This window comes from Rothia sp. HMSC065C03 (assembly GCF_001837295.1).
Classification (GTDB): domain Bacteria; phylum Actinomycetota; class Actinomycetes; order Actinomycetales; family Micrococcaceae; genus Rothia.
On the sequence record NZ_KV831978.1, the window covers coordinates 315,812 to 373,482 of the forward strand.

General features: G+C 60.3%; 43 protein-coding genes and 1 tRNA gene (1 of these 44 cut by a window edge). 26 read left to right on the top strand and 18 right to left on the bottom strand.

What is annotated here, in order from left to right; genetic code table 11:
• From HMPREF2605_RS01545 to HMPREF2605_RS01580, 8 genes are all read left to right on the top strand, one after another.
• Window positions 1-526 (top strand): excalibur calcium-binding domain-containing protein (locus tag HMPREF2605_RS01545; RefSeq protein ID WP_141762266.1); only part of this gene is annotated, 526 nt, incomplete at its 5' end.
• Between the two features lie 315 nt (window positions 527-841).
• A complete protein-coding gene (locus tag HMPREF2605_RS01550) occupies window positions 842-1,900 on the top strand; it encodes an excalibur calcium-binding domain-containing protein (protein ID WP_070846736.1) in 1,059 nt (352 codons plus the stop codon).
• A gap of 315 nt (window positions 1,901-2,215) precedes the next feature.
• Window positions 2,216-2,923: a DUF4956 domain-containing protein gene (locus tag HMPREF2605_RS01555; RefSeq protein WP_070846737.1), complete on the top strand. Its 708-nt coding sequence runs from the start codon at window positions 2,216-2,218 to the stop codon at window positions 2,921-2,923.
• Between the two features lie 132 nt (window positions 2,924-3,055).
• Window positions 3,056-3,976 carry a polyphosphate polymerase domain-containing protein gene (locus HMPREF2605_RS01560; RefSeq protein ID WP_070846738.1) on the top strand — a complete coding sequence of 307 codons (921 nt, stop codon included), beginning with the start codon at window positions 3,056-3,058 and terminating at the stop codon, window positions 3,974-3,976.
• 226 nt (window positions 3,977-4,202) lie between these two features.
• Entirely contained in the window at window positions 4,203-5,909 is a 1,707-nt protein-coding gene (locus tag HMPREF2605_RS01565; RefSeq protein ID WP_070846739.1) for a carbohydrate-binding domain-containing protein, read from the top strand.
• A 408-nt stretch (window positions 5,910-6,317) separates the two neighbouring features.
• The gene (locus HMPREF2605_RS01570) at window positions 6,318-6,527 is read left to right on the top strand and encodes a DUF3073 domain-containing protein (RefSeq protein ID WP_005504588.1); all 210 of its coding nucleotides are present in this window, start codon (window positions 6,318-6,320) and stop codon (window positions 6,525-6,527) included.
• 335 nt (window positions 6,528-6,862) lie between these two features.
• Window positions 6,863-7,933, top strand: coding sequence for a phosphodiester glycosidase family protein (locus HMPREF2605_RS01575; RefSeq protein WP_070846740.1), 1,071 nt, complete (start codon window positions 6,863-6,865; stop codon window positions 7,931-7,933).
• Complete coding sequence (locus HMPREF2605_RS01580; RefSeq protein ID WP_070846741.1) at window positions 7,930-9,123, top strand: bifunctional glycosyltransferase family 2/GtrA family protein; 1,194 nt, start codon at window positions 7,930-7,932, stop codon at window positions 9,121-9,123. The genes HMPREF2605_RS01575 and HMPREF2605_RS01580 overlap by 4 nt, the downstream gene beginning before the upstream one ends.
• A 220-nt stretch (window positions 9,124-9,343) precedes the next feature.
• On the opposite strand, the gene HMPREF2605_RS01585 is transcribed toward HMPREF2605_RS01580, so the two are convergent.
• Window positions 9,344-11,062: a S8 family peptidase gene (locus HMPREF2605_RS01585; protein WP_070846742.1), complete on the bottom strand. Its 1,719-nt coding sequence runs from the start codon at window positions 11,060-11,062 to the stop codon at window positions 9,344-9,346.
• A gap of 612 nt (window positions 11,063-11,674) precedes the next feature.
• On the opposite strand from HMPREF2605_RS01585, the gene HMPREF2605_RS01590 reads away from it, so the two are divergent.
• The gene (locus tag HMPREF2605_RS01590; protein ID WP_070846743.1) at window positions 11,675-13,594 is read left to right on the top strand and encodes a S8 family peptidase; all 1,920 of its coding nucleotides are present in this window, start codon (window positions 11,675-11,677) and stop codon (window positions 13,592-13,594) included.
• Between the two features lie 96 nt (window positions 13,595-13,690).
• Here the strand turns inward: HMPREF2605_RS01590 and HMPREF2605_RS01595 are convergent, their stop codons facing one another.
• From HMPREF2605_RS01595 to HMPREF2605_RS01615, 5 genes are all read right to left on the bottom strand, one after another.
• Window positions 13,691-15,631 carry a S8 family peptidase gene (locus tag HMPREF2605_RS01595; protein ID WP_070846744.1) on the bottom strand — a complete coding sequence of 647 codons (1,941 nt, stop codon included), beginning with the start codon at window positions 15,629-15,631 and terminating at the stop codon, window positions 13,691-13,693.
• A 644-nt stretch (window positions 15,632-16,275) separates the two neighbouring features.
• Window positions 16,276-17,421 (bottom strand): phosphoribosylformylglycinamidine cyclo-ligase, encoded by a 1,146-nt coding sequence (purM, locus tag HMPREF2605_RS01600; protein WP_005504604.1) that lies wholly within the window; start codon window positions 17,419-17,421, stop codon window positions 16,276-16,278.
• A complete protein-coding gene (gene purF, locus HMPREF2605_RS01605) occupies window positions 17,421-19,172 on the bottom strand; it encodes an amidophosphoribosyltransferase (RefSeq protein ID WP_049340957.1) in 1,752 nt (583 codons plus the stop codon). The genes purM and purF overlap by 1 nt, the downstream gene beginning before the upstream one ends.
• Before the next feature lie 241 nt (window positions 19,173-19,413).
• On the bottom strand, window positions 19,414-19,881 hold the full coding sequence (locus HMPREF2605_RS01610; protein ID WP_141762260.1) for a sterol carrier family protein: 468 nt from the start codon (window positions 19,879-19,881) through the stop codon (window positions 19,414-19,416).
• A gap of 2 nt (window positions 19,882-19,883) precedes the next feature.
• Entirely contained in the window at window positions 19,884-21,011 is a 1,128-nt protein-coding gene (locus tag HMPREF2605_RS01615; protein WP_070846745.1) for an asparaginase, read from the bottom strand.
• 572 nt (window positions 21,012-21,583) lie between these two features.
• On the opposite strand from HMPREF2605_RS01615, the gene HMPREF2605_RS09620 reads away from it, so the two are divergent.
• The 7 genes from HMPREF2605_RS09620 to HMPREF2605_RS01650 all read left to right on the top strand — a co-directional run bounded on the left by HMPREF2605_RS09620 (window position 21,584) and on the right by HMPREF2605_RS01650 (window position 29,039).
• Window positions 21,584-21,925: a hypothetical protein gene (locus HMPREF2605_RS09620; protein ID WP_070846746.1), complete on the top strand. Its 342-nt coding sequence runs from the start codon at window positions 21,584-21,586 to the stop codon at window positions 21,923-21,925.
• A 150-nt stretch (window positions 21,926-22,075) separates the two neighbouring features.
• A complete protein-coding gene (gene purD / locus HMPREF2605_RS01625; RefSeq protein ID WP_070846892.1) occupies window positions 22,076-23,359 on the top strand; it encodes a phosphoribosylamine--glycine ligase in 1,284 nt (427 codons plus the stop codon).
• A 268-nt stretch (window positions 23,360-23,627) separates the two neighbouring features.
• Window positions 23,628-24,554 (top strand): phosphoribosylaminoimidazolesuccinocarboxamide synthase, encoded by a 927-nt coding sequence (locus HMPREF2605_RS01630; protein WP_049343179.1) that lies wholly within the window; start codon window positions 23,628-23,630, stop codon window positions 24,552-24,554.
• 259 nt (window positions 24,555-24,813) lie between these two features.
• A complete protein-coding gene (locus tag HMPREF2605_RS01635; RefSeq protein WP_070846747.1) occupies window positions 24,814-25,716 on the top strand; it encodes an adenylate cyclase in 903 nt (300 codons plus the stop codon).
• Window positions 25,717-25,888: 172 nt separating this feature from the next.
• Window positions 25,889-27,103 carry a peptidoglycan-binding domain-containing protein gene (locus HMPREF2605_RS01640; RefSeq protein WP_070846748.1) on the top strand — a complete coding sequence of 405 codons (1,215 nt, stop codon included), beginning with the start codon at window positions 25,889-25,891 and terminating at the stop codon, window positions 27,101-27,103.
• Window position 27,104: 1 nt separating this feature from the next.
• Window positions 27,105-27,881 carry an ABC transporter ATP-binding protein gene (locus HMPREF2605_RS01645; protein ID WP_070846749.1) on the top strand — a complete coding sequence of 259 codons (777 nt, stop codon included), beginning with the start codon at window positions 27,105-27,107 and terminating at the stop codon, window positions 27,879-27,881.
• The gene (locus tag HMPREF2605_RS01650) at window positions 27,882-29,039 is read left to right on the top strand and encodes an ABC transporter permease (protein WP_070846750.1); all 1,158 of its coding nucleotides are present in this window, start codon (window positions 27,882-27,884) and stop codon (window positions 29,037-29,039) included.
• A gap of 109 nt (window positions 29,040-29,148) precedes the next feature.
• Here HMPREF2605_RS01650 and HMPREF2605_RS01655 read toward each other — a convergent pair whose 3' ends face one another.
• Both HMPREF2605_RS01655 and HMPREF2605_RS01660 read right to left on the bottom strand, forming a co-directional pair.
• Complete coding sequence (locus HMPREF2605_RS01655; protein ID WP_070846751.1) at window positions 29,149-30,012, bottom strand: FadR/GntR family transcriptional regulator; 864 nt, start codon at window positions 30,010-30,012, stop codon at window positions 29,149-29,151.
• 234 nt (window positions 30,013-30,246) lie between these two features.
• Window positions 30,247-31,920 carry an L-lactate permease gene (locus HMPREF2605_RS01660; RefSeq protein WP_070846752.1) on the bottom strand — a complete coding sequence of 558 codons (1,674 nt, stop codon included), beginning with the start codon at window positions 31,918-31,920 and terminating at the stop codon, window positions 30,247-30,249.
• A gap of 844 nt (window positions 31,921-32,764) precedes the next feature.
• On the opposite strand from HMPREF2605_RS01660, the gene HMPREF2605_RS01665 reads away from it, so the two are divergent.
• Genes HMPREF2605_RS01665 through HMPREF2605_RS01675 form a run of 3 tightly spaced genes read left to right on the top strand, consistent with a single transcriptional unit; the run spans window position 32,765 to window position 35,857 of the window.
• Complete coding sequence (locus tag HMPREF2605_RS01665) at window positions 32,765-33,559, top strand: (Fe-S)-binding protein (RefSeq protein ID WP_005504630.1); 795 nt, start codon at window positions 32,765-32,767, stop codon at window positions 33,557-33,559.
• A gap of 16 nt (window positions 33,560-33,575) precedes the next feature.
• The gene (locus HMPREF2605_RS01670; protein WP_070846753.1) at window positions 33,576-35,213 is read left to right on the top strand and encodes a LutB/LldF family L-lactate oxidation iron-sulfur protein; all 1,638 of its coding nucleotides are present in this window, start codon (window positions 33,576-33,578) and stop codon (window positions 35,211-35,213) included.
• On the top strand, window positions 35,213-35,857 hold the full coding sequence (locus tag HMPREF2605_RS01675; RefSeq protein ID WP_049347182.1) for a LutC/YkgG family protein: 645 nt from the start codon (window positions 35,213-35,215) through the stop codon (window positions 35,855-35,857). Before HMPREF2605_RS01670 ends, HMPREF2605_RS01675 begins: the two co-directional genes overlap by 1 nt.
• A 212-nt stretch (window positions 35,858-36,069) precedes the next feature.
• Here the strand turns inward: HMPREF2605_RS01675 and HMPREF2605_RS01680 are convergent, their stop codons facing one another.
• Both HMPREF2605_RS01680 and HMPREF2605_RS01685 read right to left on the bottom strand, forming a co-directional pair.
• Window positions 36,070-37,629, bottom strand: a complete 1,560-nt coding sequence (locus HMPREF2605_RS01680; protein WP_005504634.1) for a molybdopterin-dependent oxidoreductase — start codon at window positions 37,627-37,629, stop codon at window positions 36,070-36,072.
• Window positions 37,630-38,239: 610 nt separating this feature from the next.
• On the bottom strand, window positions 38,240-39,739 hold the full coding sequence (locus tag HMPREF2605_RS01685; protein WP_070846754.1) for a cation:proton antiporter: 1,500 nt from the start codon (window positions 39,737-39,739) through the stop codon (window positions 38,240-38,242).
• 373 nt (window positions 39,740-40,112) lie between these two features.
• Here HMPREF2605_RS01685 and HMPREF2605_RS01690 point away from each other — a divergent pair, with 373 nt between their 5' ends.
• On the top strand, window positions 40,113-41,246 hold the full coding sequence (locus HMPREF2605_RS01690) for a hypothetical protein (RefSeq protein WP_070846755.1): 1,134 nt from the start codon (window positions 40,113-40,115) through the stop codon (window positions 41,244-41,246).
• A gap of 174 nt (window positions 41,247-41,420) precedes the next feature.
• Here HMPREF2605_RS01690 and HMPREF2605_RS01695 read toward each other — a convergent pair.
• From HMPREF2605_RS01695 to HMPREF2605_RS01715, 5 genes are all read right to left on the bottom strand, one after another.
• Window positions 41,421-41,494, bottom strand: a tRNA-Pro gene (locus HMPREF2605_RS01695).
• Window positions 41,495-41,603: 109 nt separating this feature from the next.
• Entirely contained in the window at window positions 41,604-43,472 is a 1,869-nt protein-coding gene (locus tag HMPREF2605_RS01700) for an ABC transporter ATP-binding protein (RefSeq protein WP_070846756.1), read from the bottom strand.
• Entirely contained in the window at window positions 43,472-45,511 is a 2,040-nt protein-coding gene (locus HMPREF2605_RS01705) for an ABC transporter ATP-binding protein (RefSeq protein WP_070846757.1), read from the bottom strand. The genes HMPREF2605_RS01700 and HMPREF2605_RS01705 overlap by 1 nt, the downstream gene beginning before the upstream one ends.
• Window positions 45,511-46,530 carry a metallophosphoesterase gene (locus HMPREF2605_RS01710; RefSeq protein ID WP_070846758.1) on the bottom strand — a complete coding sequence of 340 codons (1,020 nt, stop codon included), beginning with the start codon at window positions 46,528-46,530 and terminating at the stop codon, window positions 45,511-45,513. The genes HMPREF2605_RS01705 and HMPREF2605_RS01710 overlap by 1 nt, the downstream gene beginning before the upstream one ends.
• Window positions 46,531-46,570: 40 nt before the next feature.
• Window positions 46,571-48,715, bottom strand: a complete 2,145-nt coding sequence (locus HMPREF2605_RS01715; protein ID WP_070846759.1) for a transglycosylase domain-containing protein — start codon at window positions 48,713-48,715, stop codon at window positions 46,571-46,573.
• A 166-nt stretch (window positions 48,716-48,881) separates the two neighbouring features.
• Here HMPREF2605_RS01715 and HMPREF2605_RS01720 point away from each other — a divergent pair, with 166 nt between their 5' ends.
• From HMPREF2605_RS01720 to HMPREF2605_RS01730, 3 genes are all read left to right on the top strand, one after another.
• A complete protein-coding gene (locus HMPREF2605_RS01720; RefSeq protein WP_005504647.1) occupies window positions 48,882-49,085 on the top strand; it encodes a DUF4177 domain-containing protein in 204 nt (67 codons plus the stop codon).
• A 182-nt stretch (window positions 49,086-49,267) separates the two neighbouring features.
• A complete protein-coding gene (locus tag HMPREF2605_RS01725; RefSeq protein ID WP_070846760.1) occupies window positions 49,268-49,750 on the top strand; it encodes a RidA family protein in 483 nt (160 codons plus the stop codon).
• Complete coding sequence (locus tag HMPREF2605_RS01730; RefSeq protein ID WP_070846761.1) at window positions 49,743-50,918, top strand: NUDIX hydrolase; 1,176 nt, start codon at window positions 49,743-49,745, stop codon at window positions 50,916-50,918. Before HMPREF2605_RS01725 ends, HMPREF2605_RS01730 begins: the two co-directional genes overlap by 8 nt.
• Window positions 50,919-51,064: 146 nt before the next feature.
• Here the strand turns inward: HMPREF2605_RS01730 and HMPREF2605_RS01735 are convergent, their stop codons facing one another.
• Window positions 51,065-51,742, bottom strand: a complete 678-nt coding sequence (locus tag HMPREF2605_RS01735; protein WP_005504653.1) for a Crp/Fnr family transcriptional regulator — start codon at window positions 51,740-51,742, stop codon at window positions 51,065-51,067.
• Between the two features lie 486 nt (window positions 51,743-52,228).
• Here HMPREF2605_RS01735 and HMPREF2605_RS01740 point away from each other — a divergent pair, with 486 nt between their 5' ends.
• On the top strand, window positions 52,229-53,407 hold the full coding sequence (locus HMPREF2605_RS01740) for a MarP family serine protease (protein WP_070846762.1): 1,179 nt from the start codon (window positions 52,229-52,231) through the stop codon (window positions 53,405-53,407).
• A gap of 80 nt (window positions 53,408-53,487) precedes the next feature.
• Here the strand turns inward: HMPREF2605_RS01740 and aroQ are convergent, their stop codons facing one another.
• A complete protein-coding gene (aroQ, locus tag HMPREF2605_RS01745; RefSeq protein WP_005504658.1) occupies window positions 53,488-53,928 on the bottom strand; it encodes a type II 3-dehydroquinate dehydratase in 441 nt (146 codons plus the stop codon).
• A gap of 186 nt (window positions 53,929-54,114) precedes the next feature.
• Between aroQ and nth the strand changes: the two genes are divergently transcribed.
• Window positions 54,115-55,026, top strand: coding sequence for an endonuclease III (gene nth, locus HMPREF2605_RS01750; protein ID WP_070593806.1), 912 nt, complete (start codon window positions 54,115-54,117; stop codon window positions 55,024-55,026).
• Window positions 55,027-55,076: 50 nt separating this feature from the next.
• Window positions 55,077-55,862 carry an NUDIX hydrolase gene (locus HMPREF2605_RS01755; RefSeq protein ID WP_070846763.1) on the top strand — a complete coding sequence of 262 codons (786 nt, stop codon included), beginning with the start codon at window positions 55,077-55,079 and terminating at the stop codon, window positions 55,860-55,862.
• Between the two features lie 138 nt (window positions 55,863-56,000).
• Here HMPREF2605_RS01755 and HMPREF2605_RS01760 read toward each other — a convergent pair whose 3' ends face one another.
• A protein-coding gene (locus HMPREF2605_RS01760) for a bifunctional 3'-5' exonuclease/DNA polymerase (protein ID WP_070846764.1) crosses the window boundary here: on the bottom strand, window positions 56,001-57,671 show its 3' portion. Its footprint extends 336 nt past the window's final position; 1,671 of the gene's 2,007 nt are visible here — the last part of the coding sequence; the start codon falls outside the window, past its right edge; it ends in the stop codon at window positions 56,001-56,003.

Genomic DNA, 57,671 nt, shown 5'->3' on the forward strand with positions numbered 1-57,671 from the left:
TTCTGTGGTGGCGACCCCCTCCGCTTCTGTAACTGCTTCTGCGAGCGCTTCTGCTTCGGCAACTGCTGATCAGAACGCAGCCATTGCGAACGAGGCGAAGGACCAGCTGGGTGATTCCACCTCCGCTACCGAGCAGGTGACCGCTTCGGCTGAGAGCACTCGCTTCGCGAACTGTGCAGAGGTCGCGGCTGCCGGCCTGGCACCCATTCACAAGAGTCACCCGGACTTCCGTAAGAAGTTCGACAATGATGGTAACGGCCTGGGTTGCGAGGTTATCAACAGCGAGGTGACGGACGGTTCCTCCTCCAATATTTCCTCGGGCTCTTCTTCCCACAACTCCGGCGGCCTGGACAACCTGGGTAGCGGTTCCTCCTCTTCGAGCAGCTACACTTCGAGCCGTGCTCAGCGCTCTTCCCTGGCTAACACCGGTGCTTCTAACGCCTTCACCGTTGCTGGTATGGGCCTGGTGGCTCTGGGCCTGGGTGTTGCTGGCGTGACCGCTGTGCGCAACCGCAAGAACTCCTAAAACTATTGCCGCCGCCCGGTGCGGTGCGTGAGGGTCCCTTCCCCTGAATGCTTTCGAGCGTTCGGGCGGAGGGGATTTTCGCGTTTAACGGGGTGGTTTTTGCTATTGGGTTGTGCTGATGGGATGGGGTATGTACCTGTTAGTTTCTTCAACGTCGGGTTGAGAGTTTAGGTGTGCACGGCGGTGCAAAAGGCTCGTATAGTTCAACTGCGCCTTCAATAAACCTTCAAGAAAAATATGTTTTGTGAGTCAGGTCATGGCAAATTAGCGTCTTGGGAGCCGGTATCCCAAGCTTCGCTCGTTAGAATGGGTGGCATGAATATTCGAAACAACATCGCACGCATTGGTGCCACCGCCCTCATCGGCTGTGGCCTCGTTGCTACTTCCGTCCCCGCGACCTTCGCTGTTGAAGGTGCGCCTCAGGTTGTCCACACCTACGCAGACTCTGCACAGTTCATCGCCCCCGACGTATGGGTTGAGGGTCAGGGTCTGAACATTGGCGGCGAGGGCTTCAAGACCGCTGACGGCACCTCCGGTTCCGTTCTGGCACTGAAGCTGAACAAGGGTGCCGTTAAGATTGACGGCCAGGATTACCTGGAAATCCACGCTGACGCGGCTGGCAACTTCTCCGTTACCATCCCCTGGCAGGCAGAACTGCACGGCAGTGTTTCCGTTGACATTTACCTGCTCTCCGGCTCTCTGAAGGACGGTGACGTTCCCCGCGGCGGTAAGGCAGCTACCGTGACCATTAAGGTTGCAGAGCAGCCCGCACCGGCTCCTTCGGAGGACCCGACCCCCGCTCCTTCTCAGGATCCGACTCCGGCTCCTTCCGAGGACTCGACCCCGGCTCCCACTCAGGACCCGACCACCGAGGCTCCCAAGCCTGCTGAAGAGACCTCCGCACCCGCAGTTGAGGACGCTAAGGAAACCAAGCCCGCTGAGGACCAGAAGCCTGCCGAAGAGCAGAAGTCTGAGGACCAGAAGTCCGATGAGCAGAAGTCTGGTAGCGAGCAGCACTTCCGTTTCCAGAACTGCGCTGACGTTGAGGCGGCAGGTCTGGCACCGATTCACAAGAGCCACCCGGATTACCGCGAGAAGTTCAACGCTGACGGCGACGACTATGGTTGCGAGCAGGCCGTTGACTACGAGAACTCCAAGAAGTCTGACAGCGTTTCGCTGAGCTCCGGCTCGAATGACAACCTGGGTTCCGGCGACAACCTGGGCTCCGGTTCCTCCAACGCATCCTCCAAGAGCTCTTCTTCCCTGGCTAAGACCGGTGCATCCGGTGCAATGACTGCTGCTGGCCTGGGTCTGATTGCTCTGGGTGCAGGTGGCGCAACCATCGTTGCAACCCGCATGCGCAAGAAGGCTTAATAACGCCTAGTCGCTAAGCTTTTAGCTACTTTGATGGGCTCCCTCCATATCGGAGGGGGCCCATTTTTTGTGCCTTTTGAGGCTGTGGGGGATGCTGGGAAAGACGCGAAAAAAGCAAAAAATTACGAACGAATAGCGCTACTGACAAGGCTATTTATCAGAGATACATAACACTTATCTCTAAGTTAAGGTGAGCACAGGGCAAACACAGACTCGCACGGGAATCTAGATACTACCAAGAACGCACAGCCCGGAGCTGAAGAACAGACAGCGACGAGCACAGCGAACATCACGACACGATACCTGGAGCACCCAATGAACATTTTGACCATGGCACTCGCCGACGCCATAGCCATCGCAGCGCTCTGCACCCTCTACATGGTGCGGCACCGCAACCGCGAACTGATGATTTCCTACGCGGTCATCAACGCCGGTATTTTCACCGTCTCGGTGGCGCTGGTATCCGCCGGATCGAACGCATCCGCTATGGGTATGGGCCTCTTCGGTGTCCTGTCGATTATCCGACTGCGTTCCACCGCCCTGAGCCAGCGCGAGGTCGGCTACTACTTCGTAGCCCTCTCGGTCGGCATGATCGCAGGTGTGAACATCAGCCCGGCGTACATCGCCTTCGCCCTGATGGCTACCCTGGTCGCCCTGATCGCGATTCTTGACTCGCGCAGCGCCCCGATTTCTACGGAATTGACTCAGACCGTCACCGCCGATCGTGCGATCAGCGACGAGGAGGAGCTCAAGAACTACCTGACCGCTCGCCTGGGCTACACCGTCACCTCGGTCAAGGTCACCGAGCTGGACATGGTGAACAACCTGACCCGCGCAACCGTCACCTACCAGCCCAAGGAGACCACCGAGAGCGGCACCCCCGCAGCGGTGGAGGCGGCAGCACCGCAGGTAACCGCAACCCGCCAGCCTGTAGCAACTCAGCAGGTGGCACCCACCGCCGAGGCGCACGCCACGCTGGACACCCGGATGATTCCGCTCCAGCGCACGCCGGTGGGCAAGTAAAACCAGCCGGTATCTAGACTTCCGATTCACTCCAACCGCACGACAACCCCGATACCCACGACACGCCGCCCCGGCGCATAGCCCAACGCACAGCCCAATGTACCGGGGCGGCACCCCAGAAGGACAAGACCCATGACTAACGCAGCCGCAAACATCATCCCCGCAGAGTGGAAGAGCATCAGCCTCGAAGCCATGAACGAGAAGGCAGCCATGCAGACCCGTGTGGACCGCAAGTACATTGTCGACGCAGAAACCGCCGCCAAGGTACTCTCCACGCTCGACGCAGACGCCTCCGTCATGGACATCAAGGGCCAGCGCGACTTCGCCTACGACTCGGTCTACTTCGACACCCCGCAGATGCAGAGCTACCACTCGGCAGCCTACAGCCGCGACGATACCTTCAAGATCCGTACCCGTAGCTACCTGGACTCGAAGCTGACCTTCCTGGAGGTCAAGACCGACGGCGAGCAGGACATGACCGTCAAGAAGCGTATCCCGTACACCTTCGAGAAGCGCGATACGCTCACCGCGGAAGGTCGTGAGTACATCACCGCAGTGCTCGCTGACATCCTCGCGGGCCCCGTGCACAAGCTGGAGGCGGTCCTGACCACCGGCTACCGCCGTACCACGGTCTTCCTGCCGCAGAGCGAGAAGAACCCGGTCGCCTCCCGTATGACGGTGGATACCAACCTGACCTGGACCCCTCTCTCCGAGAACATCCTCATGGCGGGCGTGAACTACCGTAACTTCCACGGCAACCTGGTCGGCACCACCTACGGCCTGCCGAACGCGGTCATCATCGAAACCAAGTCCGGCGTGGAGCCCTCCGTGGCTGACCAGCACCTCTGGGATGCGGGCATCACCCCCGCGAAGATTTCCAAGTTTGCAACCGGTATGGCGGCGCTGAACCCGCAGCTGGCAAGCAACAAGTGGGAAGAAACCCTGAAGAACTGGATGCACCTGGAACCGGTCGACGGCACCCGCCTGAACGTGGATGACATGACCGAAGAGGATTACCAGAAGCTGCTGACCGAGCATTTCGCAGCCGCCTAAAACGGCAACCCGCCTAAACGGCAACCTGGGATGCGCGGGTAGGGTAGCGCACCTACCTTACCCGCACCCCCAGCCCCTCATCTATACCCCCGAACCAAGCACAACATCGGCTTTATTCGCCCCACACAGGCAATAACCGCTCTCGCACATATTCACATTTCATATACGACTTACCCCTGTGGCGCTGGCTCTACGCGAGTAGTCACCCAAACACAAAGGAAAACCCGTGAAAAAGAGCAATATGATTAAGAGCGCAACCTCCATTACCCTCCTGGCAGCCCTGGCGTTGACCGGCTGCTCGGCAACCTCGACCTCGAACGCTAGCGCTTCGAGCGCAACCACGACCTCCGCTTCGAGCACCTCGGATACCAAGTCGAAGACCGCCGATTCCTTCTCCACCGACGTGAAGAGCGGCGCGAAGCTCGCCGAGGACACCCACTACTCCGCGAAGGATCTGACCTGGGATTCCTCCAGCGAGGTCACCATTGATCTTTCAAATCCAACCGCGACCGACGGCGTGACCGTCAGTGACGGCGTCATTACCATCACCAAGGCGGGTAACTACCGCCTGAGCGGCACCTACGAGGGCCAGATCAAGGTTGAGGCAGGCGACAGCGACATGGTCCGCCTGATCCTGAATAACGCGACCATCACCAACTCCACCGGCGCGGCAATCAACGTGGTTGAGGCGGACGAGGTCGTTATCTACACCGCCTCGGGCACCACCAACACCGTCTCTGACGGCTCCTCCTACTCCGATACCGCCAGCGGCAGCCCCGACGCCGCCATCTACTCGAAGAGCGACCTGACCCTGACGGGCGAAGGCACTCTGAAGGTTGAAGGTAAGTACGAAGAGGGTATCCACACCTCTGATGGCCTGGTCATTGCCTCCGGCACCCTGGAAGTGAACGCGGCAAACACCGGCATCAAGGGTAAGGACTACGTCGATATTCTGGACGGCACCATCACCGTGACCGCAAGCCAGGACGGCATCAAGGCAACCAACGACACCGATGGTAACCGCGGCTGGGTACGCCTGAGCGGCGGTACCGTGAACATCTCCGCAGGTGACGACGGTTTCAAGGCCGAGCGCGTGCTGGAAATCTCCGGCGGTACCCTGAACATTACCCAGTCGAACGAGGGTATTGAGGCGCAGTACATCAACATCCTGGACGGTACCGTGAACGTGACCAGCTCGGATGACGGTATCAACGCCTCGTACAGCACCACCAGCACCACCTCAACCAGCACCGAGTCGGCTTCGACTTCCACCACGCAGACCACCCAGAGCAAGCAAGCTGCACAGGGTAATGCGGCACAGGGCGGTCAGGCACCCGCAGGTGGCGGTCAGGCTCCCTCCGGCTCCATGGGTTCCGGTACCACGGGCCAGCCCCCGGCTGGTGGTGGCATGGGCGGCGGTATGGGCGGTGGCGGCGGCACCTTCGAGGTGGTCGACGCAACCATCAACATCACCGGCGGTACCGTCACCGTGAATGCGAACGGCGACGGCATCGACTCCAATGGCACGGCAACGCTCTCGGGCGGCACCCTGATCGTGAACGGTCCCTTCACCGGTGGTAACGCCTCCCTGGACACCAACGGCGACCTGCTGCTCAACGGCGCGACCGTGACCGCGGGTAACTCCGGTGACATGTTCGAGGCGCCCGCAACCTCCTCCACCAGCGGCTACGTGAAGATCAGCAACGTATCGAACCTGAGCGCCGGCACCACCGTACAGGTGGCCGACTCCTCCGGTAACGTGGTGGCGAACTACAAGGTGACTAACTCCAGCACCGCACTGATCCTGGTCTCCAGTGCCAAGATCACCAAGGGCGAGAGCTACACCGTGTACACCACCACCGATAGCGTGGATGCCTCCAGCACCACCCTGGCTTCTAACGCCACCTCGCTGGGCTCCTTTACCGCAAGCTAGCAGCTCCTTTACTGCAAGCTAAGCGGTAGGAGCTGCCCCCCTAAGCTCCGTGCGGGATGTCATGACCTGCACGGTACCCTCTCCGAACCCGGTCTTGTGAGTGAGCCGGTAGGAGAGACACTCGCCCCGCATCGGATGTAGCGATACGTCCGGTGCGGGGCTACGTGTTATCTAGGGAGTTGTTATCTAGGGAATGTGGCGTCTGGGGTATAAAAGGCTACCGGTGCAAAATAAAACGGTTGTTCCGGTGCGAAGAAGTGCTTTGATACGCAAAATAGGTGCCGCTGAGCGAGACATTCAGGGCTGAAACAGGGTACTCTATAGTGTAGTAAAGACTGTTGAACGATCCGAGAGCGATGCGCCGCGCGCGCTGTTCGCCTCGGACAGGATGAAAGAGGGGGTCACGCCATGGGGCGCGGCCGTCAGAAGGCTAAAGCAACAAGGCAGGCTCGGGAGATGAAGTACTTCAGCCCCGAGACCGACTACAGCGCACTCGAGCGCGAGCTGAGCAGCGCGAAGAAAACTAAGTCCTCCGATTCGTCCCGCCGTCGCTATGACGACGAGGACGACTACTCGGCATACGCAGAAAAGTACGCGTCCTACGAGGATGAGGCATAAAGAATACGCGGATTGATTCGGTGCATATCGACCGAACGTATTCGATAGATGATGAACCGGCTTGAGGCCCCGCACGGGGTGCTCAGCCGGTTTTTTCGTGCCCTCATTTGATGGATGCAAGCAGGCGTGTGCACGGGGGAGGGCGGGTTACCCACGGGGGTTCCTTAGCTAGGTGGAGCACAAAGCCAATACACATGTTTATACATAGGTGCGCATAGCATCTTCTGGTACTACAGCATAGGCAGTAATAAAAAAGTTTGAAATGAATAATCATGCATAGCTTCTGCACAGCTTAGTCATGCCTGGCACAGAGAATAGCCCGGCATTCTAGAGACATGAACAACGAACAGAACATGACTCAGAACATTGACCAGGCCACCCAGACCGCGGCTGAACAAGCAACTACCGTACAAACCGCCGCAGAGCAGAAGCTAGCCAAGAAGAAGCTCACCCGTCGAATTTTCATCGGCGGCGGCCTCGGCGCACTCGCAGTAGTTGGCGGCGGCGCAGGCTGGGCGTACAACCGCTACCTGGCGGAGCACACCGAAATCGAAGACACCACCGCCTACGAGGCGGCAGCAGCTCAGGCAAACGCAAGCGCCTCCGGCTCCGCCACCGCAGATCCCACCGAACTGACCGGCGTGAAGGTCAACGGCCAGAGCCTCACCGCTAACGAAGGCTCAATCACCATCACCTCCAACACCACCGGCAGCGGCTCGGATGCGGTCGTCTCCTTCGTAGCAGACATCAAGCTCGACAACGCAACCCTGCTGCGAAGTGCCTTCGCCAACAACAAGTTCGGCCAGAACATCATCGACATCCCCTCGAACATTGCCTCCGAACACAACGGCATCTGGGCGATTAACGGCGACTACTACGGCTTCCGTACCACCGGCATCGTGATCCGAAACGGCGTCGTCTACCGTGACGCCGGCGCTCGCGAGGGTTTGGCTTTCTACCGCGACGGCTCCGTCAAGCTCTACGACGAAACCGCAACCAACGCCCAGACCCTCGTCAACGAGGGCGTGTGGAACACCCTCTCCTTCGGCCCCGCACTGGTCAAGGACTCCGCGGTTGTCGACGGTATCGACAGCGTCGAGGTGGACACCAACTTTGGTAACCACTCCATCCAGGGCAACCAGCCGCGAACTGGCGTGGGTGTGCTTGGCACCAACCACCTGGTCTTCATCGTGGTTGACGGCCGCTCCACCAACTATTCGCGCGGCGTGACCATGCCCGAGTTCGCGCAGATGTTCAAGGACCTCGGCTGCGTCAGCGCCTACAACCTGGATGGTGGCGGCTCCTCCGCCATGGTCTTCAACAACGAGCTGGTCAACCGCCCCCAGGGTGGCACCAAGGAGCGTGGCACCAGTGACATCCTCTACATTGCAGGGAGCGCATCGTGATTATCCTGATACCCGCCTATAAGCCGGACCAGTCATTGGTCCGCCTTGCCTGGGCCCTGCGCGAACAGGACCCGGGAGCCGAAATCCTCGTCATTGACGACGGATCCGGCAGCACCTACGCACCGATCTTTACCGAACTGCGTATCGACGGCGTGACCGTGCAGACCCACCCCTCCAACAAGGGCAAGGGTGCGGCACTGCGCACCGGCATCGCCTGGGCGAAAGCAAACCGCCCCGGCGAGGTCATCGTCACCGCCGATGCGGACGACCAGCACCTACCCCAGGACATCTTCCGTGTGGGTGTGCGCACCGAAACCGCGGCGGCGGCAGGCCAGAAGAGCATCGTGCTCGGTGTGCGGACCAAGCCCGACCCCAACGCCGGCGAAGAAGGCACCAAGGTGCCGCTGCGCTCCAAGATTGGTAACAGCGCAACCGTAGGCTTCTTCGCTCTGGCGACCGGCGCCCGCGTGGCAGACACCCAGACCGGTCTGCGCGGCTTCACCCCGCAGATCCTGGACTGGCTGCTGCAGATTCCCGGTGATAAGTACGAGTACGAGTTCTCCATGCTGCTGCGCGCAACCCGCGCAGACATGGACCTGGTACAGGTACCCATCGTGAAGGTCTACGAGCCGGGCAACCCGACCAGCCACTTTAGGCCCCTGCAGGACTCGGCGCTCATCTACGCACCGCTGCTCGCCTTCCTGGCGTCGTCCTTCCTGACCGGCTTCCTCGTGGATGCTATCGCCCTCTTCGTCCTGGTGGGCCTGGGTGCTCCTCTGCTGGCAGCTGTGGTCGGTGCGCGCGTCATCTCGGCGCTGACGAACTTCACCGTCAACCGAATGCTCATGCACGACGGAGGCGCACGCCCCTCGGCATCCTCTTCGCTGGTGCGGTACGCCGTGCTGGCGGTGGGTATCCTCGCAGCCAACGCGGCTCTGATGGAAACCCTGACCGGCCTGGGCGCGTCCCTGCTGGTCGCCAAAATCCTGACCGAGCTGTTCCTCATTCCGGTCAGCTTCGCGGTCCAGCGCCGCTGGGTTTTTCTACCCGCCCAGAGTCAGGAAAAGCCGCGAGCGAAGGAAATTGCCACCAACGCACCTTCGGGTTTGCGTGCGGTGAGCTACGAGTCCGCTCGCATGGAGGCAGCCGGTATCCGTACCGGTGTGCGCGCCTCCCAGGTACGTCCCTAGCGCTTTCTACCTAGCGTCCAGCTCGCTAGGGGCGTACCCCAAGATTTCTCCCACCCGTCAGTCGTGAGGGTGGGTGGGAGAAACAAGCTGCCGCATCAGATGCGGCAGCGTTCTGTTCACGAAAAGCCCCCGCTGAAAAAACTCAGCGGGGGCTTTTTGTATATATTCGGCCTTTCAGAAGCCTATTGGCTCACCGGCTTCCGTGCTGGCAACATACCGATTACTGACCGGGAATCAGACCGCCGGGAGTAATCAGGAACGGCGGGTTGTGGTTAACAGCCGGGTTGGTCACGTAACCAACACGAGCCGCACGGGTCGGGTGCTTGGGTGCACGCTTCGGCCAGGGCTTCGCGGTCGGGTTCGGGTCCTTCTTGCCCTGCACCATAGCCAGTGCGCTCGCCGCGTTCACAATGCCGGAACCGCAACCGTTCACATCGCAGGTGAGCGGCTTGGAGCTCTGCTTCAGAATCTGCTTTGCACGCTCAGCGGTCAGCGAGGGATCCACGGACTTCATCAGAGCAATCACGCCAGCGACCTGGGGTGCTGCCATGGAGGTGCCGTCGTACTCGGTGTAGCCTGCACCCTTGGAAACGGTGGTACCCAGGTCCACGGTGGACATGATGCTGCTGCCGGGGGCGCTCACATCAACAAGCTTGCCGTAGTTCGAGAAGTCGCTACGCTTACCCTCCTGGTCGGTAGCGCCCACCACAATGGAGCCGCCGCAGTTAGCCGGAGCAATCTTGGAGGTGTCCTGACCGTCGTTACCCGCTGCGACAACGAGAATCGCGCCGCGCTTGTTCACCTCGGCAATAGCCTTGGAGTAGGTTGCGGGGCAGGTGCCCTCGCCGCCGAGGGAGAGGTTAATGATCTTGGCGGGGTTGGAGTTCGCGGGAACGCCCTCAACGGTACCGCCGGCAGCCCAAACCATTGCATCCGCAATGTCGGAGTCGTAGCCGCCGCACATGCCCAGGGCACGCACGGGCAGGATCTTGGAGTTCGGCGCCACGCCGACGATGCCGCGCTTATTGTTCATAATCGCCGCGATGGAGCCGGCAACGTGGGTGCCGTGCCAGTTCGACTCGCTTGCCTCAGAGTCAGCGTCGCAGACGCCGGCTTCTTCCCAGTTGCCCTGGTCGGTCGGGTCGGAATCGCGGCCGTTGCCGTCACGGGCAATGGAAGGCTCGGTGATGAAGTCGTAGCCGGGCAGAACGTTAGCGTCCAGGTCGGGGTGCTTGACGATGCCGGAGTCAATCACGGCAACGGTCACGCCAGCGCCCTGGGTAGTTTTCCACGCCTCGGGGGCTGCCAGGCCCTTGGTGCCGTGCAGGTTCCACTGCTGCGGGTACAGGGTGTCGTTCGGTGCCACAACCTGGTCCGATGCCTGTGCAGCCTTGGCGACCTGAGCCACCTTGGAGGTTGCGGCGCCACGAGCGCGTGCGTTGGAGTGGCGCAGCAGGTCGGGCTCGACCGATGCGACGGACGGGTTGGAGCTCAGCGTCGCCATGTACTTCTCAGCCTGCTCTGCGGTGAGCTTGGAGGAGAGGGTCACCACGGTTGCCTTCTGGGCGGTGGTGCGTACGTAGCTGGTCTTGACCTTCAGCAGCTCGTCGATGCTCTTCACGTCGGAGCTGATGCCCTGGTAGAGGGCGTCACTCCAGGTGGAGACCTGGGTGCCTAAGGGGCTTGCCCAGTTGATGCCACCGGAGTTCAGTGCGCTGTCGGTGTAGGTGATGACGAAGCGGTTGAAGCCTGCCTTCTGCTGACCGGAGCTGAGGGAGGAAATAGTGGTGTGCGCCTTGGCGCGTTCGGCGCCGTTAGCCTTGGCGGGTGCCGCGAAGGATGCGGGGGCGCCCAGGGTCGCGATGAGTGCTGCGGCGGTGCCCAGGCTCAGCGCGGTGCGTGCGATGCGGCGCGCTGAGGGGTGAGTGGTAAAAGACATCGGGGTCCTTTGCGTATGTGAGTGCCGGAAGCGGCAAGTGGGTTGGTCATCCACTCACATAAATGCACTTTTGAGAAAATATTTGCATTCTTTTGCATATTTGCTTGTGAGGAGCGAATAGAAAAAGAAAATGCACATCACTGCATTGATGTGTATTTTTCTCTAAACTCCCGTGCGGGAGTTCTTCGGAAGTAGTTTATGTGGTGAGATATCGCTATCCTAGCACCTTTTCCTATGTATCTAGCGCCTAAAACTCGATAGTGTGGCGCAGGTAATGAGATTTTTCTTTCATGTAAATGCAGATAAAGAAATGCCTAGTCGAGATATTCTCATGCCTTAAAGCAGTGATTTAAGTTTTGCTCATCTTTATATAAAATGAGGTGCATCACATCATATATTTTATTCATAAAGTAACTGAAAAAGGGTGCTAGAGTATCTCACGGTGCGTACCCGTGCATGCACATTGTGAACCCACAACGTAACCCCGTACTACGCACCAACACCTCACTCTTCCGTATTCACTCGTACCGAATGCGCACCCGCGCCCTCAATGCGAATCGGCAATGTTGCGCCGAACCGTGCATACCCGGTACCACTCACACAAGGACGTCCATGCTTCGCATTGCTCGCCCCTCGCAGGCACGCTCCTCACAGCGTTCCCTGCTGAGCTTCGTCACCGCAACCTGCCTGCTCTCAGCAAGCGTCATCCCCGCCGTGGCGGTACCCACCGCGCAGGCAAACCAGGCTTCTAACGCGGCACAGGCTTCTAACGCCGCGCAGACCTCCAACACTGCACAGATTTCTAACACCGCACAGGCAACCCAGTCCGCGCCCGTGGCGTACAACCGCTTCATCATCACCTACACCGAGGACGCGAAGAACGCCGCCTCCACCGACGCCACCGCAGACCAGATTGACTGGTCCGCAGCCGCCGGCACCCAGCAGGCAACCTGGAGCGACGCACTCTACGCGGGCATCACCTCCGACGTGCAGAGTATCGACGAGCTGCTGAACATTAAGACCAGCTACGTCCGCTCCACCGCGCTGGATGCCAGCGTGGTCACCACCTCCGCAGAGCTCACCCCCGCCCAGGCGCAGCAGTACATGAACGCCCTGAGCGCGAACTCCAAGGTTGCCTCCGTGTCCCCGGATATGCGCCGCTACGCCACCGTGGACACCACCTCTGAGCCCGTCAAGATTAACGACCCGAAGATGAACCGCATGTGGTCCCTCACCGGCGAGAAGGGCATCTCCGCGCTGGAGGCGTGGGGCACCACCCGCGGCAAGGGCGTGACCGTGGCGGTGCTGGACTCCGGTATCACTGCGCACCCTGACCTGGACGCTAACGTGCTGCCCGGCTACGACTTCATCGCAGAATCAGCATTCTCTAACGACGGCGACGGCCGTGATTCCGACCCGACCGACGCCGGCAACTGGACCGTAGATAACCAGTGCTTCACCGGTTCGAAGGCGACCGCCTCCGACTGGCATGGCACCCACGTGGCGGGCACTATTGCCGCTATCGCCAACAACAACGAGGGCATTGCCGGCGTGGCACCCGAGGCGAAGATCGTGCCCGTGCGCGTTCTGGGTGCCTGCGGTGGCTTCGACTCGGACATCACCGATGGCATCATTTGGGCTGCCGGTGGTAGCGTGCGCGGTGTTCCCGCAAACCAGAACCCCGCCCAGGTCATTAACATGTCCATTGGTAGCGAGGGCACCTGCACCACCCCGTACCGCCAGGCGATTGCTCAGGCGAATAAGCGCGGCTCCATCGTGGTTGTCGCCGCGGGTAACAATAACTTTGACGCATCGAAGTCCAGCCCCGGCAACTGCGAGGACGTCATCAACGTGGGCGCGACCGATAAGAACGGCAAGCGCTCCTACTTCTCCAACTACGGCTCCCGCGTGGACGTGAGCGCACCCGGTGGCGACCGCCGCTACTGGGGTGGCGGTATCCTCTCCACTCTGAACGCCGGCAAGACCGCTCCCGGTAAGGCTGACTACGCCGAGTACCAGGGCACTTCGATGGCGGCACCGCATGTTGCCGGTATTGTGGCGCTCATGAAGGCAGTCGACCCGAAGCTGACCTACGCTCAGGCGAAGAAGGTTCTGCAGTCCACCTCTCAGGGTGTTGAGTGTGACCAGTCTGCGTGTGGTTCCGGCATCGTGAATGCGGCGCGCGCGGTTCAGCAGGTCCGTTCCGACCGTGAGGCTGCGGATGCCGCCGCAGCTGAGGCGGCACGTAAGAAGGCTGAGGAGGAGGCCGCACGTAAGAAGGCGGCTGAAGAGGCAGCTCGCAAGAAGGCTGAAGAGGACGCTAAGCGTCACCAGACCCCTGCACCGAAGGTGACCCCGGCTCCGAAGACTAACCGTCCGGTAACCCGCCCGTCCCGCCCGGTGACTCGCCCCTCGTACCCGTCGCGTCCGCGTCACGGTCACACTCCGCGTTACCGCTCCTGGTACGGTTCTTCTGCGAACACCTACCCGAGCAGTGGTTACTTGGGTTTCGCTTCCGGTAATCACCGCTAGTCGAAACTCTTTTTAGATACGAAAAGCCCCCGATGATTTCTCTCATCGGGGGCTTCGCTCTGCCCGTGAACCGGGTCTGTCTACGCTATGGGTAGCTTAGTGCTGATCGTCTGCCTCGCGGGGCTTCTGCGCGGGGTTGGTGACCAGCGGCTCGTCCTGGGTGACGGGCTCGGCGTCACCGTTCAGGTCTTGGACCTGGGCATCTTCGGGGATTTCCATGGCGGGTGCGCCGGGAATCTGGTCGTAGTCGCCGGTGAGGTTCTCACCATTGGCTCCTGCCGCGAGGGCTTCTGCGGTTGCTTCGGCTACCTCGTTGGTGGCGGCCCTATCGGCAATCTTGGTGTTAGATGCTCCGGCGCTCAGGCCCTTAGAAATGATCTTGCGCGGTCGCAGATAGGTCACCCTGCCGTTCGCGTCCAGGTTTCCAGCCTTTTTCGCCAGGTTGAAACTGTTGATAATGCCGCGGCTGCAGAAGACCTTGTCGCATTTGATGCGATTACCTCCCGCGAGGGTGAATGCTCTCTCGACCTGCTGAGTGGTCATGGAGGTGCCGTTGACCAGCTGCTGCGCCAGGAGTGCGGAGACGTGCGGCGCCGCCATGGAGGTGCCGCTCTCGTAGACGTAGGTGAACTTGGTGTTATCCGGGCGGTCGAGGCTGTTCACGGACAGGGAGAGGATGTTCTCACCGGGTGCGGAGATATTGACCCTCGTGCCGTAGTTGGAGAACGACGCTCGCTTGCCTTCCTTGGTGGTTGCGCCAACCGTGATGACGCCCATGCAGTTGGCGGGCGCGTACTTGGATGCTTCCGTGTTGCCGTTACCCGCCGCGGCGACCACGAGTGCACCCTTGGAGCGTGCAATGTCGATGGCGCGCTGGTAGGCGGCGGGGCACCGGGTTACGGTGCCGATGGACATGTTGATGATCTTGGCGGGGTAGGTGTTGTCCGGCACGCCGTCAACGTGTCCGCCGGCTGCCCAGATAATCGCGTCGGCAATGTCGGAGGTGCGGCCACCACAGCGGCCCAGCACGCGCACGGGCTGCACGCGGGCGAGGTCGGCGACGCCGACGATGCCCATGCCGTTGTTACCGCGGGCACCGATAATGCCCGCCACGTGGGTGCCGTGCCAGGTGGAGGTGTGGGCGTTCGCCTGGTCCTTGCAGAGGTTGTAGGGTGCGTAGTCGCCTTCATCCAGGGGGTTGGGATCGCGGCCGTTGCCGTCGCGGGCGCTGAGCGGGTCGCTGACGAAGTCGTAGCCGTTCGCCATGCCGGTGACCAGGTCGGGGTGCGGCACGTAGCCGGTGTCGAGCACGGCGACCTTCACGTTTGCGCCGCGGCGCAGGCGAGCGTTACCGGTGTTCTGCACGCCGGTGGTGGGGTTGGTGAGGTTCCACTGCTTGCTGTACTGCGGGTCGTTGAACTGGAAGGTGATGTCGCCTTCTGCGGCGGGGTAGTTGATGTAGTCGGGCTCGACGGATGCTACGTCCGGGTCGGAGGCGACCTTCGCCATGAACTCCTTTGCCTCGTTTTTGTTGAGGGTTTTGGAGGTCTGGATGACGGCGTCATCGGTGGAGGTGTTGTGCAGGAACTTGGTATCGACGTTCAGCGCTTCGCTGACGACCTCGACAGTGTCCATGATGTCGTCAACAATGCCGCGGACTGCGTCCCAGTCGCCGTCGCGCTGCATTTTGCGCTGCTTGGCTTCCTTGGTGTAGGTGACGATGAATCGGTCGAACACCTGCTGGGGGAGCGTACCGGGCGCCGCCGCGGTGGGGGTGTTGGGGCGTGCCGCGCCGTTGCGCGCGAGGGTGAGGGGGCTGACCGGGCCTTCGATCTGGGGTGCCGCCTGAGCTGCTGCCAGGATGGCTTCGTCGCTGGGTGCCTGCGCGAGGACGGCGGGCAGGTCACCTCCGAAGAGGATGGCGCCGGCGGCGAGCAAGCTCAGTGCCGCGCGTGCGGGGCGCTTGCGGCGGCGGTTATCGGTGCAGGGGCGAGGAGGTGTTTCGGTGCGCTGCGCGCCGATGTATGGAAGCCTCATCTGGTTCTCCTGATGTAGGTGGTATGCGGACTGTGTGATGTGTACTGGTGTTTCCGTCTGTAGGTGCACGAGGTGCGGATAGGGTTTTTACGGGGCGGCAAAAGGGGTCTGATTTTGGGCGCGCTGAAGTAATAAATGGGGTGAGGGAATAGTGTTTTGTGGACCCTTTTTTCGTACCGGAAGAACTCTTTTTTGGACGGTGTGCAACGTACGTTTCTAAGGTATCACTTCAAGGTGAGCTTGAGGGATTTTTGAGGTGCTTTTCACGGGTTAATGTGCAGAAAATCAACCTGTGGAGGCTGAATAGCGCCCAGTGATTGAGAGTTTATGTAGGTAAAGCTTGAGGGTTGGAGTATGCGAGGCAGGATATGAGGCACCTCTTGCTGACAGGGGAGAGAAATAAATGTTTTAACACTGTGGTGTAAGCACTAGAATGCATTAAAAATGCAGTTGATAGCAAAAAATAAAAATAGCCTGAAATACGCGTGAAAATAAATAAAAAGCTGGCATCAAACACACGGGACAACGCGCACCGCCGGTAGACACACACAGACCGGGGCGGCCACCGTATAGGTGACCGCCCCGGCATCAGCAATTATCAGCACCAGCAAGCTGGCGCTCGCTACCTACTGGAGAAAGCGTCCTTAGGAAGCGTAGGAGCCCAGCAGGCGAACCGCGCCGCCGTCCACGCCCTTAGCGCCCTGTACGTAATCGGGGTTGTTAGCCTCGGGCTCACCGGCGGCAACAACGTCACCCATAATCCAGGAGGGGATACCGCGGTCGTTCAGGCGCTTGGTAGCAGCCTCAGCCACGGAGGGGTCAACGATAGCGATCATGCCTACGCCCAGGTTCAGGGTGCGCTCCAGGTCGGCAAGGGGCACGTTGCCCAGCGAACCGATCAGGGAGAAGATGGCGGGAATCTGCCAGGTGGAGCGGTCCACGCGACCCTCCAGGCCCTGGGGCAGAACGCGAGCCAGGTTAGCAGCCAGGCCGCCGCCGGTCACGTGGGAGAAGCCGCGTACACCGCTGCCGGTGGTGCCGTCTTCGCCGTTGACGGGGAATGCTGCCGCCAGGTCCAGGCAGTCTGCCGCGTACACGCGGGTGGGTTCGAGCAGTTCTTCACCGATGGTGCGGCCCAGCTCGTCCACCTGGCGCTCCAGGCCCCAGCCGGCAACGTTCAGGACCTTGCGGACCAGGGAGTAGCCGTTGGAGTGAATACCGGAGGATGCCATAGCAATCAGCACGTCGCCCTCACGCACGCGCTCGGGGCCGAGCAGCTCGTCTGCCTCAACCAGACCGGTTGCTGCGCCCGCAACGTCGTACTCGTCTTCTGCGAGCAGGCCGGGGTGCTCAGCGGTTTCGCCGCCAACCAGGGCGGTACCAGCCTGTGCACACGCGCCAGCGATACCGCGCACAATGTCAGCGATACGTTCGGGCACAACCTTGCCGGTGGCAATGTAGTCGGTCATGAACAGCGGCTTCGCACCGCACACGACGATGTCGTCCACGACCATGCCGACCAGGTCGTAACCGATGGTGTCGTGAATATCGAGTGCCTGCGCGATAGCGACCTTGGTGCCCACACCGTCGGTGGAGGTAGCCAGGTAGGGCTTACGGTACTTGACGAGCTCGGAGACGTCGTACAGGCCCGCGAAGCCGCCCACGCCACCAACGACGGAGGAGTTGTGGGTCGCCTTGATAGCGCCCTTCATCAGTTCAACGGCGCGATCGCCAGCCTCTACGTCAACACCTGCGCTTGCGTAGGTTACGGTGGTGGTGTTCTCGCTCATTAGGATTCCTTCGGGGTAGTGGTAGCGGAGGAGTTTGCGGGGGTGCGGTCCTGCTCGGTGAGCAGTGCCTCGAGGTCGGCGTCGGGGCCGGGGTTGCACATGCCCATGCCGGGGTCGTCAGCAGCGATTTCTACGTCGGAGGCGTTGAACTTCGTTTCGAGAGTTTCGGTGCCTTCGCGGGTTTCAATGGAGACAGCCTCGGCGTGCTCGGGCTTAGAGGGAACGGGACGTTCCACGGTCACCTCTGCCGCCTTACCGGCGAGGGGGCCGCCCTTGCCCTTTTCTTCGGCGTCAAAGAGGGACTTGCCGCGTCGTTCCTCGCTGGGCAGTTCAATCGGGTATTCGCCGGTGAAGCATGCGGTGCACATGTTTTCGGTGGGCTGTTCGGTGGCTGCCATCATGCCGTCCTGGGAGATGAAGCCGAGCGAGTCGGCACCCAGGGAGGAGGCGATTTCGTCCACGGACAGGCCGTTAGCGATCAGCTCCGCGCGGGAGGCGAAGTCAATACCGTAGAAGCAGGGCCACTTTACGGGCGGGGAGGAGATGCGCACGTGCACTTCCTTAGCGCCGGCTTCGCGGAGCATACGCACGAGGGCGCGCTGGGTGTTACCGCGAACGATGGAGTCGTCAATAACGACGAGGCGCTTGCCCGCCACCACGGACTTGAGCGGGTTCAGCTTCAGACGGATACCGAGCTGGCGGATGGTCTGCGAGGGCTGAATGAAGGTTCGACCCACGTAAGCGTTCTTGACCAGACCGTTACCGTAAGGAATGCCGGACTCTTCGGCGTAACCGATAGCAGCCGGAACACCGGATTCGGGGGTGGGCATGACCAGGTCAGCTTCGACGGCGTGTTCGCGGGCGAGCTGGCGGCCCATTTCTACGCGGGATTCGTAGACGCTACGGCCGGAGATGGTGGTGTCCGGGCGAGCGAGGTAAACGTACTCGAAGACACAACCGGCGGGCTTAGCCTCAGCGAAGCGCTGGGAACGCAGGCCGTTCTCGTCAATGGTGAGGAATTCGCCGGGCTCAACTTCACGCACGAAGGACGCGCCGACGATATCGAGTGCCGCGGTTTCGGATGCGACAACCCAGCCGCGCTCCAGGCGACCGAGCACGAGGGGGCGTACGCCCTGCGGATCGCGTGCGGCGTAGAGGGTGTTCTCATCCATGAAGGTGAGGCAGAAGGCACCGCGCAGGGTCGGCAGCAGGTCGAGCGCTGCTTCTTCGAGAGAGTCGAAGTCGTGCTCTGCCAGCAGGGCGGTGACGAGTGCGGTGTCGGTGGTGTTGCCCTGGGCGAGTTCGCCGTGCTTGGGGGGCTTGCCGCCATTCTTAGCGATGACTCGGTCGTAGAGATCAGCCGAGTTGGTGAGGTTACCGTTGTGCGCCAGGCAGAGCGTGCCGTGCGGGGTGGTACCGAGAGTCGGCTGTGCGTTAGCCCAGTGGGATGCGCCGGTGGTGGAGTATCGGGCGTGGCCGATAGCGTGGTCGCCGGGCATGGAGCTGAGGGTGGCTTCGTCAAAGACCTGGGAGACGAGTCCCATGTCCTTGTACACGTGGATGCGTTTGCCGTTGCTGGTTGCGATACCTGCCGATTCCTGGCCGCGGTGCTGGAGCGCGTACAGGCCGTAGTAGGTTAGCTTTGCCACGTCCTCGCCGGGTGCCCAGACACCGAAGACGCCGCAGGCGTCCTTGGGGCCGTGGTCAATCGGATCGAGGTCGTGAGTGAGTTTTCCGTCGGGGCGAATCAATTCACTTCTTTTCGACGTTGGGACTGCGGATGCGTCTGCGCGGGCGCGAGACGGATGTGTGTTTCTGTACTCGCACCTGCCTGTGTGTGCCATAGCCTACACCAGACCCTTAAAAGTGTACCGGGTTTCGGTCTAGATGTGGTGACGGATACGCTAAATACCTCAGGACGGACCACTAGAACAGGCAACAAACACGCCAAATTACGAAAACTGCCGTAGGCCTGCGGGCTCATAGCAAGTTCTAGAAGAGCGGCAACAAGCCCGAAAGGTCACTGCGCTCCCCTGAAGCGTCAAGCGCACCGGCACCCACCGCCTGCGCCCACGAACACGCACCCAGCACCAGCGCCGCCCACACGAGCGGGCGCGTCTCCACCACGGACGGCGGGGTGCCGCGCGTATGGCGAGGACCCGCCACGCACTGGGTCACACCCAGCGGGGGCACACGCACCTCCACACTATTGCCGGGGGCTAGGGTGGCCAGCTCTTCGAGGGTAAAACGCACGAAGGTTGCGCGCACGGAGCGGGGGAGCGCCGCGAACGCCTGCTCCACCTCCGGGCTATTCAGCAAGTAGCTGTTCAGCAGGTACTCGCCTCGGGCGTGCGAATCCGCAGGCTCGCCGGCTGCCGCACGCCGTTCCTCAAAGAAAGCACGCACTTCGCGTACCGCCGCCATACCGTCTGCTTCGGAAGTTTTACGTCGAATCGCCACGATTAGTCCTCTTCCGCGGCGCCGGGAACCAGACCCTCGCGGGTGAAAAGCTCCTCATGCACACGCAGCTCGCCCACCTCAACCGGCTTGCCGTCTACGTAACCGCCGGTCACGGGGCGAACCACCAGCGCGAGCAGGCGCTCGCATTCTTCGGCGCTCAGGTAACCGCCAGCAACCAGCGCACGCAGCGCAACGGCGTACATGGCGCGGTGCGAACCGTCGCTCATCTTCACCACCACGGACGCACCCGAACGCAGACCGATGCAGAGCACGCCCTCCGCGCCGCCCTTGACGATCGCGTCCAGTTCTTCGCTGAGCACGGTGTCGGGGGAGCCGGGTGCCTGAATCAGCTCGGGGTAATCCACCATGGCGGTCGCGACCGTGGAGGCGCGCGCATCCGCCCCGAGGTTGCGGATTGCCGCACCGAGGGTCGAGTAGGCGCGTGCGGCACCGGCAAGGGAAACGGCGTGCACGGGCGCACCGCAGCCGTCAACGCCGATTGCGGCTACGGGCTCGCCGGTGAACGCCTCAATTTCTTCGGTGATGACCTGCTGCAGCGGGTGCGCGGGGTCGAGGTAGTTGTGCAGGGTCCAGTTTTGCGATCCCTCTTCAAGGTCGCCGCGCTCAAGCTTCGCGGTGCACGCCCACAGGAATGCGGCGTGCTTGCCGGAGCAGGGGTGCGCCAGGGTAGTAGCGGCAAGGTTCGCCTGAACCATTGCCTGGCGTGCCTGCTTGTCGGAAGGGAGCGTGGGCTTGAGCGCCAGGTTTGCCGGGGTGAGCGGGTTGGTTTCGGTGCTGCCCTGGGTGAGTACGTCCTGCACGGCGCGCATCTGCTCGAAGGTGCCGCGGTGCGAGCCGCAGGCGATGGCGACCTGGGAGCCGCGCAGGGGCGCGCCCGCCTTCATGGATCCGATGGCCTGCAGCGGTTTGGCGGCGGAGCGCAGGTAGAAGGGCTCGTGAATGTCGCCGAGGGCAAGCTGCACATCGCCCTCGGGGTTGAGTAGAATGAGGCGGCCTCGGTGGCGTGCCTCAATGAAGTTGTTGCGGGTGAGCTGCGCGAGTTCTACGTCGAAGGCGCTGCTGTGGTCGGTGGTGTGAGTGGTTGCCTGTGGGGTGGTGCTGTTGGTCATTCTTCTAGTTTAAACGGGGTGTGCGGCTTGACCCTATTCGTGCTCAGCGGTGCGGAGCTAGGATGGGCTGGCGCGGTCGAGGGAGAGCCCTGTGAAGAGATTCACGTTTACTGCGAGTTGAAGTTATGAGTAACTCATTTTTATAATTGAAGTGTGCTCAAGCGCAACAACGGGTAAGACTAAGGTAAGTGAGCGAGGCACAGCCCGCACGAACCGAAAAACCCAGCACCGCATAGGACCGACCACGATCGACGCCCGACGAACCATTCCGGCGCCTCGACGTACCGCCTCATGAACATGGCGATGACCAAGGCAGCGGCAGTTGAGCAAAACCCCACCCCGTCAATCGATGAGCTATGAGTGTATCCACGGTTTATCATCTCTGACATGCCCCATATGCAGTCTGAGAACGGGCGTATGTATCCAGTTAGGAAAATGATGCGGCCCCGGGGTCCTATATCTAGGCAAAACTAGTTAGACGTGACCCGGTACGAGTATGCATCGCTTAATGCCCCTCACCCCTCAACTTACTCTTGATCGGTGAGAGGCAAACCATGTAAAGGAGTACATCCATGGCAGAGCAGAACAACACCTCCGCAAACACCTCCGCACAGAACAGCGCCCCCAAGGGCAGTTTGAGCGCAGAATCTGAATTCCACGCAAAGTTCTTCCCCATCCTGGCTCGCGTTGCTTCTGTGACTGCAGTGCTCATGTACGTGTTCTACTTCCCGCAGATTATCGGTAACCTGAACGGTCACAAGGGTGACTGGATTCAGCCTCTGGTTGCTGCTGTGAACTGCACCCTGTGGGTTCTGTACGGTCTGTGGCGCCCCAAGAAGGACGTCCCGATTATCATCGCGAACGCTCCCGGTATTGTTTTCGGCGGCCTGGCTGCTATTACTGCCCTCATCTAATGCTTTAGCTTGATTCGGTAGCTTCGGTTATTAAGCTGTGCGGCTCTTCCCTAGCGTGCATTCTTACGAATGTGCCGCTACATGAGAAGAGCCGCATTTTTAGTGCGCTCAGCTCACATTTTTAGTGTGATACCGGGTACCCTGAATAGCATGAAGGTTTTGGTACTGGGCCCCGGCGGCCGCGAACACGCAATTATTCGAGCGCTTCTGCGCGACCCTGAGGTAACTGAGGTGCACAGCGCCCCCGGCAACGCCGGCATTGCCCAGGATGTTCCCGTCCACGCAATTGACGCGAATGACCCCGCCCAGGCAACCGCCCTGGCACGCGAATTGAACGCCGACCTGGTCGTTATTGGCCCCGAGGCGCCCCTGGTCGCCGGTGTCTCCGATGCACTGCGTGAGGCGGGTTTTGACGTTTTTGGCCCCTCCGCAACTGCCGCGCAGCTGGAAGGTTCCAAGGCTTTCGCTAAGCAGGTCATGGAAGAGGCTTCCGTACCGACTGCCCGCGCCTACGTGGCTACGAACGCCGCTGAGGCGCAGGCGGCACTGGACGAGTTCGGTGCACCCTACGTGGTGAAGGACGACGGCCTGGCTGCGGGTAAGGGTGTTGTGGTGACCGAGGACCGCACCGCGGCACTGGAGCACGCTCAGGCTTGCTTCAACGCCGGCGGCACCGTGGTCATCGAAGAGTTCCTGGACGGCCCCGAGGTGTCCCTCTTCGTCATCTCTGACGGCAAGAACGTTCTGCCGCTGTCCCCGGCTCAGGACTTCAAGCGCATTTTCGACAACGACGAGGGCCCGAACACCGGCGGTATGGGCGCCTACACCCCGCTTCCCTGGCTGCCCGAGGGCTTCGTACAGGAGGTTGTGGAGAAGGTTGCCCGCCCGACCGTGGCTCGCATGGCTGAGCGCGGCACCCCGTTCGTGGGCGTGCTCTTCTGCGGTCTGGCTGTGACCAGCCGCGGCGTGCGCGTTATCGAGTTCAACGCCCGCTTTGGCGACCCGGAAACCCAGGCGGTTCTGGCGCGTCTGCGCACCCCGCTGGGTCAGCTACTGCGCGCGGCTGCTCGCGGTGAAATTTCTGAGGGTACCGAGCTGGATTGGGATCCCCGCACCGCAGTTGACGTGGTTATGGCTGCTGAAAACTACCCGGACACTCCCCGCAAGGGTGACGTCATCTCCGGTCTGGACGAGGCAAACGCTCTGGAGGGCGTGCACGTGATTCACGCGGGCACTGTCGCATCCGAGGAGGGTGTGCTGACTGCTGGCGGTCGTGTGCTGGCTGTTGTTGCTCTCGGCGATGACCTGGCTGCGGCCCGTAACGCCGCCTACGAGGGCGTTCGCGCTATCTCCTGGGCTGGCGCGCAGTACCGCACCGATATCGCGCTGAAGGCTGTGGAGAACCGCATCCACATTCCCGCTCCGCGCGGCTAAAACCTAAGGTGACCGGCTTCCCCGCTTGAGGGTGGGGGAGCCGGTCGCTTCTTTGCCACTCGCTTCTTTACTCCTTGCCGCCTCAGCTTTTCCCGGGTTCATTTCCTCAGCTCGGGGTACTGTCGGCGGCGCACGGGTCAGGTTGGGCTCTCAAGATTGTGCCGTATTGATGACTGATTGGCACTATCGGGAGCCGCGCCTGTCGCGGTATTGTAATTACACAGACTTTTTGCATCCACATCACACCACCTCATCAGGAGAAATTCTCATGACTTCTCGTTCTAACCCCGTGGAAATCCCGGGCTGGACTCACATTTATTCCGGTAAGGTCCGCGACCTGTACGTTCCGAATGAGGAACGTTTTGACGCTACCGGCTTGACCGTCAATGATGACGCTGAGCTACGTGCCGGTTCGGTCATGGTTGTTGCCTCGGACCGTATTAGCGCGTTTGACCGTATTCTGCCCACCGAAATCCCGGATAAGGGCAAGATTCTGACTCAGATGTCCCTGTGGTGGTTTGAGCAGCTCAAGCAGGTTCCGAACCACGTGCTGTCCACTGACGTTCCGGATGTTGTGGCTGGTCGAGCAATGATTTGCCGCTCCCTGAACATGTTCCCGGTGGAGTGCATTGTGCGCGGTTACCTGACCGGTTCGGGTTTGGCTGTGTACAACGAGACCGGTGAGATTGCTGGTGTGAAGCTGCCTGCGGGCCTGGTGGATGGTTCCCGCCTGGACACCCCGATTTTCACTCCGACCGGTAAGGCTGAGGTGGGTGAGCATGATGAGCTGGTGACCCGTGAGGAGCTGTACGCTGAGGTTGGTCAGCCGGTGGGTGAGCGCCTGGAGGAGCTGAGCCTGAGCCTGTACACCACTGCGGAGAAGATTGCTCGTGAGCAGGGCATTATTCTGGCGGATACCAAGATGGAGTTCGGTACTGATTCGTACCGCGGCGAGATCACGCTGGGTGATGAGGTTCTGACCCCGGATTCTTCGCGTTTCTGGGATGCCCAGCAGTACGAGCCGGGTCATGCCCAGCCGAGCTTCGATAAGCAGTATGTGCGTGACTGGCTGCGTTCCCCGGAGGCGGGTTGGGACGGTTCGGATAATGTGCCGCACCTGCCTGAGGAGGTTGTGGAGAAGACTCGTGCCCGTTACGTTGAGGCGTATGAGCGTCTGACCGGCACGAAGTTCTAAACTCAATATTTCGGGCTGAAATAAGTCTTTGAGATAGCTAAAGGGCGGTGCCCCGGAAGGTCATTCTTCCGGGGCACCGCCCTTTAATCCATAAGCTCTTTTACATGCATTCTTATAGGTGCTATACGTCATAAATACATCTTGTGTGTCTATTGTACGGGGGGGGGTTGTCCTCTATCATACTTAGTAATCGGCTCATGATACGCTCGTATCACTGCCGGTTCTCGCCCATCAATGATGCTTGAGAAAGGTGAAGTCCATGGCAAAGAAGCCCTTCACACCCCTCGTCCTTATCGGTATTGCCTGCTGCCTGGGCGTATCGAGTTGCTCCACTACCGTTGAAGTTAAGCAAGACATTCGCAATGTCCTGGCAAGCTACGAGAATCCCTCCCCGGATATTAACGTGGCCCTCGTCAACGAGGTCAAAAAGTGTATGAGCGAGAAGTCCTTCACCTACTCCGGTAGCCAGAACATTATTGACGGCTCCTCCGTTCATGAACTTGCGATGAGTGGCGCCCACTTCGCCAACGAAGAAGCGGCCACCCAGGGATACTGGTCCACCCGGCAGGGCAACGCTAGCTCCAGCAATGCACCCGCGATGGAAAACCCGGCATATCAGAAGGCGTTCATAGGCGACCCTCAAGCCCCAGACAGCAAAACTGTCACCATCACGATGAGTAACGGTGCCCAGACCAGCATGGCAACAGATTCATGCCTCGGACGTGCGGCAGAAGCTGTCTTCGGCTCAGCAGAAAACTACCTCAAATACACCAACTTCGTTAACGAACTCAACACGGGCGGATCCAAAAATAACGCGATAGAAGAAATGGGGAAATACTACCGCGATGACACCACCTACGGTGCATGCATGAAAGAAAGCGGATACGCCGATATCCAGCACTTCGGAGATGCTCCCAGCTACGCAGAGAAAACCTGGGGTAAGTACAAGGCAGCCAATGTAGCCGCCAATGCGGAAGAGCAATCCCTAGCTCACGCCGACTACAACTGCCAAAAGTCTACTGGAATCCTGACTAAGGCACAGAATATCTACTACGAAAAGGCTGCGACCTGGCTCAATGAGCATGAGCCGCTCATCCTTGAAGTACGCGATATCGAGCGCCAGGCCCAGGAGCGCGCCGCAGCTCTACTCAACGGCAACTAGCCGACAGCAACTGGCCAGCGGCACCTAGTAAACGCTGATTCCTCGTTGGACATTTTCTAGCGAGATTTTTCTACCGGTCCTCTGCTCTCAACCGCTTTCACCCGCGGATGAGAGCAGAGGATACACCCCTTTATTCCCCCCGCCCCATATTTCACCGCAGAAAGGTGAACCCATGAACACGCAGCAGAGTTCAGAAAACCCCCGCCGCGCCGCCACGACGGCAACCATACGCGCCTACCTGGTTCCGGTGCTCGTCATTCTGCTCGTCATCACCGGCGGGTTCTCCATCTACGCACTTAATACGGGGCTACGCACCAATGTTGAATCCAATGCGCAGCCGTCCCGCGCCGCGCAACTAACAACCCGAATCAGCACGCAGACTGTTACCCGCACCTACTCGGGAGAAGTTAGCGTGTCACCCGCCCGAAGCTACACCGTAGGAACCCCTCAAGGAGTGGTGACCAGGGACGGCGCCAAGGCGGGTACCCAGATGAGTAACGGCTCAATTATCACCACTATCAACGAGCGTCCCATCATTGCGTTCAAGGGTAGTATTCCCGCCTACCGCGACCTTGCCGTAGGCGCTCGCGGCGATGACGTTAAACAGCTCCAAGAAGCTCTGGAATCACTCGGCTACAGCATCTGGGATGAGGAAGGAAGCTACGGCGAAGCCACCGCCAACGCTGTCTACCGTTTCTACCTGGATCGTGGCTACTACCCTCCCGGGGATACTGACCGAACCGAAGAAGGACGCTACAGCACCGCACTGCCGCTCTCTGAATACCTCTTCGCTGACGGCAATGAATACACCGTAGATAACAGCTGCGGTACCAAAGGCCAAACCTCAACTCCGGCGCTGTGCACCCTATCCGCGGGTGGATACCGTCTGGTACTCTCCGCGGACGGTAGCGCTCTCAGCAATGAACTCGCTGAGGGACAGAAAGTCCAGATTCTTACCGATAACGGAAGTCCGCTCGAAGGCACTCTGGGCGCGGCCCTCACACCCGAAGGCTCAACTAACGCTGACGGCGGCGCTAACGCAGGTGCCTCCAACGGTGCGCAGAACAGCGCACGACCTAACAGCGATACCTCCGCACAGGGAGCTACCGCGCGGAAACGCTACCCCATCACAATCGACTTGCCGGAAAACACGACGGCATCAACACGTTTTCAAGCAACCGTCACTCTCAACCGAGGCGCTGAAAACGCCCTCGCAGTGCTTGAAGCCGCCGTCAAAACCGAAGAAAACGGAACGCACTCCATCACCCTGGATAACGGTCAGAGCGTTCCCGTCACCCTTGGCGTGTGCTCCGCCGGAATCTGCGAGCTCGTCAACCCCGCTGCAGAACTCAAGGCAGGTACCGTCGTGAAGCTGAAGGAGCGCTAAAATGCCTCAGCACGAGACAGAACATGCCCTCCCCACGAGCGCTACCGCCACAAAACCTAATATCGAGTGCCACAATATTGCGCGTTTCTTTCCGCCCTCCACTTGGGCGCTAAAAAACGCGACCCTCAGCATTCATGAAGGCGAATCAGTGGCCATTACCGGCGCCTCCGGAAGCGGAAAATCTACGCTCCTCTCTATCATCGGGCTACTCGATCAGCCCTCCGAAGGTGAGCTGAAAATATTGGGTCAAAACATGGGCACCGCCAGCGACGCCGAGCGAACTGTAGCACGCCGTGAGCACATCGCTTTTGTCTTTCAGGCGTACCACCTCATTGCTCATCTGAACGCCACCGAGAACATTGCCCATACCCTCCGGATGCGCGGCGTACCGGGCCGTCAAGCACGTCAGCGTGCGTTGCAGGCACTCGAACAGGTGGGTTTGGGGCACCGTCTGGAGGTTCTTCCACGCAACATGTCCGGTGGTGAACAGCAACGAGTCGCGGTTGCGCGCGCGTTAGCTTGCGCCCCGCGTATCCTGCTGTGCGATGAGCCTACAGGAAACCTCGACACTGAAAACTCTCACAAGGTGTTGGATCTGCTCCTCGCCGGCCGTGCGGAGAAGCAAAGCCTGGTCATCATCACCCATGAACCCGATATCGCGGCTCGCTGCGACCGGCAGCTACACATGGTCGATGGGATGCTCGTTAGCCCCGAACTCACTCGTCCCGAAGAATCGGCCTATCAATCGCTCAAAGAACCCGTTGTCAGGGGAGGATAGATGCTAAGGAACAACCTTCACTACGCTCTCCTTGCAGTTGTTCGTCGTTGGCGCCGCAACCTGCTCACGGTACTGGCGATGCTCGCGGGAACAACCACCATCATCATGCTTGTGGGCGTCAGCGAGTCATCGGCGCTCAATACGAGCTCGCAGCTGGCCAGCTACGATTCCACCCGGCTCGGTGTGCGCCTCCAGCCGCAAACCTGGGATATACCGGAGGATGAACTGCTCTGGCGTGTTAACCAAGTTCCAGAGGTCAAAGCTGCCGGTACAGTCACCATCGATACGCAGACAACGCGCCCGCAGGTCAACAGGCCGGGGCAGGAGGGCCAACAGACACCCCTTGCAGTCGTTTCAGAAGCAGGTTTGAAAGCACGAGGTGCGCACATTGTCGAAGGGCACTTTTCGGAGCCTGCCCGCGAACGCCCCGGTGAGCCTACCGTCTATCTGGGCGTTGCCCTCGCAAAAGAGCTAGGGGTCAGTACTGAGCCCGGGCGGAACATGATTGAGGTCAACGGAATGCGAGCTTACGTGCTCGGCATTATCCGTGACGGCGGCAAAAACGCGGCTCTCAGTAGCGCTCTTATCCTGCCGACCACCTCCACTTTCTTGCCGCAAGCCCACACCCTGCAACGCGGTATGGACGTCATCGTGAATCCAGGAAGTGCAGATACGGTCGCGGAACAGCTCAAGCAGGTACTCGATCCGCAGCGTGCCCCCGTTAATACAAACATTGAGATTCCGCCTTCACCGGTGACTCTTCGTGCTTCCTTGACGAAGGATAGCCGAGCTCTTACGACCATTATTCTGGTGGTTCTTATCGTCTCGACAAGCTTCGGCATTGTGATGACCATGCAGATTTCGGTCTGGGAACGCCGCCGGGAAATCGGCATTAACCGTGCATTAGGGTTGGGACGGCGAGATGTGGCGGTGAGCTTCCTGGCGGAGGCGGCTCTCCTCGGGGCCCTGGGCGCTCTTGGAGGCTTCATCCTCGGTGTTCTCGGTTCCTGGGTTGTGTGCCTTCTCAACGGATGGGCACTATCTCTGCCGCCCCTTATCCTAGGGATTCCTTTCCTCGGCTTGGCTGTGGGCATCGTTGCGGGTGCATTGCCCGCCTACGCGGCAACGAAGGTTCAGCCGCTTGAGCTCCTGCAATAATTGCCCCGCTGAAATAATTGCTCGGCGCATAAGGGTGGTGCCCCGGAAGGTCATTCTTCCGGGGCACCGCCCTTTAGCTATGTGGGTTTATGGAGTTGAGGGACGAAGCCTAGCCGGCGTGAACGTCTTTGTCATGTACGTTCTCGTGGCACAAATCCTCGTGCAGAATATCCCGCGCCGGATGCTGCCGCGCCCGCTCTTCCGCAGCACGGTCAGACAGCGAATAAAACCACGTAATGTGCTCGCACACGCGTTCATAGGCCGCCTGCTCATCGTGAGAGGTAATCGCCTCAATAATGCCGTAATGCTGCTGCTGCAACGTGCGCTTGACCGCCTCCCAATCCTTCAAGAAAGGAACCGCCTCCTGCACATAACTCATCGTCGCCATGTGCAGAGAGTCAATCACCGTATCAAGCACAATATTGCCGCCGAGCTTCGACAGCTCATAGTGAAAACGCGTATCGCAGAAATGGAAGCGCTCATCGCTGATCTGCTCATCCATCTCCGCCAGATGTACGCGCGCCCGCTCCAACGCTGCCGCACGCTCCGGGGTGTCCGGCGCGGCAGCCGCCGCACGCGCCGCAGGGCCCTCCAGTAGCAGACGGGTTGAGACAACGTCCTTCACCGGCAGGCTACGGGTCGCAATGTGCATGCGCAGCGCCCAGCTGAGCGCATCCGACGGCTCAGAAATGATAATCGCGCCCGACTTCGGTCCCGAACCGGTACTGGAACGAATCAGACCCAGCGCGTTCAGAACCCTCAAACCCTCACGGACCGAGGGGCGGGAGATACCGTGCCGTGCCGCCAGCTCACGCTCGGAGGGGAGCTTATCGCCCACACGCAGCTCACCCAGGCGCAGGCGCCGCTCAAAGGTCTCCAGAATGATGCTGTAGCTGCGGTCCGCCAGAATCGGCTGGCGGTCAACCGCAGGGGGCGCCTCAGCAGGCTGGGTATCGTCATAAGAACGAGGCATAATCTCTCCTGATAACGAGGCGGATAACGAAAAGAAATACTCTGCGCCTGAGATATCTCAGAGCTAATTCAGAGATATTTCGGGCTATTCGTTGAGTGGTCAGGACATAAAAAGCGGGGCGGCGGAACCGAGAAGGTTCGCCGCCCCGCCGTGGCCACCGGAAAATACCGGGGCGAATGTCCTACGGCCCTTGAGGCTTTCACCTCAAGAACTTTCTAAGGGGTGAGCCTCAGATTAGGGAATCATGAAGGACAGAACGTTGGTCTGCAGGAAGACCAGGACGCAGACGAACAGGAGCATAGCGAAGGACCAGGGGAGGACAGCCTTGAGGATGTCGGATTCCTTGCCTTCCATGTCCACGGAGGTAGCAGCAATAGCCAGCGACTGCGGGGAGATCATCTTACCGACCACACCACCGGTGGTGTTAGCAGCCAGCATGAGCTCGGGGGTTGCGCCGTGGATACCTGCGTGCTGCAGGTTCTCAGCAGCAGACACCTGCAGCTTGGAGAACAGTGCGTTCGCACTGGTGTCCGAACCGGTCACAGCGGTACCGATCCAGCCCAGAGCCGGTGCGAGGAACGCGTAGACGGTGCCCAGGCCTGCCAGGAAGGTACCCATAGCAATGGTCTGACCGGAGAAGTTCATGACGTATGCCAGTGCCAGAACCGAAGCAATGGTCAGGATGGACCAACGCATGCGGTAGACAACGGAACCGAACTCGGTGAAGATTGCCGGGAACTTGAAGGCGTAGCGGCCCTTCTCGTTGAAGAAGAAGTAGACCACAGCAACAACCAGACCGGAGATGATCAGCAGGGTGCCGGGGTTGGACATCCACGCGAAGTTGTAGACAGCGTCCTTGACGGGCTTGCCGTCAGCGGTGACGAGGCGGGAGCTCAGAGCCTGGATATCAATCTTGATGACGAAGCTCTTCAGCCATGCCTTCAGGCCAGCGTGCAGGTTAGCAACACCGAAGATTGCAACGACGATGACGTAGGGCAGCAGTGCCATCCAGACGCGAACGGCGGGCAGAGCTTCCTTCTCTTCAGCCTGTGCGGGCAGACCGTAGCGTTCACGAACGCCTGCGACGCCGCGCGGCTTCCAGAACTGCAGGAAGATCACGGCAACGCCCATGGAGACGATGCAGGCAACAACGTCGGTCAGGTTGTATGCGGGGGTAGCGGCGGTGACCCACTGTGCGATAGCGAAGGAAACGCCGATGACCAGTGCGGGCAGCCAAGCGTCCTTCAGACCCTTCATACCGTCAAGGATGACGAGCAGGATGAGCGGAACGAGCATTGCCAGGAACGGAGCCTGGTGACCAACGATGGTTGCGATAACGTGTGGGTCCTTGCCGCCGACTTCACCTGCGGTGGTAATCGGGACAGCAACCGCGCCGAATGCCACGGGTGCGGTGTTAGCGAGCAGAACGGTGACAGCAGCCTTAAGGGGCTTAACGCCCAGTGCCAGAATCATGGTTGCGGTAATTGCAACGGGAGCGCCGAAGCCAGCCAGTGCCTCGAGCAGACCGCCGAAGCAGAATGCGATGAGGATAGCCTGGATGCGCAGGTCGCCGCCGCCGAGGCGGTCGAAGACGCGGCGCAGGTCTTCAAAGCGGCCGGAGAGAACGGTGAGCTGGTAGAACCAGATTGCACCGAGGATAACCCAGCAGATGACCAGGCCGTAGATGCCACCGCGGACGGCGCTCAGACCGGCGAGGTCAGCGGGCATGTGGAAGCCCAGGACTGCTACGAGGATGGATGCTGCCAGTGCCACGAGTGCGGACCAGTGAGCGCGTGCCTTAACGCCCAGTAGCATCACAAAGAAGGTGAGGAGGGGAATGGTTGCCACGAGTGCGCTGAGGCCGAGGCTACCTCCCACTGCATTGGTTACAGCGGTATAAGTTTCCACTGGAACTCCTTTGGTTCAGGGTGTGTCTTGTGTGTGGTCAGACCATAGATAATCCCGCTGGGGAACGGGTCATTGTTTCCCATGCGGGGATGTGGTCAGACCATTGATCGCATGTTTAGAAGAGTACCGGATAATGTGGTGTTTCACCAAAAGTGACCTGACTCATTTTTGTGGAAGGCGACCGGAACCTGGGCTCGCTTCCAGTGAAACTGCCGAAATATTGCGGTTCTGATAGTTAATTCCAGGTTCTGAAACTCGAATATTTTCAGATACATCACGAGTTGGGTGTATGGGTCATTGGTTTACCCAGGGGAGAGTCTTCATTTGGACGCATATACCCGAAAAGAATGTTGTTTTAAAAAGGAAAAGCCCCATAAAACAACCATAAAATCTTCAGAACGGCGGATTTCTAGGGGGTTTATGGTCCACTTCTGTGTGTTTGATAAATGTTCAATCTGCGAAAAGAATATAGGGGTCTTACGGGGGGTGCATGGGAGATGAGGTCACATGTACCGGAAGGTAGGGAAATATACCTTAAGGTCAGGTCGACCTAACCGGTTATTTAACAAGGAAAGTATGTGCTATTCCAACTAGAGAAAAGCCGCCCAACGGTGTTAAATGGCTAGAAAGATAAAAGACATCACCACGGTTTCTGATCCCACCGCATCCCACCTCCACTTGGGGCGCGCACATCAGCCGGAACCTACCGGCCCAGCTTCCCCGACTCAATACATCTGAGTCGCCTCTTTGGAAGACCGAACTTATTCGGACTGTGCCCCGCCTGCCCCAGACGCAGGCGGTGAGACCGAGAAACTCTGAACACAGAGGAAAGGACGGACAAGTCATGCGCATTGCACTCTTCTCCACGTGCATCGTTGACGGCATGTACCCCCGCGTAGCACGCGCCACCGTCGAAATTCTTGAGCGCCTGGGCCACGAGGTTGTCTTCCCCCCGAACCAGACCTGCTGCTCCCAGATGCACGTCAACTCCGGCTACTTCGATGACGGTTACGAAGTCATCAAGAACCACGTTGAAGCTTTCGACTCCTGGGACTGGGACGTAGCTGTTGCACCCTCCGGCTCCTGCGTTGCTTCCCTGCGTCACCAGCAGGCAATGGTCGCACGTAGCCGCGGCGACGAAGCGCTGGCTCTGAAGGCAGAGCAGATTGCTTCCCGCACCTTCGAGCTTTCCCAGCTGCTAATCGACATCCTGGGCATCACCAACGCTGCCGAGCAGCTCGGCTCCTACTTCCCCGAGCACGTCACCTACCACAGCTCCTGCCACGGTATGCGTATGCTCGGCCTGGGCACCCGCCAGCAGGACCTGGTCCGCACCGTCGAAGGCATCAAGTACACCCAGCTCGAGGGCATGGACCAGTGCTGCGGCTTCGGTGGTACCTTCTCCTTCAAGAACGCTGACGTCTCCGGCGCAATGGTCAACGACAAGGCAGACAACGTTGAAGCAACCGGTGCTTCCGTCTGCACCGGCGGCGACTGCTCCTGCCTGATGAACATCGGCGGTGCGCTGATGCGTCGCGGCTCGGACGTTCAGACCATCCACTTCGCTGAGATCCTCGCATCCACCAAGGAAAACCCGCTCAAGATTAACTCCGAGCGTGTTGAGCTCTCGATCGGCTAAGGAAAGATAAGACCTCATGACCGCTATTCAGCTTGGTATGCCCAAGGTCGTTCACTACGGCGAGGGCAACATTTTCGAAGAAACCCCCTTCCCCAAGTACGCGAAGGAAGAGCTCAAGAACGAGCAGCTACGCGCCAACCTGCGCTTCGTGACCCACGCGATCCGTAACAAGCGCGCACGCGTCACCGCAGAGGTGCCCGACTGGCAGGACCTGCGTAACACCGGTGAGTCCGTCAAGAACTACGTTCTGGCGAACCTGCCCGAGCTGCTCGAACAGTTCGAGCGTAACTTCACCGCCGCAGGCGGCCACGTGCACTGGGCACGCAACGCCACCGAGGCAAACCAGATCGCTCTGGACCTGATTCGCGAGCAGGGTGTGGACGAAATCATCAAGATTAAGTCCATGGCAACCGCAGAGACCGGTCTGAACGAGTTCCTCGAGGAAAACGGCATCAACGCTATTGAGACCGACCTCGCGGAAGAAATCGTCCAGCTCGGCCACGACCGCCCCTCCCACATTCTGGTGCCCGCAATTCACCGCAACCGCCGCGAAATCCGCGACATCTTCCTGCGCGAAATTGAGGGTATCAACCCGGACATCACCGATGAGCCGGCAGAACTGGCAGAGGCATCGCGTAACCGCCTGCGCAACAAGTTCCTGAACACCACCGTGGCAGTTTCCGGTACCAACTTCGGTATTGCTGAGACCGGTACCCTGACCATCGTGGAGTCCGAGGGTAACGGCCGTATGTGCCTGACCCTGCCCGACACCCTCATTACCTTCATGGGTATTGAGAAGATTCTGCCCACCTTCCAGGATTACGAGGCATTCCTGCAGCTGCTGCCCCGTTCCTCCACCGGTGAGCGCATGAACCCCTACACCTCCATGTGGACCGGTGTGACCCCCGGTGACGGCCCGCAGAACATGCACGTCATCCTCATCGACAACGGCCGTACCGCCGTTCTGGCTGATGAGCTCGGTCGCCAGGCACTGCGTTGCATCCGCTGCTCCGCTTGCATGAACGTGTGCCCCGTGTACGAGCGCGCAGGCGGTCACGCCTACGGCTCCACCTACCCGGGCCCCATCGGCGCGATCCTGTCCCCGCAGCTCTCCGGTATCGAGGCTGCGCACAACAACTCCCTGCCCTACGCATCCTCCCTCTGTGGCGCATGCTACGAGGTCTGCCCCGTGAAGATTAACTTCCCCGAGGTCCTCGTGCACCTGCGCGCTAAGGACGTCGAGTCCAAGCACGCTGTCCGCGAGTTCGAGGGCAACAAGAAGGCTCCCTTCTCGCAGATGGACGGCATGATGCTCGGTGCGAAGAAGCTCTTCACCTCCGGCAAGATGATGTCCATTGCAGAGCGTGGTCTGCCCATGTCCCGCCTCATTACCGGCCGCAAGCACAAGATCACCGCTGTTCCCGGTATCGTCGGCGGTTGGACCGAGTACCGCGACATCCCCGAGCCCCCCAAGGAATCCTTCCGCAACTGGTGGAAGAAGGAGAAGGGTCAGGCTCCGGCACGTGATAACGCTGAGCGCGTCGACATTCAGGCACTCATCGAGGCCAACAAGGGTAAGGCAGCTGAAGTGGCTGCAAACGCTAAGGCAGCTATGGAAGCCCAGGCAGCCCGTGAAGCTAAGGAGAACAACTAATGTCCTCTGCTAAGGAAGATATCCTCGCACGTATCCGCTCGTCCCTGGCTGACGCACCCGTCGCCCCCGAGCCCGTACGTAACTACCGCCGCGTCAGCGAGCTGAACGAAGAGCAGACCATTGAGATGCTCGTCGACCGCCTCATTGACTACAAGGCAAACGTGTTCCACGCGAACAAGGAGAACATCTCCGAGGTCATCGCAGAGCGCCTGGGTGAAAAGTCCACCTACGTGGTTCCCGAGGGCCTGAACATGGAGTGGCTGCCGGCTGACACCGCTGACCGCAAGCGCGTCACCGACTCCGGTAGCACCCTCAAGCCCGGCTGCCTGTCCCTGAAGGAACTGGACGCAGTTGACGCTGTGGTGACCGGTTCGACCGTCTCCTGCGCAGAGACCGGCACGATCTTCTTGAACACCAACCCCGATGAGGGTCGCCGCGCCATCACCCTGGTGCCCGACCACCACATCTGCGTGGTGCCCCGTTCCACCGTTGTGGAGCTGGTCCCCGAGTCGATCGAGCGTATCACCTACACCCGCCCCGTGACCATGATTTCCGGTCCGTCGGCAACCAGTGATATCGAGCTGATTCGCGTGGAGGGCGTGCACGGCCCCCGTACCCTGGACGTCATCATCTACGACGCCTAAGGTACAGCGCCAGAAGGCAAACCTCTAAAGAAACCGCCCGAGAGCTAAGGCTCCCGGGCGGTTTCTTTATGCCCTCGCGATGTCTAGCTGCAGAAGCGAGGCGCCAGTCGTGAGCGCACAAAAACGGTGGCGGGCCCATGTTTCCCGCCACCGTTCTGTGCTTTATAGGGTGGTGTATCGGCGGTTAGCGTCGTAGCGCCCCGTGAGGGTGCTTAGGCGCGTGCGTCGAAGTGCTGCAGACCGGAGTCCTCGCGGCTACCGCCCTGGCCGTCGCCAACATCGTGGTAGTCCTTGATCCACTCAATCTTCTGAACCCACTTGACCATCTTGTAGCCGTGCATGGAGTCTGCACGCAGACGCAGCGGGCCACCGTACACATCCGGCAGGGGCTTGTCGTTCATGCCCCACGCCAGGATGGTCTCATCTTCCATTGCCATGGAGATGTCCAGGCACTCGTAGTAGGGTTCGGTCGGTCGGCCGTCGTAGGTGTGACCCACGTGGCCGAAGGAGGTCACCATAACGTAGCGTGCCTCGTCGGTCTTCTCGACCAGTGCGAGAACGTCGCGCAGGCGCACGCCCTCCCACTTGGCGATGCCGGTCCAACCCTGCATGCAGGTGTGCATGGTGATGTTGACTTCCTTGCCCAGCTGCTTGAGCTCGTCAATGCTCAGGGACTTGGATTCCTTCACCAGGCCGCCCAGCTCGAGGCGGTAGTCAACGAACTCGTGCTCCTTCAGGCGGTTCCACTCGGTGCTCTCACGCTCTGTCGGCGGGCGAGTGTTAACCCAGTGGAAGGGCGAAATGTCGGCATCGGTGAAGGTCTTCTTCTGCACCTGACGGGAGGTGATGCGGTCCAGCAGGACGTTACGAATCGGCTGGGTCAGACCCCAAATGAAGGTCTGAGTGAATCGCAGGTCGCGCAGGGACCAGTAGGATGCGAAAATCCACAGAGCCACGGCGAAGACAATGCCGCCAATGAGCATGGTGACTGCCTGAGCGAACTGTGCTGCGTCCACCTCGTTGTAGGGCTTGTTCAGCATCATGTGGGCGATGTTGTACTGGGGGTGAACCACGAACACCAGCGCCACGTGAATGACGGTGAAGACGCAGTAGAACGCCATGCCCAGGAAGTGGATGGAACGTGCGGTCTGGCGGTTACGGAAGAGGCGCACGTAGCCGGGGAAGCGGCCGCAGAATGCCGGGCTCATAATCGGGCCGGTTGCAATCATCAGCGGTGCCACGATGAACACCACGGTGAAGTACATGATCTGCTGCAGAGCGTCGTACGGCTGGAAATGCTCAATCGAGGGAATCTGGAAGCCAGCGTAAATCTGGATGGATTCCCACGCCTGCGGGATGATGTCCCAGCTGGTCGGGACGATGCGGCGCCACTGACCGGTCAGGAACAGCAGGGAGACATATACCAGACCGTTAACGATCCAGATAACGGTGACCAGCGCGTGCCATGCGCGGCCCAGACCAATCTGAGCCTTACCGGGCAGAGAAATCAGGGGAGACAGGGTGCGCTGGTCATCGCGCGCCGTAAATGCGCCGGGGGTGGTAGGGACCTTGTCCTTGGTGAACTTGATCCACTCAGAACCCGGGGTGCAGTGGTTGTTCCAGTACAGGCGGGGGTGAGAGGCGAGTACTTCCCAACCTGAACGAATCAGGAAGCCCATCATAATGAAGTTGATGAAGTGCGTAATTCGGAGCCAGGCCGGGAAGTCCAGCTCTACGCCACCAGTGCTCGCGGTGAGGAGTAGTTGGTGCATGATATTTCCTTCGGAAATGACTGTGTGTGCAGACAATCGTTAGGATTCAGTGCGAGGCCTTGAGATAAGAGGTTAGAAATAATTACCTTTCTGAACCATATGATCCTCCTCCGTGGTTGGGAGCCGCCGGGGGTATCGTCGCGGATACTCCCGAAAGGGGCACCTCCCGTGTGTGAGATGGGAGGCGCGCCAGCTCCCGCTGGGGCGGAAGCGGCTCTGTGTATGTATGTTGGTTTATGTGTGTTTTAGGGAAATTCCCTGTCCGCTTTCAATTTTATAGGACAAAGTGTCAGTCGAGAAAGCTAAGACACGTCATGTTCTGTAATATTTGCATAAAAAATCCGAATTTAAGGAAGATTCTCATTTTTCCGCGGTTTATAAGGTCACTCGGGTGTAAAAAACCCACCGCAGCCTCAAGAGAGAATGCGGTGGGTTTTGATCATATATGTGGGATGCATGTTGGTTTGCAGGGTCTTAACTGCCTGGTATTGTGTGGTTTTATAAAGCTAAACCCACATAAGGTTGGGGTGACTGTAAGCGGGTCCCCCGCTCAAACCGGTTCATCAACCCAATCTTGAAAGACCGAAGCGCAACCACAGCGTAGCCGAGGCTACTTCTCTGCAGAACCCGCAGTCTTAGCAGAGCTCGTAGTCTTCGCAGAACCGGGCTGAGCATCAGCCGGGGCCTCAGCGTCAGACGGGGTCTCAGCGTCAGACTGGGACTTCAAACGAACCACCGGAATCATGCCCGTGGTCAACTTCGTCTGAGCATTACGCTGAGCCTTCAACGCGTTCATCTGCTCCTTACGGCTCGGCTCCTGCTGAACCGGCTGACCAGAGCCAAACGCCTGACGAATACCCAACGCCCACAGCGGGAACAGCAGAACCGTCAGCGCGCCACCGGCAACCAGAAGTGACGCCGTTGACTCCTCCAAAAGATCCGAACTGGTCGCAACCTCCGTCACCGCCACAATAATCGGTAGACCCGCAGCCGAATACAGAGCCAACTGCGCCTTCTGCGCACGCGTGGTCAGGCCCGAACGGGTATCAAAGAAATGCTCCGCCAAAAGAACCGGAACACCACGGCACAGCAGAATGCCCACCACCACGGCAAACAGACCCAAAGGATTAGCCACCACAGCAGAGACATCAATGCCCATACCGCTGACCACGAAGAACAGCGGAATCATGAACGTAAAACCAACCACCTCAAGGCGGCGCGTCATCATGTGCAGAGCCGCCGGAGGGGTCAGAGTACGCAGAATCAGGCCCGCCGCGAACGCGCCCAGCACCGCATCCAAATCGAAGAGTGCGGTGCACATGATCAGGGTCGCCAGCAGGAACATCGCAAGACGCAGAACCGTCTGACCGGTCGTATTCGCCTCCGCAGCCATAATCTGACGCAGACCCGGCACATGTGCAAACAGGCGGTGCGGAATCAACGCCGTAATCACCGCAACCACCATAAACGCCAACAGCACCACAAACGCCATACCCGGCGAACGCGACGACAGCAGCAGCGAAATAGCGAAAATCGGCAGAAGCTCACCCACAGCGCCGTGCACCAGCACCGCATTACCCACCGGCGTACCGGCAGCACCGTGAGACTTCAACATCGGCAACAGAGTGCCCAGCGCCGTAGAACTCAGCGCCACACCCACCGCAACATACGTATTCAGCTCACGCGAGAACGACGTAATCACCGCCGCACCCGCCATACCCAAGGCAAAACACACTGCCCATGTGGCAATAGCGCTATACCCCTGGCGGCTACGCAGAGACGACACATTAATCTCAAAACCCGCAATCAAAAAGAGCATGCCCAGACCAAGCTCCTTCAGCAGCGGGATACCGCCCTCACTGCTGGCAAGGTTGAACATATTCGGGCCAATGAGCAGACCAAAAATGAGCAGGAAGACCACATCCGGAATCTTCTTACCCGTCAGACGCGAAAGAATCGGGGACAGCAACGCAACCAGGGTAATCCAGAAAATGGACACAAACTGGCCGCTATCGTGGCTCGATCCTTCCGAGAGGGTCGTACCCGAGGCAAGAAGAGCACCGGAAGTTCCCCAATCCGTCAGAAAAAGAGGGGAGAAAGTCGAAAACATAAAACCTCAACGTGGTGTATGTGCAGGTGGGGCGCGTTTGAAACAGTAAACGGGGCAAAAACATGCGCCCGCTGGATTACCCCACCTTTAAGAACGTACCAATGGTACACACCTACCCCCACACAACAACACTTGAACAGCACTCACCAAGGGCGAAAGGCACCGGTCAGCAGCCGGCAGAGAAGCGGCATGAGAGCAAAACCTCCGCGCCACCGCCCCGCTGGACACAGCTTCCACCGTTACACTTAACACCTATGCCAGCGCATCCGGCACACACCACCGGAAGCGGCAGATACCCGGCAGGGCACACCCCCTGGCGTAGCCCTAGCAGGGCACACAGACTCTCAAACACGGCACTACAAGGAGCGAGGACATGGCAGCAGGGCGCACACAACCCATCCCCACCGTCAGCAGCGGGGCACGCGCCGCCTCCCTCGGAGGCACCCGACGCGACCTCGGGCTCGACCTCGCCCGCGCCTTCGCCGTGCTCAGCCTGCTCATCCCCTTCGGGTACTGGCTACAGCTGATCCCGGTGTCCTGGAAGTTCTGGATTCCGCAGACCCTCGTACCGGCTGAACCGCTCTTCGCCGCCATCCTCGGCGCCGCCGCCTGGCGGTACGCCCGCACCGCGAACTTCCCGCAGCTCTTCGCCGGAACCATCGTGCGATTCCTTGCACTACTACTGCTGGGCGTAGCGCTCATGCAAGGCATCACCTACCTGCCGCAACCGGGCGTCACCGTACCGGCACAGGGCTTCAGCTATTCTCTGCCCTTCGACATGCTCGTGCACCTGGCACTACTCACCCTGCTGACCCTATTCGTCGTGCACCTGCCCCTCTGGGCAGTCGCAGCGCTTGCGGTGCTCACCAGCCCCTTCATCACCTGGACCTACACCCTGCTCATGGATGTAGCCGCCCAAGCTGATGCGTGGACCGCCGTTCAGCTGCCCTTCCTGGCGAGCCACGGTGTCAACCATGCCCAAAGCGCCCAGCTCATCTGGGTCATGTGCCTGGGCATCGTGCTCGTACGCCTCTACGACAATCTGCAGGCAAAGCTCGCAATCCCCGTCGTACTCGCCGTACTGGCGCTCGCCGTCTACCGCACTTTCAACCCCTACACCGAGCTGGGCGTCCTCAACAGCCCGCAGGTACTACTGACCCTGAATCTGGCGGCAACCCTCTACTTCTGGGCCGAATGCGCGCGCCTGCTCTCCGCACAGGCGGGAATGCTCACCCCCATCGCACGCCTGGGCCAGATGTCGCTGAGCGCCTCCATTGTGCTGAGCGGAATCATCATCTACGCCGGACCCACCATCAAGGCATTCACCGTCGGCGAGCACTACATCGCCACCGGAGGCTGGGGCACCGCCGTGTACTGGAGCGCCTTCCTGCTACTCGGCGCTGTTATCGCCCTGGGCTTCTGCACCCTCTGGTCACGCATGGCACGCTCCATTGCCGGTCGCGGCCCCTTGGAGGCGATTCTCGCCCTCATCTCCGGGCGCGGCTAACCGAATCTGAACTCAATACGAAAGCGCCCCCTCCCCGCGTTCCTGCGCGGGTAGGGGGTCGCCTCTATATGCTCAACATCTGCCGCAGAATCTGCGCCGGAGTCTGCCTAGGAGTCTGTAACAGAAATACTGCGGGTACGACAAAGCCCCGGTCCAGCGGACCGGGGCTAGCTGTCGGGATGACAGGATTTGAACCTGCGACCTCGTCGTCCCGAACGACGCGCGCTACCAAGCTGCGCCACATCCCGATGTTGACCTATCAGCGAATACCGTAGGCAACTCACCTAGGATAACCCAAAAAAATTCAGAACGCAACACAGCGGCACACCACCGGTCGGGGAGAGGCAAATAAAGTTCCTAGGCTTCAGCCTCCTGAACCTGATTCAGCTCATCCCAGGAGGCGTACATCGCCGCAAAACGACCGCCGGAAGCAATCAGCTGCTGCGGGGAGCCATCCTCCACCACGGAGCCCTCATGAATCACCAGCACACGATCAGCGCCCAGAACCGTCGAGAGGCGATGCGCAATCACCAGCGCCGTACGCCCCGCCAACACGGTTCGCAGCGCCGCCTGCACCGCACGCTCACTCGGAATATCCAGCGAAGCCGTCGCCTCATCCAGAATCAGCACCCGCGGATTCGCCAAGAACACGCGAGCAAAGGACACCAGCTGACGCTGACCCGCCGACAGAGTAATACCGCCACGACCCAGCTGCGACTCGTAGCCGTCACGCAGACGCTCGATGAACGCATCAGCGCCCACCGCCTTCGCGGCAGCCTTCACCTGCTCATCGGTCGCCTGCGGGTTGCCCATGCGGATATTCTCCAGAATCGACGCGGAGAACAGGAACACTTCCTGAGTCAGCATGAGAACCTCACGGCGCAGTTGCACGTCCGCCAGCTGGCGAACATCCACGCCGTCAATACGCACCTGACCGGAGGAAACATCGTAAAAACGAGCCACCAGCTTAGCGATAGTAGACTTGCCGGCACCCGTAGCACCCACTAGCGCCACGGTCGTGCCCGGCTCAATGCGCAGGGTCGTCTCCTTCAGCGCGTGACGGTCTGAGGTGTACCCAAAGACCGCCGAATCCAGCTCCACCAGGGCACCCTGAACCCCCTCAGCAGCGGAAGAGCCAGTTGCAGACTCAGCCGCAGACTCTACAGCGCGCTCATGCGGATGTTCCGGCTCAGCAACCTCCGGCTCCTCAGCCAAGAAGGACGAAAGCTTCTCCAGCGCGGACATCGCCGACTGGAACATGTTGTAGAACTCGGACAACTGCATGACCGGCTCAAACACGCGGTTCGCGTAAATTACCAGCGCCAGCAGGGTACCGATCTGCATGGTGCCGCCCAGCACCGCATAACCGCCCAGCACCAGCGCACCGGCAATAAACACATTGCCCAAAAGCATCAGCACGGGCGAGTAGATGCCGAAAATCTTAATCGAATCCATCACCGCAAGGCGGTAACGCTCCGACGCCTGCGCGTACTCGACGCGCATCTGCGCCTCCGCACCAAAAGCCTTTACCGCGCGGATACCCGTAAAAGTCTCCACAAAACGGCTCGTCAAATGCGCAGACTCGGTACGCATCGTGCGGAAAACCGGCACCGCAGTCTTCTGGAACCAGCGCGTCAAGAAGTAAATCGGCACGCCCATGACCAGCATGAACAGACCGATACGCCAATCCAGCAGGAAAATAGCGACCGCAGAAATCACCATGGACAGCAGCGTAATCGCCAGCTGGCTAATGCCGCTGTCCAAGAAGCTACGGACCGTATCAATATCGCTGGTCAGACGCGAAATGACCTTGCCCGAGGTGTACCGCTCATGGAACGACACACTCAGCGACTGCGCGTGACGGAACACCCGCTTACGCAGGTACACCACCACGCCCAGTGACACACGCACCGTGTACGCCACGTTGACCCACGAGAAGATCGCGGTCACCGCGGTAGCCGCCACAAAGAACGCCAGCAGGGTCAGCAGGACAGATGCATCACCTTGCTTGAGCGGCTCAATCGAACTATCCAGGACGCGGGCAATCAGAATCGGCGCAACCGCCGAGGAACCCGAGACCAAAAGCACCGAAATAATCGACAGAGCCAACGCCCCACGGTGCGGGCGCAACATCTGGCGCAGTAGAGCCATCGAGCGTTCGCGAGTCTCCGCGCGCTCCTGCGGGCTCATCTGCTCCCGCGGCTCCGCCGGACGATGATGGGCCATTAGCCCTCCTCCATCGTCATCAGCTGGCGGTACTGCTCCGACGACTCCATCAGCTCAGCGTGAGTGCCTTCGGCGACCACAGCACCGTCAACCATCAGCAGCACACGGTCCGCCAACGCCACGGTGGAGGGGCGGTGCGCCGTCAACAGGGTCGTAGCGCCGCCCAGGCCCTCCAGACCCTCACGCAGGCCGGTAATAATATGCTCCTCGGTGTTCACATCCAGCGCCGAGAACGGGTCATCCAGCAGCAGCACGGAGGGGCGCTTCGCCAGGGCACGCGCCAACGACAGACGCTGACGCTGACCACCCGAAAGGCTCAGACCCTCCTCACCAATGACGGTATCCAGACCCTGCGGAAGCTCCGCCACGAAATCGCACGCAGCCAGCTGCAGTGCGGTCTGGAGGGTCGCCTCCAGCTCTTCTGCGGCGGGGTAATCCTCATCCTCGGTGCCGTGCTCGTACTGCTCAGCAACGCCCATCAGCACGTTCTCGCGGACCGTGCCGGAGAAGAGCACCGCCTCCTCAAAGACGAACGCGGTCTGGGCGCGCACCTCCTCAATGGACATTTCGGCGGCATCTCGGGTGCCAAAACGCAGGGAACCGGAGGTCGGCTCGTAGAAACGCGGAACCAGCGACAGCACGGTGGATTTGCCGCTACCGGTTGCACCCACCAGCGCCAGAATCTCGCCCGGGAAGACCTTAAAATTTACGTCCTTCAGCACGGAAACCTCGGGTGCCTTCGTCTCAGACGTAGCTTCAGAATTCGCCTCAGTGGTAGCCTCAGCCGGCGCCTTGATAGCGTTGTAGCTGAACTGAACGTGATCGAAAGTGACAGATACTGCGCCACCGCTGGGGTACTGCATAGTTTCCTTCCCGGAGCCGCCCTCGGCAGACACTCCAGCTACTGTTGACGAATCAGAAGCACCTTGCGGATGCTCGGGCCCAGACACAGCCGCGGAGCCACGAACCAGCGGCACCGCCTCAAAGCCGGGCTCGTCCATAACCTCGTTGTGGCGTTCCAACGCCACCTTATAGCTCAAATAGGCAGACATCAGCGCGGTCGAGCGCGTCACGTGGCTGAGCACGGTTGTCTGCACCGCAAAGTAGGCGGTCATCGCACCCAGGCTCAAGGTGCCTGCCGCAACCTGCGAAGCGCCCACAGCCAGCGCCACCGCCGTAGAGACACCCACGATCAGGCCCTGGTACAGGGCAACACGAGCCACCAGCATCGACCTGCCGTACTCGCGCACCTGCAGGGCGTCCACCGACTCGGAATATTCCTGAATCTGCTCGGGGGAGCGGCCCAGCGCCTTAATCACGCGGATGCCGCGCACCGACTCCTCAATACGGGTGGAGAGGTCGCCCGTCATCTGCTGAATCTCATGTGAAGCGCGGTAGTACTTGCGGGTGAAGTTCACCAGTGACAGCACCAGAATCGGCACGGTCACCACGAACACCAGCGCGAGCGACGGCGAAGAACGCAGCATGAAGAAGCCACCGACCAGGAACATCACCGCAACAGTCAGCATCTGAACGATACCGAAAGACAACCAACGGCGAATCGTCCCCAAATCGCTCATGGAGCGGGTCAGCAACTGACCGGAGGGCCAACGATCCAGCAGAGAAAGCGGGGCGCTGAGCAGCCGGTCAAAGAAGTTCATGCGCATGGACAGCTCAATCGTGGAGGTCGGGTCCACAATCAGCCAGCGCCTCCAATACATGAAGGAAGCGTGCGCAATACCGAGCAGAAGCACCAGGCCGCCGGCAATCCAGATGGCGCTCTCGGTGGTGCTCTGCGAGAGATGATCCACAATAATCTGCAACATCTGCGGAATAGCAATCTCAAGGGCACCGGCACCGAAGGCCACGAGCAGACCCACGCCCCAGCGCACACGAATCGGACGCGCATACGCGGCGAGGGTGTGCGGGGCACGCTGACCGTGCGCGTAGTCGATCGGGTCGGGGGTCGGTTCGCTCGCCGTCTCCAAGAAGGGGTTGCGGCGGCGCTTAGCCGTGTGTGCTGTAGAAGCCTCAGACATTAGAGACGACCACCCGCTGCGGTAGCGGAGGCACCCTGCTCCTGACCACGAGCTGTGAGGGTCACCAGGATTGCCTCCGGCGGGCAGAACAGACGGACCGGCGCAAAACGAGAGGTGCCCAAACCGGCAGAAACCTGAACCGGAATACCGGACTGCTCACTGACACCCTTCGCACGCGAAGGCGGCAAATCGCAGTTACTGACCAGGGCATGACCGCCGGGCAGGCAGACCTGACCGCCGTGCGTATGACCGGCAAAAATAGCCTGCGCACCGTCCTGCACGAAGCGGTGCAGGGTACGCATATAGGGGGCGTGTGCCACGCCGATACGGACGCTCGGCTCGTCCCCCTCATCGAAGGCACCGGGGGCGAAACCGGGGTGCTCATCGTAGCGCAGGTGCGGGTCATCCACACCGGAGAACTCCAGACGCAGACCCTTGAGGTTCAGCGTGTCGTAGCGGTTGACCAGGCCCGTCCAACCGCGCGACTCGAAGGCGTCGTGCATCCGCTCAATGGGCAGTGCTACGCGCGAGCCCTCCTCAATCATCTGCGGGGTGCGCGGCTGCCACAGGTAGCGTGCCGGGTTCTTGAAGACGGGCGCGAAATAGCAATTCGAGCCGGGCACAAACACACCGGGGAAGTCCATGAGCGGGTCGAGCGCCTCCAACAGCGGCTCCATACCGCCCACGTGAGAGAGGTTGTCGCCCGTGTTCATGACCAGATCCGGCTCCAGGGCAGCCAGCGAGTGCATGAAATCAATCTTCTTCCGCTGCCCCGGAATCATGTGCATGTCCGAGATGTGCAGAATCCTAAAGTCGGGGCTACCGGCGGGCAGCACCGGCAGAGACTCGGTGCGGAGCTGAAAATTATTCAGCTCAATAAAGTGCCCATACGCCGCCGTGGCGGCCCCCAAGGCTGCAGTGGCGGCTACCGCCCCCGCAACCTTCTTCAGGAGCGGGGAGGAGCCGCGTGCGCCGGGGACCGCCACGGGGACGCGGGCGTTGACTGCGTTTTCACACATTATCAATCGCCTTTCAGGCTTCAGCTGATGAGCTGTGATTCTAGCTGTACGACAGAATCTTATCGCTGGGGGTGGTGAAGTCCTTCGTGTTGTACTTCGGAGCGATCGTCTTCATGAACGACTGCCACTGAGCACCGGCGTAGGTCGCACCATCCACATAGTTCAGAACACGACCGTTAATGCCCACACCGTTCAGGGAACGGAAGCCGAGGTTGTTAGAACCAACCCAAGACGCGGTGGACAGGCCACGAGTGTAGCCAACCTGCCAGGTCTGGGAGGAGTTATCGTTTGTACCGGTCTTCGCAGCCGAACCGTTCGGCAGACCAATACCGCGCTGAGAAGCGGAACCGCCGGGCTGGATAACACCCTTCAGAACCCAGCTGACACCGTTCGCGATGTCCGGATCCAGAACCTGCTCACACTGGTTCTGGTATTCCTTGAGAGTCTCGCCGTCAGTCTTGGTGATCTTCTCAATCGGGCGCGGGGTGCAGTACTTACCCTCAGAAGCGAAGATAGCGTACATGGATGCGCTGGTCAGCGGGGAGATACCGTACTTGGTACCACCAATGTTGGTACCCAGGTCGGGGATGCTGTGCAGCGGTTCGCCGGTACCGTCCAGGGCGTGCATCTTGATGGACAGGTCGTGCACATCGCACAGGTCAATCTGGGAGAGCATGCCGTACAGGTACGAGTTCAACGACTGGCGAATACCGTACGCCGCGGTGTTGTAGCCTAGGCCACCGTTGAACGCGTTCTTGTAGGACCAGCCGTTCGGCTGACCGGTGTAGTAGTACTTACCGCCCTCGTAGCACTTGGCGTTCCAACCGAAGCTGGTGGGCCAGAACAGCTGGGTACCGTTCACGGTAGCGTTAGCGCCGCGGCCACTGATGAGCCACTGAGCCAGAATAATCGGCTTGAACGTCGAACCGGGCTGGAAGCCAGGGGTACCACCGTACGCTACATCAACGTTGTAGTTGTACTCGGTCTTGGAGTGGTCGTTTGCGTCTGCGGGGCTACCGAGCTCGGTGTTCTGTGCCATTGCGATGACGCGACCAGTGCCGGGCTCAACACTGGTCAGTGCGGAGTTGACGTCGTTCCAGTTGGTTGCAGCCGGCTGGGTGGAGTCCACTGCCTGCTTTGCCGCGGTCTGAGCCTCGGGGTTCAGGGTGGTGACAACCTTCAGGCCACCACGCTTAATCGCGGTGTTACGCAGCTCAGCGGTTGCGCCGAGGGACTCATCCTGCAGCAGGTAGTTGACCACGTAGCGGCAGAAGAACGCCTTGTCGCCTGCCAGGGAGCAACCCTGGGACTTGGGGTGGACGTTGAGCTTAATGTCGCTGGCGATGGCGTCGCTGTATTCCTTGTCGGTAATCTTGCCGTCGCGGAGCATGGTGCCCAGAACGATGTCGCGGCGTTCACGGGCGAGTTCGGGGTTCACGGTCGGGTCGTACACGTTCGGTGCCTGCACCAGGCCGGCAAGAAGCGCGGACTGAGCCACGTTCAGGTCCTTAGCGGAAATACCCCAGTAGTACTGTGCGGCAGCCTCAACACCGTAGTTCGAACCACCCAGGTTCACGATGTTCAGGTAGCCTTCAAGGATTTCGTCCTTGGACTTGTTCTGCTCCATAGAGATCGCAAGCTTCATCTCGCGAATCTTTGCGGCGTAGGTCTTGTTACCGTTCAGGGTTGCGGTAGCGTCCTCACCGCGAGCCACAGCGGCATCAACGATGAGGTTGTTAACGTACTGCTGGGTCAGGGTCGATGCACCCTGACGGCGGCCGCTACCGGAGTTAATGATGTTGTTCAGGAACGCACGACCAATACCGATTGCGGAGACCGCACCGTGCTTGTAAAAGTCGCGGTCCTCCACCGAGACGATGGCGTCCTTCATGTGCTGCGAAATCTGATCCAGCTTGACCGGGTCGCGGTTCTCTTCGAAGAAGGTCGCGATTTCGGTCTTGCCGTCAGCAGCGTAAATAGTAGAAGGACGGGAAGAGATGCCATCGGCAATGTCGTCAGGAAGGTCCTGGAACCATGACATCGACGCGTTCGCGACCATACCGGCACTCACAGCCGGGGGTACGACAATAATTGCCGCGAGGAAACCGGCAATCACGCTGAACGCGAGGAACTGCAAAAAATCTCCCGGGCGGCGACGCGCACGGGTTTTCTTAGATGAAGCCATTCATTCAGTTTATCCCATGAAACTGTGAGAAGAAGCCCGTCTCGGCACCCCACAGGGAGGTGGGCGCTTCAGCCCTGAGAATAAAGCCCCCAAAAGCGCCGGACATTGACCAAAACCATAGTGAATCCCTTTTACTTATTGAACACCGGGCGATAGTCTAGAGGGTATGAAGAAATGGGAATACGCAACTGTACCGCTGATGATCCACACGACCAAGGCAATCCTCGACAACTGGGGTGAAGACGGCTGGGAGCTCGTAACCGTTCTCCCCGGCGCATCCGCACCTGCTGGCGCAACCCCCGCGTCGAACATGGTCGCTCCGACTCAGGGCAACCCCATCGCCTACTTTAAGCGCGAGAAGGCTGACTAAGAGCAGCGTACCCGGCGGTCACCTCACATATTCCTCTCCTCTTTAACGGGGAAGTGGGAATAGATGAGGAAGGCCGCCGGTTAGCCGTTTAACAGCTGCCTGAATATCAGTAGCGTTTAGATTTGCGGCGTTCCCCCTATCACCGTTTGGGTGCCAGCACCCGCCATCCTTCTGGAGTAATCATGACTGAATCCCGTATTGAAGCACGTATCCGCGAACTCGGTTACGAACTGCCCGTAGCACCCGCCCCCGTTGCCGCTTACGTTCCCGCGGTGACCTCCGGCTCCTACGTGTACACCTCCGGCCAGCTGCCCTTCGTCGACGGTGCCCTGCCCGAAACCGGTAAGGTGTCCGCCTCCGGTGCTGAAGGCTTCGTGACCCCCGAGGATGCGAAGAAGTACGCGGGTATCAGCCTGCTCAACGCCCTGGCGGCGGTCAAGTCCGTCATTGGCGACCTGGACCGTGTGCAGCGCGTCGTGAAGGTCGTTGGCTTCGTGGCATCCGAGGTGAACTTCACCGCTCAGCCCGCTGTCATTAACGGCGCCTCCGAGCTGCTCGGCGAAATCTTCGGCGAGGCAGGCCAGCACGCCCGCTCCGCTGTGGGTGTTCCCGTTCTTCCCCTGGACTCGCCCGTAGAGGTCGAGATCATTGTTGAATATGTCTAATCTGTACACCGGCGCGCTGCCGCTGTCTGCTATTCGTGCTGCCCAGGCTCAGCGGGCAGCACAAAGTGGCGCCCAAAAGACGGTGAACGGTATAGACGGTCACGGATCCGGCGAATCACAGGATATCAAGACTCTGCCCCTGCCGGTGCAGGAACGCCGCTTCGGCACCCCCACCCCGGCTGAAGGCGTGGAACGCCCCCGCATGTTTACCGGCCGCCAGTCTGCGGCTAACCCGCGAACCTCCTGCATCCAGCGTCTCTACACGATTCCCGAGTTCATGCGCACCGCAGCCGAAAGTTGGCGTGAAGGCGGTAACGAAGGTGCGACCGGCTGTACGATGCGCCAGGCGGCATCCGTCATTTTTGTGCGCGATGGTGACAACGGCCTCGAAACGATTCTGACCTACCGCCCCGGCATCTCTCCGCTGGGCGTGGTCGCATTCCCCGGCGGCACGGCTCTTCCCGGTGATGATGAGTCTGCATCCTGGATTGGCCCCGGTGCCGAATACTGGGAAGAGCAGTTCCACTTCTCCGATATTGCTCAAGCACGCCGCAGCGTCATGGCTGCCGTGCGTGAATCCTTTGAAGAGACCGGCATTCTGCTCGCTGGTGAGGACGAACAGGACGTCGTGGAGCGCTCCAGCACCCCTGAGCTCATGGCGTGGCGTGAAGCGGTTGCCGAGCAGGACAAGAGCTTCTCTAACTTCTTGACCTCCAGCGGTCTGAGCGTGCGCGCCGACCTGCTGCGCCCCGTAGCGCGTTGGCAGTCCCCGGACTTCTTCCTCAAGCGTTACGACATTGCCTACTTCACCACGGCGCTACCCGTAGGCCAGGACCCGAAGCTGCTGCTCGGTAAGGGTGTGTGGGGCGACTGGCTGAACGTGCGTGAACTGCTCGAAGCTAAGGACGCCAGCGAACTCGGTGACCGCATCGGTCAGTCCAATACGGTGGGCCGTACCCTCGACCAGCTCATCACCCCCGGTGTGATGTGCATGCTCGAATCGCTGGCGAAGGCTCAGACCTCCGTGGCGTGGCTGTCGAAGCGCCGCAAGATTGAGGTGAAGAAGCCCGTGCTCGTCACCCACAATGGTGCGTGCATGCTCTCCTTCACCGAGGTGGTTCCGGCTACGACCGGTTCCATGTACACCGGCGCAATGGGCGTGCTCTAGCGAGCTGCCGCCTACACTTGCTTTCGAGATGAAGCGTTAAAGAAATCAGGAGCCATTTCCCCATGCAGAGGGAAATGGCTCCTGATTTATTTAAGTCGTGCGTCTTTTAGCGAGGGCGTCCTAGAATGCCCTAACTCAAAGAGACCTTAGCGGGAACGCTGGCGCAGGCGGGGCAGGTCCAGAATGACAACTGCGCGTGCCTCCAGGCGGATCCAGCCGCGAGAAACGAACTCGGCAAGAGCCTTGTTCACGGTCTCGCGGGATGCGCCAACCAGCTGTGCCAGCTCTTCCTGAGTCAGCTCGTGAGCAACGAGCACGCCGTCGGTTGCGGGGCGGCCGAAGCGGTCAGCCAGGTCCAGCAGTGCCTTAGCGAGGCGGCCGGGAACGTCGGAGAAGACCAGGTCAGCCAGTGCCTCGTTAGCGTGGCGCAGGCGGCGAGCCAGAGTCTTAATGACCTGATCGGAAATCGAGGGATCCAGCTGCTGTGCGCGCTTGAAGGACTCGTGCTTGATGGCAGCCAAGCGGGTCTCAGAAACAGCCACAGCGTTGGTCGAACGGGGCGAGGGGTCGAAGAGAGCCATCTCGCCGAAAACATCACCGGGACCCATAATCGCGACCATGTTCTCGCGGCCGTCAGCGGCGGTACGGCCCAGCTTGACCTTACCGGAGAGCACAGCGAAGAGCTGATCGTCCTGGTCACCCTCGTAGAAAAGGACAGCGTTGCGGGAGAGGTCAATCTCCTGAATGTCATCGGTCAGCAGAGCGAAAGCTGCGTCGTCGAGGTTAGCAAAGAGAGGGGTACGACGGAGGATCTCGAGATCCATAAAGTTCTCCTAGATGTGAGGTGATGAGCCGAAGCTCGTAAATGTTCAGTGAGTGAGCCCGAACCGGTGCCATGCGTCTCAACATCTGAAATGTGAGAAGGCTCAAGCTAGTGTGACATATTCAACTGATATGAGCGTACCCTAAAAAAGCTGTTTGTGCATTCCGATAGGGCGAGCTTTACAGCAAAAGTTATTTCTTCCGAGAAAATTCAAAGCTTACCCACAGGTTCAGCACCTAATATCAGGCATTCAGGTGTGTACTTTTTTCGGTACCAAGCACGCAGACACCCTCATGACCAGGAGGCGCACCGCCTCCACACACGGTACGATGCGACGAGGCAGAAACCCGAGCCCAAAACCCCGGGAACACAAGCCCGCCGCATCCACCACTGGGTGTTAACGCACCGCCACACTCACCGGGCACAGCCCGCACCAACCACATGGGCACACCGTGACCATTTCTACCCACCAAGGAGGCAATTAGTCGTGACGACTGGCATCAACCTGCTTGATATTGCTATCCCCATCATTCTGCTGCTCTACTTCCTCGCCGGAGTCCGCAGCGGATTCTTCACCACTCTCGGAACCTTCCTCGGCCTGGGTCTGGGCGTCTGCGCCGCAGCCTGGCTCGTGCCCCTCGCCGTGGCATCCGTGGGATCCCAGTGGAGCCTCATTACCGCCGTCGGTGTGCTCGTCATCTGCCTGACCATCGGACAGTGGCTCGGCCTCGTTGCCGGACGCACCATCCGCCGCGTCACCGACATCACCCCGCTCAAGGGCGTAGAACGCTTCTTCGGCGGCGTGCTGAACCTCGCCGCCTGCGCCCTGGTCATGGTCGTGCTGACCATCTCCATGCGCACCGTGCCCATCCCGCAGCTCAACACTGCGCTCAGCGACTCCAAGACCCTCTCCTGGATGGTCGCATCCACCCCCGAGGTCGTCAAGGACCGCATCAACACGGTACGCAATGACGTGCTCGCCTTCGGAACCATTCCGGAAGTCAGCCAGCTCATCGCCCCCGAAACCAGCGCCCCCACCGAGACGGTAGAATCCGCGGCACTGGACCAGGCAGCAGCCTCCGTCGTTGAGATTCTGGGCGCCGCAGAACAGTGCGGCTATACCTCCACCGGCTCCGGCTTCGTGGCTGACAACGGCCTGGTCGTCACTAACGCCCACGTGGTCGCCGGCGTGACCTCCCCGGTCGTGCAGGACTCCCGCGGCCGCACCTGGCCCGGCACCGTCGTCTACATGGACACCGAACAGGACCTCGCCTTCATCAGCGTTCCCAAGCTGCCGCTCGAACCGCTGACCATCGGCACCAACGCCACCGCAGGTAGCCTCGTAACCTTCATGGGCTACCCCAAGGGCGGCCCGTTCAAGGCACTGCCCGCCACCGTGCAGGGCATCGGCAACACCCAAACCATCGACGCCGACACCGGCCGCGCCAACGCCATGCGCCAGGTCTACCAGCTGGCAGCCGACGTGCAGCACGGCAACTCCGGCGGCCCCGTCCTCGACGAAAACGGCAACGTGGTCGGCGTGATCTTCGGTAAGGCAACCACCGGCCAGACCGGCTACGCCATCACCGCAAGCACCCTCAAGCAGGCACTGGCTGAAGGTGGCGACAACACCGCCGCAGTCTCCACCGGCACCTGCCGCAAGTAGCTAACAAAAACATTCAGGCTCCCGAACCTCTAGCGAGGAACGGGAGCCTGAACTATTTAACGAAAGGAGGCGGCGCGCTGTTATTCCGCCAGATGCTGCGCCAGGAAATCAACCGCCATGACATAGCCGTACGCACCCGCACCGGCAATCACCGCGGTAGCCTGCGGCGACACAAACGAATGATGACGGAACTGCTCACGACGATGCACATTCGACAGATGCACCTCAACCACCGGAAGCTCAGCCGCCTCCAGTGCATCATGCAGCGCCACCGACGTGTGGGTGTACGCCGCCGGGTTGATAATAATCGCCGCGCCACGAGTACGAGCACGCTGAATCTCATCCACCAGCGCGCCCTCATGATTCGACTGCATAAACTCAACATCAAAACCATGATCCGCCGCGCGCTCACGCACCATACGCTCAATATCGTGCAGAGTGGTGTAGCCGTACACCTCGGGGCGGCGCTGCCCAAGCAGGTTCAAATTCGGTCCATTAAGCACAAAAATCGTATCTGACATAAAACCAGTGTGGCACAGCGAGCGCCCGCTGAGCGCTAGCCGACGCGAACTGCCCAGAAAATGATGCGGAGGAGGGGAGAGCGCAGGCGCGTGGCGGATGCGCATCCCCGCATACGGGGGGCGACGCGCGCCAAGTACGGTGAACCTCGCTACCGCCCACACACCTAAGCCCGGTACCCTCGCGCTATGACCGAGAACGCCACCCAGCCCGCAGCGGGCGCACAGAACACCGCGGCAGAGAACGCCGAATCGCTCCTACAGATCCGATTCGTTCCCGAATTCAAAGCCGCAGCCGCCGCACGCCGCCTCAACGCCCGCGCACCCGAAAGCCACCTCGCCACCGTGCGCCGCGCCCGCAAAATTAACCGCATCCTCGGCGAAACCTACCCCTACGCCGTCGCAGAACTCGACTTTGACAACCCCTTCGAGCTACTCATCGCCACCGTGCTCTCGGCACAAACCACCGACGTGCGCGTCAACTCCGTCACCGGTGCACTCTTCGCACGCTACCCGGACGCCGCCGCGCTCGCCTCCGCACGCACCGAAGAGGTCGAACCCTACATTCAGTCCCTCGGCTTCTACCGCGCCAAGGCACGCTCCATCGTCACCCTCTCCCAGCAGCTCGTCGAACGCCACAACGGGCAGGTTCCCTCAACCCTTGAAGAGCTCGTAGAACTCGCCGGAGTCGGTCGCAAAACCGCAAACGTTGTGCTCGGAAACGCCTTCGACGTGCCCGGACTGACCGTAGACACCCACTTCGGCCGCCTCGCCCGCCGCATGGGATTCACCACCGCAGACGCCCCCGAGACGGTCGAAAAAGACGTCGCCGAACTCATCGAACGCAAAGACTGGACGCTCTTCTCACACCGCATGGTCTACCACGGCCGCCGCATCTGCCACGCCAAAAAGCCCGCCTGCGGCGTATGCCCCGTCGCCGACCTCTGCCCGTCCTATGGCGCCGGGGAAACGAACGAACAAGCAGCACGTAAACTCATGAAATACGAAATGGCACCCGGTCGAGAAGATCTGCACCTGCGATTCCTGCAGGGCGCAACCCGCCGCGAACTCATGGCAGAAGGCTACCCGCTCAGCGCCTAACGGCGACTAAGCCGAACCGGAACGCAGCCGCGCAGAAGAGAGGTACACAGATGAGCGCACCCGAGCAGTCGGTACAACCCGAACAGGCTGGGCAGGATGCACAGCACCCCGCCCAGCAGGCACTGGCGGCTCTCGCAGAGGGCGGCGTGGAATTTGACGTCCAAGCCCTGCTGCGCAGCGCACCCGCCAGCCCCCTGAACAAAGAAGCCGCCGTGCTGATTCTCTTCGGCGTGCTCGATAACTCGCCCTCCACCGGCAAATTTGACGGCTGCCCCGAAAACGTCAGCGCCGACCTGGATGTACTGCTCCTCGTACGTGCCGCAACCCTGCGCTCACACGCCGGTCAGCCCGCCTTCCCCGGCGGCAAAATCGACCCCGAAGACTATGCACTCGCCGAAACCACCGGCGAACCCGTCGCCCACATCGCCGCCCTGCGCGAGGCGGTCGAAGAAACCGGGCTCGACCCCGCCGGCGTGCAGATCCTCGGCCAGCTGCACACCCTGCCGCTACCCATCAGCAACTTCATGGTCACCCCCGTCATCGGCTGGTGGAACAGCCCCGTGCCTGTCGAAGTCGTTGACCACAACGAGTCCGCGCTCATCGCCCGCGTGCCCGTGCGTGACCTGCTCAACCCCGCCAACCGGCACACCGCCTACGTCAAACGCGGCCGCACCTCACACCGCACTCCCGCCTTCGAGGTGCGCATGCTCGGCGGTGAAGAGTTCACCGTCTGGGGATTCACCGCGATTCTGCTGGACCGGATCTTCGACTCGCTCGGCTGGACCGTGCCCTGGGATCAGAAAAAGATGCGCCCGGCACCCGGCTACGAGGAGTAAAGCTCTTCGCAGAATAAGCGCTTGACTAGCGGATATAGGGTGCAGATAGGGGTGGCAGGTAGCTTGAACGAAGCTACCTGCCACCCCTATTTTTTGTTGTACGGTGCCGCTTATGCGCGGCTGATTATTTACCGCAGATTATTTACCCTCGGCGTAGTTGCGCACCCGCACCACCGACACCGGAAAATCAACCGGCACCCGACCGAAGAGCAGACGCGCCGCCTCCGCAGCGCCCTCACGCACGATACGCTCCACGCGATCCGCCTCCAGGTCGGGACCGCACAGCAGAAGCTCATCGTGCAAAAAATACACAATGCGGGTGCGCATCGGCATACCAAAAATCCGCTCCGACAACAGACGAGAACGCACCGCGCCCATCCAGCATAGAGCCCACTCAGCCGCCGTACCCTGCACAATAAAATTGCGGGTCATACGCCCGTGCGCACGCGCAGTCGACACCGCACGCGACTCAGCCGCCGGCGAAGACCGATCAGCCACAATCTCACGGAAACGCTCATCCACCGGCGGGGACGTACGACCCAAAAAAGTCGTCACCTGCCCGCCCGCCTCACCAATGCGCGCGGCACGCTCCGTAAAGTCCATCGCCTGCGGAAAAAGCGCCGCCACATGCGGCAACAGGGCACCAATCTCACCGCTGCGGCCGCCATACATAATCGCCAACATGCCAACCTTCGCGTGGGAACGCTCCGTCAAACCCACACCCTTCATGCGCGCCAGCTCGGCAATACCCGCATACAGGTCAGCGCCACGACCCGCCGAAGCGAGCGCCTCATCACGGCTCAACGCCGCCAAAATACGCGGCTCAATCTGCGAGCCATCCGTCACCGTCAGCACCTGACCCTCCGGCGCCTGCACCGCCTGACGAATCTCCGCAGGTAGCTGCAACGCACCACCGCCGGAAGCGCCCCAACGCCCGGTCGCGGCGCCGCCCACCTCAAGATGCGGGCGGAACGCACCCTCGGAAACCCAAGTATCAGCCCAGGTCCAGCCGTTAGCAGTCCAAATACGGTACAGCTTCTTATAGCGCAGAATCGGGTCAATCAGCGCCCAACGCTTCTGCCGCTGAGCCGGAATCGCATCCGCCCAACTCTTCAACTCCCACGAACGCGTAGACTTCACCGAAACCCCCGCAGACTGCAGAGCACGCAAAAGATCCTGCGGCGAATCCGGGTTCAACGACGGCATAAACAGCATGCGCTGAATCTGCTCCGCCAACTCTTGCATCTTCTGCGGACGCTCCCCGGGCACCGAGCGCGGACCCAACAACTCGCACAGATGCTCATGATGCGCCTGCACATTAAACGGGATGCCGTAATAGCCAATCTCAGCCGCCACCAATGCACCGGCAGACTCAGCCGCCGCCAAAAGACGCAGTCGCTCCGGGTGCCTTGACTCGCTAATAGCGCGCGCCTGTGCCAGCCATTCACGCATCAGCACACGCACCACCGGATGCTCCGGCAGCAGAGTCACCGGGCCCGCCGCCAACTGCGGGGCAAAAGGCTCATGAGGCGCCGCCTCAAGGAAATCCGGGGAGGAATCAGCAGGAGAACCGGCGAATGCGGCGGAAGAGGTAGCGGGCGCACTCAAAAAATCAGCGCCGAATAGCTCCTCCTGACCCTGAATCTGCCGCGCCACCGGCAGATACCCCTGAGGCTCCACAGCCTCACGCACATCAGAAAGATTCAGCACCGGGCTGTACTCCACAAAACCGCTCGGATGCGTGGCAGCAGTAGCCAAAATTCGCTGCACCAGACGCAAATCATGGCACAGATGTACCCGCACCCCGCG

Excerpts from the sequence above, each read along its gene's own strand:
- HMPREF2605_RS01550 (WP_070846736.1), top strand. The coding sequence starts at position 842 with ATGAATATTCGAAACAACATCGCACGCATTGGTGCCACCGCCCTCATC.
- HMPREF2605_RS01555 (WP_070846737.1), top strand. The coding sequence starts at position 2,216 with ATGAACATTTTGACCATGGCACTCGCCGACGCCATAGCCATCGCAGCG.
- HMPREF2605_RS01560 (WP_070846738.1), top strand. The coding sequence starts at position 3,056 with ATGACTAACGCAGCCGCAAACATCATCCCCGCAGAGTGGAAGAGCATC.
- HMPREF2605_RS01570 (WP_005504588.1), top strand. The coding sequence starts at position 6,318 with ATGGGGCGCGGCCGTCAGAAGGCTAAAGCAACAAGGCAGGCTCGGGAG.
- HMPREF2605_RS01575 (WP_070846740.1), top strand. The coding sequence starts at position 6,863 with ATGAACAACGAACAGAACATGACTCAGAACATTGACCAGGCCACCCAG.
- HMPREF2605_RS01585 (WP_070846742.1), bottom strand. The coding sequence starts at position 11,062 with ATGTCTTTTACCACTCACCCCTCAGCGCGCCGCATCGCACGCACCGCG.
- HMPREF2605_RS01590 (WP_070846743.1), top strand. The coding sequence starts at position 11,675 with ATGCTTCGCATTGCTCGCCCCTCGCAGGCACGCTCCTCACAGCGTTCC.
- HMPREF2605_RS01595 (WP_070846744.1), bottom strand. The coding sequence starts at position 15,631 with ATGAGGCTTCCATACATCGGCGCGCAGCGCACCGAAACACCTCCTCGC.
- purM (WP_005504604.1), bottom strand. The coding sequence starts at position 17,421 with ATGAGCGAGAACACCACCACCGTAACCTACGCAAGCGCAGGTGTTGAC.
- HMPREF2605_RS01615 (WP_070846745.1), bottom strand. The coding sequence starts at position 21,011 with ATGACCAACAGCACCACCCCACAGGCAACCACTCACACCACCGACCAC.
- HMPREF2605_RS09620 (WP_070846746.1), top strand. The coding sequence starts at position 21,584 with ATGGCAGAGCAGAACAACACCTCCGCAAACACCTCCGCACAGAACAGC.
- purD (WP_070846892.1), top strand. The coding sequence starts at position 22,076 with ATGAAGGTTTTGGTACTGGGCCCCGGCGGCCGCGAACACGCAATTATT.
- HMPREF2605_RS01630 (WP_049343179.1), top strand. The coding sequence starts at position 23,628 with ATGACTTCTCGTTCTAACCCCGTGGAAATCCCGGGCTGGACTCACATT.
- HMPREF2605_RS01635 (WP_070846747.1), top strand. The coding sequence starts at position 24,814 with ATGGCAAAGAAGCCCTTCACACCCCTCGTCCTTATCGGTATTGCCTGC.
- HMPREF2605_RS01640 (WP_070846748.1), top strand. The coding sequence starts at position 25,889 with ATGAACACGCAGCAGAGTTCAGAAAACCCCCGCCGCGCCGCCACGACG.
- HMPREF2605_RS01645 (WP_070846749.1), top strand. The coding sequence starts at position 27,105 with ATGCCTCAGCACGAGACAGAACATGCCCTCCCCACGAGCGCTACCGCC.
- HMPREF2605_RS01650 (WP_070846750.1), top strand. The coding sequence starts at position 27,882 with ATGCTAAGGAACAACCTTCACTACGCTCTCCTTGCAGTTGTTCGTCGT.
- HMPREF2605_RS01655 (WP_070846751.1), bottom strand. The coding sequence starts at position 30,012 with ATGCCTCGTTCTTATGACGATACCCAGCCTGCTGAGGCGCCCCCTGCG.
- HMPREF2605_RS01665 (WP_005504630.1), top strand. The coding sequence starts at position 32,765 with ATGCGCATTGCACTCTTCTCCACGTGCATCGTTGACGGCATGTACCCC.
- HMPREF2605_RS01670 (WP_070846753.1), top strand. The coding sequence starts at position 33,576 with ATGACCGCTATTCAGCTTGGTATGCCCAAGGTCGTTCACTACGGCGAG.
- HMPREF2605_RS01675 (WP_049347182.1), top strand. The coding sequence starts at position 35,213 with ATGTCCTCTGCTAAGGAAGATATCCTCGCACGTATCCGCTCGTCCCTG.
- HMPREF2605_RS01680 (WP_005504634.1), bottom strand. The coding sequence starts at position 37,629 with ATGCACCAACTACTCCTCACCGCGAGCACTGGTGGCGTAGAGCTGGAC.
- HMPREF2605_RS01685 (WP_070846754.1), bottom strand. The coding sequence starts at position 39,739 with ATGTTTTCGACTTTCTCCCCTCTTTTTCTGACGGATTGGGGAACTTCC.
- HMPREF2605_RS01690 (WP_070846755.1), top strand. The coding sequence starts at position 40,113 with ATGGCAGCAGGGCGCACACAACCCATCCCCACCGTCAGCAGCGGGGCA.
- HMPREF2605_RS01700 (WP_070846756.1), bottom strand. The coding sequence starts at position 43,472 with ATGGCCCATCATCGTCCGGCGGAGCCGCGGGAGCAGATGAGCCCGCAG.
- HMPREF2605_RS01705 (WP_070846757.1), bottom strand. The coding sequence starts at position 45,511 with ATGTCTGAGGCTTCTACAGCACACACGGCTAAGCGCCGCCGCAACCCC.
- HMPREF2605_RS01710 (WP_070846758.1), bottom strand. The coding sequence starts at position 46,530 with ATGTGTGAAAACGCAGTCAACGCCCGCGTCCCCGTGGCGGTCCCCGGC.
- HMPREF2605_RS01715 (WP_070846759.1), bottom strand. The coding sequence starts at position 48,715 with ATGGCTTCATCTAAGAAAACCCGTGCGCGTCGCCGCCCGGGAGATTTT.
- HMPREF2605_RS01720 (WP_005504647.1), top strand. The coding sequence starts at position 48,882 with ATGAAGAAATGGGAATACGCAACTGTACCGCTGATGATCCACACGACC.
- HMPREF2605_RS01725 (WP_070846760.1), top strand. The coding sequence starts at position 49,268 with ATGACTGAATCCCGTATTGAAGCACGTATCCGCGAACTCGGTTACGAA.
- HMPREF2605_RS01730 (WP_070846761.1), top strand. The coding sequence starts at position 49,743 with ATGTCTAATCTGTACACCGGCGCGCTGCCGCTGTCTGCTATTCGTGCT.
- HMPREF2605_RS01735 (WP_005504653.1), bottom strand. The coding sequence starts at position 51,742 with ATGGATCTCGAGATCCTCCGTCGTACCCCTCTCTTTGCTAACCTCGAC.
- aroQ (WP_005504658.1), bottom strand. The coding sequence starts at position 53,928 with ATGTCAGATACGATTTTTGTGCTTAATGGACCGAATTTGAACCTGCTT.
- nth (WP_070593806.1), top strand. The coding sequence starts at position 54,115 with ATGACCGAGAACGCCACCCAGCCCGCAGCGGGCGCACAGAACACCGCG.
- HMPREF2605_RS01755 (WP_070846763.1), top strand. The coding sequence starts at position 55,077 with ATGAGCGCACCCGAGCAGTCGGTACAACCCGAACAGGCTGGGCAGGAT.